Here is a 57,671-nt window from a genome sequence, read left to right as displayed (position 1 = left end):
AACCTGAAACAAAACACAACAAAAATAAAAACATGAGCAAAGTAGCCATTATAATGGGAAGCATCTCAGATATGCCAGTTATGCAGGATGCAATCGACATATTAAAACAATTTAATGTAGAAGTTGAAGTAGATATTGTTTCGGCACACAGAACGCCGGAAAAATTATTCGATTTCAGTAAAAATGCACATACTCGCGGAATCTCGGTAATTATTGCAGGTGCGGGCGGTGCGGCACATTTACCTGGAATGGTGGCTTCAATGTCGCCGCTTCCAGTAATTGGAGTTCCGGTAAAATCAAGTAATTCCATTGATGGCTGGGATTCAGTGTTATCGATTCTGCAAATGCCAGGTGGCGTTCCTGTTGCAACTGTCGCTTTGAACGGAGCAAAAAACGCGGGGATTTTAGCAGCACAAATCATTGGAAGCCACGATAAAAAAGTTTTGGATACTATTATTTCTTATAAAGAAGAATTAAAAGCGGCGGTTAATAAAGCGGCTGAAGGTCTTAATAAATAAATTTAGTGATCAGTGGTCAGTTTTTTAGTGTTCAGTAGTTGTCTTTATAAGAACTGAACACTAAAAAACTGACCACTGACTACTTTTAAAAAACTCTACTTATGAGCGTATTAACACAATATTTCAACACCAAACATAACACTGCACCTTTTTCGCAAATTAAAATCGAAGATTATGTTCCTGCTTTCAACGAAGGAATTGCTTTGGCTAAAGCTGAAATTGATGCAATCGTAAATAATCCTGAAGCGCCGACTTTTGAAAACACAATTGTGGCGATGGATTTTTCGGGCGATATTTTAGATCGTCTTTCTAGTATTTTCTTCAATTTGAATTCGGCTGAAACCAATGACGAAATGCAGAAAATTGCTCAGGAAGTTTCGCCTTTGCTTTCAGAATTTGGAAATGACATTCGCTTAAATGCCGATTTATTTGTACGAGTGAAAGCGGTTTACTATCAAAAAGAAAGCTTAAATCTGAATGCAGAACAAACTACTTTATTAGATAAAAAATACAAAAGCTTTTCAAGAAACGGAGCTAATCTGCCAGAAGACAAGAAAAATCAATTAAGAGAAATCGACAAAGAATTATCTAAATTGAGTTTACAGTTTGGCGAAAATGTTTTGGCAGAAACCAACAACTTCGAATTACATTTAACTGATGAAAAAGATTTAGCCGGTTTACCGGAAGGCACAATTGAAGCGGCGAGATTATTGGCCAAAAATCAGGAAAAAGAAGGCTGGATTTTTACGTTAGATTATCCAAGTTATGTTCCGTTTTTGACTTATGCTGATAATCGTGAATTGCGTAAAAAAATGGCGATTGCTTTTGGCGCGAAAGGATTTCAAAACAACGAATTCGACAATCAGGAAAATGTTTTGAAAATTGCCAAATTGCGTTTTGAAAGAGCTAATTTATTAGGTTATAAAACGCATGCAAATTTTGTTTTGGAAGAAAGAATGGCCGAAAGTCCTGAGAAAGTTTTCTCTTTTTTAAATGATTTATTGGCAAAAGCAAAACCAGCAGCCCAAAAAGAATTTGCTGAGTTAACTGCTTTCGCAAAAGAATTGGACGGAATCGAACAATTAGAAAAATGGGACGGCGCTTATTATTCTGAAAAATTAAAACAACAGCTTTTTAATTTAGATGATGAAAAACTGAAACCGTATTTTCAATTAGAAAAAGTGTTGGAAGGTGCTTTTACAGTTGCCAAAAAATTATTCGGTTTAACTTTTACGGAAGTTTTTGATATTGATAAATACCATGAAGAAGTTACAACTTATGAAGTAAGAGATGCTGAAAACAATTTGGTTTCGATTTTCTACGCTGATTTCTTCCCAAGAAAAGGAAAAAGAAACGGCGCTTGGATGACTTCATTCAAATCGCAATCTATAAAAGACGGCGTTAATGAAAGACCACATATTTCAAACGTTTGTAATTTTACAAAACCAACAGAAACAAAACCTTCGTTATTGACTTTTAATGAAGTAACAACTTTATTTCACGAATTTGGACATGGCTTACACGGAATGTTGGCAAACACGGTTTATCCAAGTTTATCAGGAACTTCTGTTTTTTGGGATTTCGTAGAATTACCAAGTCAGATTATGGAAAATTGGTGTTACGAGCCTGAAGCTTTGGCATTGTTTGCGAATCATTATGAAACGGGAGAAATTATTCCGATTGAATATGTGCAGAAGATTAAAGAAAGTGCAAGTTTCCAGGAAGGTTTGGCAACGTTACGCCAATTAAGTTTCGGATTATTAGATATGGCTTGGCACGGACAAAATCCGACTAATATTACAGATTTAAAAACTTTCGAAACAGAACAATTTGCAAATACACAATTGTATCCTGATGTAAAAGAAAACGCCATGAGTACGGCTTTTTCACACATATTTCAAGGCGGATATTCTTCTGGATATTACAGCTATAAATGGGCTGAAGTTTTAGATGCTGATGCTTTTGAATTTTTCCAAGAAAATGGGATTTTCAATAAAGAAGTGGCAACCAAATTCAAAGATAATGTACTTTCAAAAGGAGGAACAGAACATCCAATGATTTTATACAAACGTTTTAGAGGGCAAGAACCTAAACCTGAAGCTTTGTTGAAAAGAGCAGGATTACTTTAGACTTTCTTAGATTTTAAGACTTCTTAGACTGTTAGATATTTTTGAAACCGAAGCTTTCCTGCTTCGGTTTTTTATTTGATTTCACTTTAGCTATCTTCGTGTTTTTAAATCTTAATCTTACAAATACAAACCGTGAAAAAATATTTTAGAATAGTCCTTTATCTTTTGCTTTTCGGATTAATTGCTGTTATTTCAGTGAATTATTATGTAAAATCTTCAACTAAAACTAAGATATATTATTCGGTAAAAAAGTTTCCAAAAAATGATGTTGGAATTATTTTTGGTGCGGGAATCAATGGAGATCAGCCAAGCAAATATTTAAAAGATCGTTTAGATGCTGGAATTATGCTTTGGAAAGCCAAACGTATCAATAAAATTTTACTTTCGGGAGATAACGGCCGTGATGAGTACGATGAATTAACGGTTATGAAAAACTACTGTTTCAATCAAGGAGTTGACACCACAAAAATCTTTATTGATTATGCGGGTTTCGATACGTATTCAACTATGTATCGTGCGAAACATATTTTCAAGATTAAAAAAGCAACTTTAATTTCTCAGGAATATCATTTAAATCGTGCTATTTACATTGGACAAAAACTCGGAATCAAATCGGTTGGATATTCTGCTAATAATGGGCAATATCTTGGATATAATTATGTTTGCTTTAGAGAATACGGTTCGGTTTTTAAATCTTTTTTTGATGTTTTGAGAAATCGTGAACCTCGTTTTTTAGGCGGAGAAATTAATATAAATGGTGAATCTAATTATTCTAAAGAAGATAAGAGATAAAAAAATCCGAAACAAAAATGTTTCGGATTTTTAATTTAAAATTTCTTCATGTTTCACAACATATGACAAAGCTTCTTTTACAATTTCATTTAAATTTAATCCCTTTCTAGTAGCTAAAAGTGCTATTTTTTGATGTAATTCTTGAGACACTCTCACATTAAAAGATCCTTTATATGTTTTATCTGGGACTTTATTCAATAATTTACACGTCTCTAAATAATCCTTAACAGCTTCTTTGAAAGAGTCTTCTAATTCTGTAACCGAAGAACCTTCAAAGGTTATTAAATCGTTTATACCGTGAATTTTCCCAAAGAATATTTTATCATCTGCAGAAAATTCTAATGTCCCAATATATCCGTTATATTCTAAATAGTTTTTCATCTTACAATTCTAAATATTCAATAATAATATCAAGCTGATATCCTTTCAAAACTTTTTGCGGATGTGGTTCATGTAGACTTATAATCTGTTTATTTTTATTCACAAATTTTCTTCTTGAACCACCTGTTTTTCCTTGTGAAATCTGATTATAACCAAAATGATTTAAAACTTTCAGCATTTCATCCCAAGAAAAATCTTTTGGTTTTGATTTTAACCTTTCAATAAGTTTATCAATCTTACTCATACAAATTTATAATTAAATCTTCAATTTGCAACTAAATTTTAGTTACAAATTAAATTAAAAAATAAAAATAAGAAAAATCATTCAAAAGTATTTTTGATTTAAAAAAAGACCTACAAATATTCTTGCAAGTCTTTTTATCAAATGGTTAAAAAATAAAATCTTTATTCTTGACTCTATTCTTTATTTTTTCTATTCTTTCTCTAAAACTCTTTTCGCCAATTTCCCAACAGTAAGTCCTTGCACTACAATTGAAAACAAAACAACGATATAAGTTACTTCCAAAAGCAGGTTTTTATATTCTCCTTCGGGCATAGAAAGTACCAATGCAATAGAAACTCCACCACGAATTCCTCCCCAAACTAAAACCATCAAAGAACCTTTGTTGTAGGCTGATCTAATTCCGAAAAACTTAAATATATCGAAGAATTTCCAAGGCAAAACGATAGAGGTCAATCTTGAAAATAGTACAATAAAAATGGCTACAACTCCTGTCAATAATTGTTTGTCCAAATTTGGAAGTAACAACAATTCAAAACCTATAAATAAGAATAAAACGGCATTCAGGATTTCATCGATAAGCTCCCAAAACTTGCCAAGATAATCTTTTGTGACTTCGCTCATGGCAACTTTTTTACCATAATTTCCAATAATCAATCCCGCAACAACCATTGCCAGCGGACTAGAAACATGTAATGCCTGAGCAACCAAAAATCCTCCGGTAACAATAGAAAGTGTGATTAAAACCGAAACTTTATAGTCGTCTATTTTCTTCATGACTCTTGAAGCAGTAAATCCGAAAATGGCTCCTAATAAAAGTCCGCCAAATCCTTCTTTGATAAATAACCAACTAATAGAACCTAGAGTAGCATCAAATGTTGGATCGGTTGCCATTTTTAGAACAACTGCAAACATTACAACCGCTACTCCATCATTAAACAATGATTCACCAACAATTTTAGTTTCAATTCTCTTCGGAACTTTCGCTTCCTTTAAAACTCCCAAAACTACGATTGGATCGGTTGGAGAAATTAAGGTTCCGAAAACCAAGCAAAATATGTAAGGAATAGCAATTCCGAGAAGTGGTGCTATATAATAAAGTAAAACAGAAATAATTAAGGCTGATAAAACGACACTGACTGTCGAATAAATCATGATAGGAACTTTTTGTTCTTTCAAATCAAACATGTTTACATGTAAAGCTCCAGCGAATAAAAGAAAGTTCAACATCGCTCCCATTAGGATTTCGTTGAAATCAAATTCTTTTATCAAATCAAAAAAATGTTTGGTCGTAGCAGGGAAATAAGAATCTCCCAAAAGACGAATTCCAACAGAAACCAGCATAGCAATAATCATGATTCCGATGGTTCCAGGAAGTTTTAAAAATCTTAAATTTAAATAGGCGAAGAATGATGCCAATACAATTAGCACCGAAAATGTGTAGTATAATTCCATAAAAGTGATTTTTACAAAAATAGCTGTATCATCATTTAATCAAAAATTTCGGACCTTGAATTAACATAACTTTATAATCCTCAAAATAAGTTTCAATTATTTTTGAAAGTTTAAAAACTTTTGCTTACATTTGATCTATGGAATTCAAAGAAGCAAAAAATAAGTTTGTACAAACTTGGGGAGCATTAGGTTCTCAATGGGGAATTAATAAAACGATGGCACAAATCCACGCTTTATTAATGGTCTCAAACGAAGCTGTTTCGATGGAAGACATTATGGATGAATTGCAAATTTCCCGCGGAAACGCAAGTATGAACTTAAGAGCTTTAATGGATTGGGGGATTGTATACAAAGAATTTAAAGCCGGAGAAAGAAAAGAGTTTTTTACAGCTGAAAAAGATTTAGACGAATTGGCAGCAAAAATTTCCAGAGAAAGAAGCAAAAGAGAAATTAAGCCAGCTCTTAAAATTTTAAAAGAAGTTTCGACTATTGAAGCTAAAGATTCGGAAGAAGAAAAACATTTTGTTGATCAAACAACAAAACTATATGACTTCGTTTTAAAAGCAGATAATATGTTAGATAAAATGACCGAATTTAACGAAAATTGGCTTGGAAAACTGATTATAAAAATCATGAAATAAAAAAATTTAATCAAAACTTTCATTTTTTTCTGAAAGTTTAAAAACAATAGATAGTTATGAAAACACTTAAAAAAATCAACAAAATTGCATTATTAACTACTTTGGTTTTATTCCTAACTGTATATCTAGGAATGTTAGCGCAAATTCCTTTGGGGATTATTCAGGTAATTTCAGCTATTTACCTCACAATCGAAACCTATCATAAGTCAGATTATGCTAAAAAACACTTATCTATTTATTGGATCGTAGCAATTTCAGAACTCGTCTTATTTTTTATAAAAAACTATTATTTCCCAATAACAAATGACGCGATCGAATGGTCATTAATGGTCTTTTTTCCAATGTCAATTGCAATTTATTTTTATATGATAATGAGAAAAATAGTTGCTGAATTTGAATACGGTAGCGAAACAAACATTCAAAACAATAGAAATTATGAATCTTAATATTATAGGATATCTAATCTATTTAGGAATTACGACTTTCATTATTCTAAAAGTTGGAAAAATCTGCTATACCAACGGAAATATTTATGTCGCAGATTTAATTCCGAATCACGTTGATATCTGCCAAAAAATTAATCAGGTTTTGCTTTTGGCGTATTATCTACTCAATATTGGGTATTGTGCAATGACATTGATTTCTTGGCAAAAAATTATTTCTTCCACTCAATTGATCGAAACAATTTGCATAAAAACAGCTGTCATCATTTTTATTATTTCAGTTCTGCATTATCTCAATATTTTAATTATAACAAAATACATTCAAAAATTAATCAAATAACAACTAAAATTCAAATATTATGGAAACTACAAAAATCTTAATCGGTTATGGAATTTATTTACCAGTTGCTTTATTTTTAACTTATTATGTTTCTAAAACGCTTTTCAAAAACGGAAAAATATTCATGCTTGACATTTTTAAAGGACGAGAAGAAATCGCTGAAGCAACTAACAAACTTTTTGAAACTGGGTTTTATCTTTTAAATATAGGTTTTGCCTTAATGATTTTGGAACTGCAATTAAACCAGGACAGTTATCAGGAATTAATTGAAAAATTAAGTTATAAAATTGGAGGATTTTCTATTTATCTTGGTATTATGTTATTCTTCAATTTATATTTCTTTTTTAGAGGAAAAAGAAAAGCAAAAGAAGCTCAAAGAGAAGAAAGATTGGTTTTTAAAGCTTAAAATAGTTTGCCACAAATTACACGAATTTTCACGAATTAATTTTCAAATTGCCTTTATTCATTTTTAAATTCGTGTGATTCGTGGCTATAAAAAAACTCAAATGAAAAAACTCATAATCGCAGCCGGAACAGGTTTTCTGGGACAAGTTTTAATCCATCATTTCAGAAATAAATTTGAAGAAATTATAATTCTAACAAGAGGAAAATCTCAAACAATTGACGGAATTAAATATGTAAACTGGAATGCCAAAACTTTTTCTGGTTGGGAAAAGGAATTAGAAAATGCAACAGTTTTAATTAATCTCGCAGGAAAATCGGTTGATTGCCGTTATACGAAAAAGAATAAAAAAGAAATTCTTTGGTCTAGAATTGAAAGCACAAAAATTCTAAATAAAGCCGTTTTGAATTGCAAAAATCCGCCAAAACATTGGCTGAATTCATCAACTTCAACTATTTATCGATTTTCTTTAGACAAACAAATGGATGAATCTGATGGCGAAATCGGGAATGATTTTTCTATAAATGTGGCTCTTTCTTGGGAAAAAGCGTTCTTTAAAATTGAAACACCAAAAACAATGAAAACAGCTTTGCGAACTTCAATTGTTTTAGGGAAAAATGGAGGCGCTTTTATTCCGCTAAAGACTTTGGCAAAAATTGGTTTTGGAGGAAAACAAGGAAAAGGGAATCAGTTTGTGAGCTGGATTCATGAGGAAGATTTTGCTAGTGCGGTGGATTTTATTATTCAGAAAGAAATGACTGGAGTTATCAATATTGTTTCTCCAGAACCAATTCGTAATGCTGATTTTATGCAGAAACTTCGAAAAGTTGTTGGTTTCCCTTTTGGAATTCCAATAAGTAAATTCTTTTTGGAAATTGGTTCTTTCTTTATTCGAACTGAAACAGAATTAGTTTTAAAAAGCAGAAATGTGATTCCGAAACGACTTTTGGAAAATGGGTTTCAATTTAAGTTTGGAGATATTGATGAGGCGCTTCAAGATTTAATTTAAGCATTTTTGTCATTTCGACGGAGGAGAAATCTCCGCAAGTAGCTCTACAAAGATTGGCGAAATTCTATGCGGAGTTACTTGCGGAGATTTCTCCTCCGTCGAAATGACAAGATTTGTGTAAAAAGCAAACTTAAATTAATATGAAACCAAAAAACTCGTTTAAGATAAATTGCCTATTTTTATAAGTATTATTCTTAAAACGAATTCATTACAAATCAAAAAATGTACTTATGAAATTAAAAACGATATTAACTCTAGCTCTTTTTACAATCTCTTTTATCGGGTTTTCTCAAAGCAATTGTGCAACTTTAAAAGGATGCGAAAGAAAGCTTTGTGAATTGAATGTGAAATTAGCAAATGCGAAAAAAGCTGGAAATCAAAATCAGATAAAAGGTGTTGAAGAAGCTATTGCGCAAACAAAGAAAAACTGCACCACTAAAACAGTAAACAAAGATCTTGACAAAAAAGTAAAAGAAAAACAGCAAAAAGTAAACGAAAGAACTGCCGATTTGAACGAAGCGATTAAAGACAAGGAAAGCAAAGAAAAAATCGACAAGAAAAGGAAAAAACTAAATGAAGCAAAAGCTGATTTGAATAAAGCTTTGGCTGAACAGAAAACGAAATAGATTACGTTGATTTGTTTCACGCAGATTCGGCAGATTTGAGCAGATTAAAAAAACAATTTCAATTGCCTACAGCTTTAGCTGGAGGATAAATTATGATAGCATGTCTTGGCTTTAGCCTAACTTTATCATTTGGCTAAAGCTCTGATCGAATACTTTTTTTAATCTCCAGCTGAAGCTGGAGGCAATTCAAAATTTAATAATTTATAAAGCTCTCTTTTGAAAATGAATTTCCTCGATTTACGTTTTGCGTGAGGGATAGGAGGAAGCTACCGAAGTAGCCCGGATAGCCCGACAGCATCTTGATAAAAGGGCGTATAAGCGCAAAGTGAATTTGCCCTTTTACCAAGATGGTGGCACGCCCAAATTATTTAGAAACTTGAATGCCTTATTTATAAAAATACAATCATCAGCCACCAAAATATCGGAACGCTTTCGACCCAAAAGGAAGTATAATATTTAGAACGATTAGTATTGGCGAAGAAAATAAACAGCATCAGAGTCACTACCATTATGAGGTTGATAATAAGATCATGAAGTGTAAAAGACAAAATTCCTAAAACCCAAAACGGAACCAAAAGTGAAAATCCTAAAATCTTCGTTTTTTTAACCCCGATTGTTTGTGGAACAGTTTGCAAATGCGGATCATCATTGGCTAAATCTAAAATTTCAAAAACCAAAATAAGTACAAAAACTAAAACAAAACGCTGGACGCATTTTATAAAAAAGTCGGCTGTAAACGGGATTTCGGCATTTATATACGGTAAAACCAAACTTGCTCCTACCCAGCAAATTGCTACAATGTAGATTTTTACTCCTGCCCAGTTTCGGGCATTTTTTCTGTTTGGGAAAAATGGTAAAGTATAAAGTGCTGTTATGGCAAAAATTACGACAGAGACAATTTGGGTAATTCGCTTTAAATGGAAAAAATAATATCCAACCAAAATCAGCGAAATGAAACTCAAAACTGCAATAATTTTTAGCTGATTTCCAACCGGTTTTCTTTTTACCCGAACCAAAGCATCGTATTTTACAAAATTATATCCTACAATTGTTCCGAAAAAAACAAACAACGCCATTGGTTCATCGTACTGAATATGAAAGAAATGAAACGTAATTCGCACCAAAGCATAACACGATAAAGCCACGTGAATACTGCTATTTAAATAAAAATCTAAAAGCTGTTTTAAAAGTTTCATATATCAAATCTAATCATTTATTAACAAATCAACTCTTTAACTAGAAATTTGATAAAAATTGAAGTTAAAAATACCCATTAAATTATTAATAATACTTAATTTTGCGCGACAAAAAAACAACACATTTACTTTTAAATGTGATTCGTATAGCAAAATGGTGCACGAACACATTAATTAAAAACATTAGATAGCTACATGAAAACAGATGCTTTTGCTTTAAGACACATTGGTCCAAGAGAAACAGATCTTCAGCATATGCTGAAAACTATTGGAGTTGATTCGATTGAACAACTTGTTTATGAAACCCTTCCGGACGATATTCGTTTAAAAGCGCCTTTGAATTTAGATCCTGCAATGACAGAATTCGAATTTGCAAATCATATTCGCGACTTAGGAAAGAAAAACAAAACATTTAAATCATACATTGGTTTGGGTTATCACCCAACTATCGTTCCGGCTCCAATTCAGAGAAATATCTTCGAAAACCCAGGATGGTACACAGCTTATACGCCTTACCAAGCAGAAATTGCTCAAGGTCGTCTTGAAGCTATCTTAAATTTCCAGACTACTGTTATCGAATTAACAGGAATGGAAATTGCAAACGCATCTTTACTTGATGAAGGAACTGCGGCTGCAGAAGCTATGGCTTTATTATTTGACGTTCGTACGAGAGATCAAAAGAAAAACAATACACACAAATTCTTCGTTTCTGAAGAAATTTTACCTCAGACTTTGTCTGTACTTCAAACACGTTCGACTCCAATTGGAATTGAATTAGTAGTTGGAAATCACGAAACATTTGATTTTTCAAATGAGTTTTTTGGAGCTATTTTACAATACCCAGGAAAATATGGTCAGGTAAATGATTATAGTGCTTTTGTTGCTAAAGCAAAAGAAAATGAAATTAAAGTTGCCTTTGCTGCCGATATTTTATCACTTGCAACTTTAACTTCTCCAGGAGAAATGGGAGCTGCAGTAGTAGTTGGAACTTCACAACGTTTTGGTGTACCAATGGGTTATGGTGGTCCTCATGCTGCTTTTTTTGCAACTAAAGAAGAATACAAACGTTCTATGCCAGGTCGTATTATTGGAGTTTCTATCGATGTAAATGGAAACCGCGCTTTACGTATGGCTTTAGGAACTCGTGAACAACACATTAAACGTGAAAAAGCGACTTCTAACATTTGTACTGCTCAGGTTTTATTGGCGGTTATGGCTGGAATGTACGCGGTTTACCACGGTCCAGAAGGATTAAAATACATTGCAAACAAAGTTCACGCATCTGCGGTTACAACTGCTGAAGCTTTAAATAAATTAGGGGTTTTCCAAACCAACACAGCTTACTTTGACACGATTTTAGTAAAAGCTGATGCTCAAAAAGTAAAAGCAGTTGCTGAGAATAACAAAGTTAACTTCTTCTATCCTGATGCTGACTCCGTTTCTATTTCATTAAACGAAACAACTTCTATTGCTGACATCAATCAAATCGTTTCGATTTTTGCTGAAGCTTTAGGAAAAGAAACTTTTACTGTTTCTGAACTAACTGAAGCTAGTCAATTACCTGCTTCATTAGAAAGAACTTCATCTTTCTTGACGCATGATGTTTTCAACAATCATCATTCAGAAAGTCAGATCATGCGCTACATCAAAAAGTTAGAGCGTAAAGATTTATCCTTGAATCATTCGATGATTTCACTAGGTTCTTGTACGATGAAATTAAACGCAGCTTCGGAAATGTTGCCTCTTTCAATGCCAAACTGGAACAGCATTCACCCGTTTGCACCAGTTGAACAAGCAGAAGGTTACATTACAATGCTTAAAAAATTAGAAGAGCAATTAAATGTAATTACTGGTTTTGCTGGAACAACTTTACAGCCAAACTCTGGAGCTCAAGGAGAATATGCAGGTTTAATGGCGATTCGTGCTTACCATATGTCAAGAAACGAAGGTCACCGTAATGTATGTTTGATTCCATCATCAGCTCACGGAACAAATCCTGCTTCTGCAGCTATGGCCGGAATGAAAATCATTGTTACTAAAACTACTCCAGAAGGAAATATTGACGTAGAAGATTTAAGAGAAAAAGCAATTGAACACAAAGATGATTTATCTTGTTTAATGGTTACGTATCCTTCTACTCACGGAGTTTTCGAATCTTCAATTATTGAAATCACAAAATTAATCCACGAAAATGGTGGATTAGTATATATGGATGGTGCAAACATGAACGCACAAGTTGGATTAACAAATCCTGCAACAATTGGTGCTGACGTTTGTCACTTAAACTTACACAAAACATTCGCTATTCCTCACGGTGGTGGTGGGCCTGGAGTTGGACCAATTTGTGTGAACGAAAAATTAGTTCCATTCTTGCCAACAAACCCAATCTTAAAAGTAGGTGGTGAACAAGCCATTACAGCTATTTCATCTGCACCTTACGGATCAGCTTTAGTATGTTTAATTTCTTACGGTTACATCACAATGATGGGAGCTGAAGGATTAAAAAGTGCTACTGAACACGCGATTTTGAATGCGAACTATATGAAAGCTCGTTTCGAAGGTCACTACCCAATTCTTTATACTGGAGAATGCGGAAGAGCGGCTCACGAAATGATTTTAGATTGTCGTTCATTTAAAGAAAACGGAATCGAAGTTGGTGATATCGCAAAACGTTTAATGGATTACGGCTTCCACGCTCCTACGGTTTCTTTCCCAGTTGCTGGAACTTTAATGATCGAACCAACTGAATCTGAAGATTTAGCTGAGTTAGATCGTTTTTGTGATGCTCTTATCTCAATCAGAAAAGAGATTGAAGCGTCAACTGCTGATGACAAAAACAATGTATTGAAAAATGCACCTCACACATTGGCAATGTTAACTACAGATTCTTGGGATTTCCCTTATACGAGAGAAAAAGCAGCTTATCCATTAGAGTATATTGCTGAAAATAAATTTTGGCCATCGGTTCGTCGTGTAGATGACGCTTACGGTGACAGAAACTTAGTTTGCAGCTGTGCTCCTATTGAAGCTTACATGGAAAACTAATCGCAGATTATTTCATAAAACAAACCCGATAACAATGATGTTATCGGGTTTTGTTTTTTTATAACATTCTTAAAACTTTAAGTGCTTTTTATAACACTTTCAAATATTGAGACAGAATAAAAATACGTTCCAAAAGCAATCTCAAACGTTTGAAATCTCGGAAAAATTAAAAAATCATTAGAAAATAACCATTATATCATCCAAAAAATTGTTATTTCACAATTATATGCATGCATAGTATTTTTTATGATAGTTATCATGATTTTATTTATACTTTAGCAATAAATTTATCGGATAATTAAAGGAAAAATGAAAATAAAAATCATTGGCATTGGGAGTTATATTCCTAATTTAGAAGTAAAAAACACAGACTTTGACAAACATATTTTTTTGAATGAAGATGGAACTCCTTTTGGTTACCCGAATGAAGTTGTTATAAAAAAATTTAAAGGTATTACCGGAATTCAAAACCGCCGTTATGCCGAACCACAATATACAGCGTCTGATTTAGCATTTTTTGCCACCGAAAAAGCAATTACAAATGCAGGAATCGATGCCGAAACTTTAGACTACATTATTTTTGCTCATAATTTTGGTGATGTAAAAACAGGAACACATCAAACAGATATTTTACCAAGTTTAGCCACTCGTGTTAAAAACAAATTAGGAATCAAAAATCCTAAATGCGTGGCTTACGATATTCTTTTTGGTTGTCCGGGCTGGATTGAAGGTGTGCTTCAAGCAAATGCTTTCATCAAATCTGGAATGGCAAAAAGAGTGATGGTAATTGGTGCCGAAACGCTTTCGAGAGTTGTTGACGATCACGATCGTGATTCAATGATTTATTCTGATGGAGCGGGAGTTTCTATTTTAGAAGCTTCAACAGACGAAGCTGGGCTTTTATCTTATGAAAGCGCCACTTTTGCAAATGATGAAGCAAATTACCTATATTTTGGAAAATCATACAATCCAGATTTAGATCCAGATATTAAATACATTAAAATGTATGGTCGTAAAATTTACGAGTTTGCATTAAGTAATGTTCCTTGCGCGATGAAAAGCTGTTTAGACAAAAGCGGTATTGGCATCGATGAAGTGAAAAAAATCCTTATTCACCAAGCAAACGAAAAAATGGACGAAGCGATTATCGAACGTTTCTACAAATTATACGACAAAACTGCACCTAAAGATATCATGCCAATGAGTATTCACGATTTAGGAAACAGCAGTGTTGCAACTGTTCCAACTTTATACGATTTAATTCTTCAAGGGAAAATTGAAAATCACGAAATCAACAAAGGCGATGTGGTTATTTTTGCATCGGTTGGAGCGGGAATGAACATTAATGCTTTTGTTTACCGATATTAGTCGCAGTTTACAGTCACAGTTTACAATTAGCTAACTGTAAACTGTGACTGAGACTGAAAACTAAAAAAGTCCGCACTGGTAAGATGCGGACTTTTTAGTATATTTGCGACCTAATTAAATTCAAGAACGAGAGATTGATTCGTTCGCAACGACTATGTACGAAAAAACGTTTCCGAATAAAAGATTCAAACTTACTTTAGAGTTTTTACAAAAGCACGTTAGCACATCTGAAACTATTTTTGATTTTGGTGTGCCAAATCCGTTTTCTAAAATAATGGAAGAGAATGGTTATACCGTAAAAAACACAAAAGGCGAAGATTTAGATAACGATCAAACGGCGCTACAAACTGAAGATTATACTGTTTTTACTGCATTTGAAATTTTCGAACATTTACTAAATCCATACACCATTCTAGAAAATGTAAAATGTGATAAATTGTTAATTTCAATTCCGTTGCGTTTATGGTTTTCTCCAGCATATCGTTCTAAAACTGACATGTGGGACAGACATTACCACGAATTTGAAGACTGGCAATTGGACTGGCTTTTAGAAAAAACAGGCTGGAAAATTACAGATCGTCTGCAATTTACACATCCCGTAAAAAAGTTTGGATTCAGACCTTTATTAAGATATTTCACTCCGAGATATTATATTGTTGTGGCTGAAAAAGTTAAGAATTAAGATTGCAGATTAACGATTTTTGATTTTTGATTTTTAGATGACTTCCAAATAATCTAAAATCTAAAATCTAAAATCTAAAATTTTTTACATGAGATATTACATCGTTATTCCCGCGCACAATGAGCAAGATTTAATTGGCCTGACCTTACAATCTCTAGTTTCACAAACTGTTTTGCCTTCAAAAGTGGTGGTTGTAAATGACAATTCGACCGATAAAACAGAAGAAGTTGTTTTAAGTTTTGCAAAAGAAAATCCGTACATTTCTGTTGTAAACAAAACTTCAGATGCGATTCATATGCCGGGAAGCAAAGTAATTCAGGCATTCCAGAAAGGATTTGAAACTTTAGATTCTGATTACGATATTATTGTAAAGATTGACGGTGATTTAATTTTTCCTCCAAATTATTTCGAAACCATAATCAAACATTTCGAATCTGATCCAAAAGTTGGTATGGTTGGCGGATTTTGTTATATCGATAAAAACGGCGAATGGGTTTTAGAAAACCTTACTGATAAAGATCACATTCGTGGTGCATTAAAAGCGTATCGCGCAGCAACATATAAACAAATTGGTGGTTTAAAACCTGCAATGGGTTGGGATACTGTTGATGAATTATTGTGTAAATATTACGATTGGAAAATTGTAACCGATGAATCTTTACACGTAAAACATTTAAAACCAACCGGCGCAAATTACAACAAAACAGCTCGTTACAAACAAGGCGAAGCTTTTTACACTTTAGGTTATGGTTTTTGGATCACCGCAATTGCATCGGCAAAACTGGCGATGATGAAGAAAAAACCATTTCTATTTTTAGACTATATCAAAGGATTCATCAAAGCTAAAAGCGCCAAAACTCCTTTATTAGTAACTCCTGAACAAGCTAAATTTATTAGAAATTATCGTTTACAAAAAATGAAACAGAAGCTTTTTTAATCTTAAAAAAATTAAAAAACTGTAAACTGAAACTGTAAACTGTAAACTAATCCTTAATTTAGCCAATATTTCAAAAACTATGATGCTAATTCGTTACCTATCTCAAATAGGAAGATATTTTTTAATGCTAAAGGAAATTTTCAATAAACAGACCAAATGGCCTGTCATGAAAAATTTGATTTTCAAGGAAATTGATGATTTAATTATTGACTCTCTTGGTATCGTTTGCTTCATCTCATTCTTCGTTGGAGGTGTTGTTGCCATTCAAACTGCATTAAACTTAACAAATCCGTTAATTCCAAAATATTTAATTGGTTTTGCAACTCGTCAATCTGTGATTTTAGAGTTTGCTCCTACTTTTATTTCGGTAATTATGGCCGGAAAAATGGGCTCATTTATCACTTCAAGTATTGGAACGATGCGTGTAACTGAGCAAATTGACGCATTGGAAGTTATGGGAGTAAATTCACTTAACTATTTGGTTTTCCCTAAAATTATTGCTTTACTATTGTATCCATTCGTTATCGGAATCAGTATGTTTTTAGGAATTTTTGGAGGATGGCTAGCTGGAGTTTACGGCGGATTCACAACGAGCGACGCTTTTATTGCCGGAGCACAAATGGATTTTATTCCGTTTCACATCACCTATGCTTTTATCAAAACCTTAATCTTTGCTATGTTGTTAGCAACAATTCCTTCTTTCCATGGTTACTATATGAAAGGTGGCGCGCTAGAAGTTGGTAAAGCCAGTACGGTTTCGTTTGTTTGGACATCGGTATCCATCATTCTTTTCAATTACATATTAACCCAATTGTTATTAGGATCATGATAGAAGTAAAAAATGTAGTAAAATCATTTGGGGACAGCAAAGTTCTAAAAGGTGTTTCGACCGTTTTTGAAACTGGAAAAACCAATCTGATTATTGGACAAAGTGGATCTGGGAAAACAGTTTTATTAAAAACGTTACTCGGAATTCATACGCCAGACTCTGGAACAATTGAATTTGACGGAAGAATTTATTCTGAATTAAATCCGGATGAAAAAAGAGAATTGAGAACGGAGATTGGAATGGTTTTTCAAGGAAGTGCTTTATTCGACTCGATGACAGTTGAAGAAAACGTAGCTTTCCCTTTAAAAATGTTTACCAACGACAACAAAGCCAAAATTAAAGAACGTGTTGATTTTGTTTTAGAAAGAGTAAACCTTGTTGATGCGCATAAAAAACTTCCTTCAGAAATTTCAGGAGGAATGCAGAAACGTGTTGCGATTGCGCGCGCGATTGTAAACAATCCGAAATATTTATTTTGTGACGAACCTAACTCGGGTTTAGATCCAAATACCTCAACTTTGATCGATAATTTGATTCAGGAAATCACTAAAGAATACAACATTACAACTGTAATTAACACCCACGATATGAACTCGGTAATGGAAATTGGCGAGAATATTGTTTTCTTAAAAAAAGGATTAAAAGCTTGGCAAGGAACTAAAGAAGAAATCTTTAGAACTGACAATAAAGATATTGTCAAATTTGTTTACTCTTCAAATCTGTTTAAAAAAGTAAGAGAAGCTTATTTGAAAGGTTAATCGCCTTTTAAATTTCAATATAAAAAATTCCAAATTCCAATTTTACTAAAATTAGAATTTGGAATTTTTTTATTTAAATTTTATATCTCAACTATTTATAATCTTTAGGAAGTCCAAATCCCAGCGTAACTCCTACTCCAACAAAACTGTATTTGGCTATAGAACCAAAAAGTTTAAACCCAACACTTGGAATCATCATATTGAAGATCAAATTGGTTCTTCTTTTTGAATAAAATCTCTTGTAATTTGCTTCAAAAGGGACACCATAAAAATATTTATTATTTGAATTGCGATTGCCGTCAAAATCCCTGTTTATCAAATCAATACTAGAATAATTTAAACCGGCAGAAATACTATAAGAATGATTTTCTTTTAACCATCGTCTACCATACATTAAAGCAACTTCATTAAGATCTTCTTCTTTATCAAAAGCTGGTACAATATAATTCTCTTCTTTCTGAGTATACCCAACTGCATTTGTATATCTAAAACTAAAAAGATTTTTTCCTGTTTGATAATTTAATTCTGCGCCACCGGCAAGACCAATATTTCTTGCAACAGCAAATCCACCAAAACCTTCAAAATATATAATCGGATTTGTTTTTTCTTCTTTTTCCAAATTTGAAGCCTCTTGCCCTGAAACAGAATTTGAGAAAACGAATGCTAAAAATATCCAAAGTAATGTTCTATTCATAAAAAACGATTTTTTCAAAGATGCAATAATTTAATAAATACTAAGAAAATTTCTACATTAAGCTAATATTAAATATCTCAAAAAAGACTTCAACAAAAAAATCCCAAATTCCAATTTTGACAATGATGGAATTTGGGACTTTTTTTTGATACTTGATTATTTTATATCTTTAAAATCCGTTTCTAAAACTGTTATTGTTTGATATGTTATTTCTGCTGCATTACTTGCGGGAAACTCATATGATGCCGTCTGTCTGAGTCCATTTTTCATCCTTGACAAAGTAACTTTTTCTTTATTGTAACGCTGTATGTATATCGTTTGCTCAGAAGTTCCATTAGCAGTAAGATCAGTTAAATTGGATGCATGTGTATATTCATGCATAATTTGTACAGGAAAAGTTTCAACATTATTGAGCTTAAATGTTACTCGGCATGGATACAATCGAATTAAATCATTTGTACTAAACTCAAATTGTTTCCCAATAAATCTCATATCATTTGGATCCTCAGTAATACGAACATAAAATTCTCCAAAGATAACTGGAGTTTCATGTGGCTTTACTTTTTTACCTATCAATAAATTATAAAAATTTCCTTTACCGCTTGTTTTAAAAACAAAATCATAGTTCCCGTTACTATCCGTATATGTCGAATCAACCCATTTTACAAACTCATGATCTTCATAAGACATAATATAGGAGCCAGTGTTTGTCACTTTATATTCTCCAACTTTTACAATTAAATTTGAAATTGGTGCATCGTGATTATCAGTGACCTTTCCGCTCACTTTAGTTTCAATTCCTGATTTAATTAATACAGGATCCTTGTCGCAGGAAACCAATGAAAATAATAACGCAAATAAAATTACTGTATTTTTCATAAAGATGTTTTTTGTAAAGATATTACAATTCTACAATTGTAGAGCGAGTTGTATTTAAAATTAATATTAAATTTCTTATTACAAATCCCAATAAAAAAATCCAAATTGCAATTTCATATAAAATTGAATTTGGATTTTTCTACTTTGAAATATTTAAACCTTTAATCTATCAGCTCAACTTCAGCATTTGGATTAAACAGATAAGTTTTTCCTGTGCTTATTTCGAGGCATTCGAAACGTTTGGTTCTAACAGCAATTTTTTTAAATATTTTGCCATTTTTTATTTTGAAAACACTTCCGTAAGGAATTTCAAAAACATAATTTTTGTCGCTGTTTGAGTCATATTGTTTTAGTGCCAATGACAAAGTAGTATCAGTATCGCTGCTTGCTGACGGATTTTTAAAATGTCTCGCCAGTAAAGGCAAAATCTGACCGGGAAATATTTCTGGACGAATAAACGGAACCATTAAACGTTGAAAAGTATATTTCCATTCATTTCCGTGTGGTTTTATATTTCGCCCGAATTTTTCGAATGCCACCAAATGCGAAATTTCATGAATCAGCGTAATCAAAAAACGATACTTGTTTAAGCTCGCATTAACCGTGATTTCATGTTTGCCGCTCGGTCCTCTGCGATAATCTCCATGACGCGTCTGGCGCTCATTTACGATTTTCAAATGAACTTGATTGGAAACAATCAAATCAAAAACAGGCTTTACTGCGTGCTCCGGAATATATTTTGCTAATGTGTCGCTCAAAATAATTATGAATTGTGAGTTGTGAGTTTTCGATTAGTTAAAAGAACAAAAAAGGCTTCGACTCCGCTCAGCCTGACAATCTATAATTAACTACGGATTTGTTGAGGAAACTTCTAATACTTTACCATTAAAATATTTATTTCCGTTAAGAGTAAAATCATAAATATAAGTTGCCATTCCTTCAGCTGAAATTGGTGCTTGGTAACCTGGAAAAGCTTCGTTAAGCATTTCGGTTTGAACAGAACCTAAAGCTAGAACATTAAACGAAATTCCTTTTTCTTTATATTCCTCAGCTAATAATTCGGTTAAAGTGATTACAGCGCCTTTACTTGAACTGTAAGCGGCCAAACCAGCAAATTTTAAGCTTCCGCGAACGCCACCAATCGAACTTATAGTTACCACATGACTTCCTTTTTGTAAATATGGAAGACAAATTCTGGTAAGATTTGCTACTCCAAAAACATTTACTTTATAAATTCTCTCAAAATCAGCTTGAGTGGTTTCTGCAAAAGGTTTCCAAATTAATGCGCCAGCATTATGAACAACTGCATCAACTCTTTTCCATGTTGAAGAAAGGAAATGATCTACTTCGGTCAAAGCATTTTCATCTGCCAAATCAATTGAAAGACAAGTAATGTTTTGATGTTCTAATAAAGTTTGCGGTATTTTTCTTGAAATCGCTAAAACCTGATTTCCTGCATTGGCAAATTGCAATGCTAATTCGTAACCAATTCCTCTACTCGTTCCGGTAACAATAATATTTTTCATTCTGCAAAAATAAGCAAATCCAATAAAAAGCGATGTTATTAATTCATTGTAATTTCTTCTGTTGGTGTAGAAGCAATCTTAGTTACAGCAGGCAAAAATTCCTGGATAAACGAAGTCATATGCGGAATATTCATCACTTTAAATTCGTCTGAAACGTGATGATAAAAATCAAAATTCTCAAAATCAAAAGTACTTATCGATTGGCAAGGTTTTCCGAAAGCCTCGAAAAATGAATAATTATCAGATCTGTAAAACAATTTATACTCTGCTTCTTTCGGCAAGAAACCAATCGTATTTTTTCCTGTATATTCATTGATTTTCTGTGCCATATTCGATTTATCAAAACCAGTAACATAAGCTAAATAATCACGTTTCATTGGCACACCAATCATTTCGATATTCAGCTGTGCATATAAATTAAATTTTTTCTTTTTCAATTTTTCTACCAAACTTTTAGAACCCAGCAAACCTTTTTCTTCGCCGGCAAAAAACACAACCAAAATACTACGTTTGTTCGATTTTGTCTTAGCAAAATATTTAGCCATCTGTGCCACGGCCGTTACACCCGAAGCATCGTCATTGGCACCATTATTAATTTTATCAGCCTGCTGTTTTGTCTCCACGCCAATATGATCATAATGCGCACTCAAAACCACAAATTCCTTTTTTAAAACTGGATCTGTTCCTTCTAGAACTCCAACAATATTATACGCAGGAGATTTAAAATTAGTGAGTGTATCGCGATAAGTTTCAAAATAAGGCTTGATTTTATTCTTCTTTAAAAAATCTTCTAAAAAAACAGCTGCTTTTTCGATTCCTTTTGTTCCGGTTTCTCGTCCTTCTAATTCATCTGAAGAAAGATATTTTAAAAAGTCTGAAACCTCTGTTTGAGAAACTTTATAAGTTACTTCATCTACAGTAGAAGTATTCGATTTACATCCAAAAAAAATAAACGGAAGAATAAAGAATAGTTTTTTCATAAGTAACTGGTTTTATGATTTGATATTAGCCTTCTGAAAAATAATAAAAAAACCCTTTCGAAGCTGTAAAAGCTGAAAGGGTTTTATTTTTATTGAATTGAAAATCGAATTTATCCTGCGATAACTGATCTTGAAATTACGATTTTTTGAATCTCAGATGTACCTTCATAAATCTGAGTAATTTTTGCATCACGCATCATACGTTCAACATGATATTCTTTCACATATCCGTTTCCGCCATGAATTTGTACCGCTTCAACAGCAGTATCCATTGCTACTTGCGAAGCAAATAATTTTGCCATTGCACCACTCACGTCGTAGTTTTTGTGCTGATCTTTATCCCAAGCCGCTTTCATACATAAATGACGCGCTGCTTCGATATTTACAGCCATGTCAGCTAATTTAAAAGCAATTGCCTGATGATTGCAGATTTCTGTTCCGAAAGCTTTACGTTCTTTTGAATATTTCAAAGCCAATTCATAAGCTCCAGAAGCAATTCCTAACGCTTGAGAAGCAATACCAATTCTTCCTCCAGCTAAAGTTTTCATCGCAAATTTGAATCCGAAACCATCTTCACCAATTCTGTTTTCTTTTGGAACTTTTACATCGCTAAACATCAAAGAGTGTGTATCAGAACCACGGATTCCCATTTTTTGTTCTTTTGGACCAATCGAAAAACCAGGCATATCTTTGGTCATAATCAAAGCATTGATTCCTTTATGTTTTTTCTCTGGGTGCGTTTGCGCAATTACTAAATATACTGAAGCCGTATTTCCGTTTGTAATCCAGTTTTTTGTTCCGTTCACCAAATAGTGATCTCCCATATCAACAGCTGTTGTTTTTTGAGAAGTTGCATCACTTCCAGCTTCTGGCTCACTTAAGCAAAAAGCTCCGTGAATTTCACCTGAAGCTAAACCTGGCAAATATTTTTGTTTTTGTTCTTCCGTTCCAAATTCCTGTAAACCCCAGCAAACCAATGAATTATTCACCGACATAACCACAGAAGCTGATGCATCAACTTTAGAAATCTCTTCCATTGCAATTACGTATGAAATAGCATCAAGTCCGCTTCCTCCGTATTTCGGATCAACCATCATTCCCATGAAACCTAATTGTCCCATTTTCTTTACTTGTTCTGTCGGAAAAATTTGTTTTTCGTCACGCTCAATAACACCAGGCAGCAATTCGTTTTGAGCAAAATCTCTAGCAGCCTGCTGAATCATTAAGTGTTCTTCGGTAAGATTAAAATCCATAGTCTTGTTTAGTTATTGTTTTTTTTGAACCAAAATCGAAAAACTTTCGTTGATGGAACTATTTTTTGTTTTTAAAAATGTTTTTCTGCTTAAAAAAGGCTTTCAAAGATAAATGTTAAAAGTCAAATTAACAATGCATGCATATAAAATTAATAGATCGGCAAGAATTACGATAACGTTTTCGTAATAATTCGGAATTTTGAAAAAACTAACAGCAATACTTCAAGGATTTCTTTAAAATTTAAGAATATAATTGCACATCAAAAAGGCAATATTTATAAAGTTTTAGTAAAATTTAGACAAAAAAGTGCGCAACCGGTTTTGGAACAAGTATTTGTACGTAAAACAAGTCTTACTAAATTGATAATGAAAGATATACAATTAAAAAAAATACACGACTTTAATAAAAAACATGTATTTTTAGAGGGCAGAATTTAGAAATTAAAAGTATTTTTGCCCAAAAACAAAAAATATCGATAGAAGTATGAAAAAGATTTTACTATTATTTGCATTCATTTTCAGCGTGCAATTTTCAACTGTTTCGGCACAAACTCAACTAGAAGTGAACGGCGTTACAGTTCCAAGAAAAATTGAAATTCAAAACAAAACAATGCAGCTAAATGGTGCTGGCGGAAGATCAAAAATGTGGTTGGAAGTTTATGTTCAAGCACTTTATTTATCACAATTAAGCCAAGACCCAAAATACATTATCGATAGTGATACTGAAATGGCTGTGAGAATCGAAATCACTTCTTCTATGGTTTCTTCAAACAAATTGACAAAAGCAATGAATACAGGATTTGAAAAATCTGCAGGAAGCAATCTTGAAGCTTTACGCCCAAGAATTGAGCAGTTCAAAACGTATTTGAGTGATGCGATAACAGAAAAAGATGTATTTATTTTGTTTTACAATCCGCTTGATCAAACTGTTAACGTAATCAAAAATGATGTTCCAAAAGGAAAAATCACAGGATTTGATTTTAAACAAGCATTATTCGGAATCTGGCTTTCAGACAAACCAGTTGACGAAACTTTGAAAAAACACTTATTAGGAATATAATTCAAATTTCCTTAAAAATATTCGAATTCCGAAAGCCGAAAACCTTATAGTTTTCGGCTTTCTTTTTTTTCTTTCATTAAATTTGCAATAAAATACATTATTCGCATTATTCTATTTTATACTTTTACGCAAAATAAACATATCTCAACAAAATGAAAGATTTATTACAACAATTTGAAAATAAGGAACCTGAAATTGTGTTTAACTGGAAAGATTCTGAAACAGAAGCAGAAGGATGGACTGTGATTAATTCACTTCGTGGCGGTGCAGCAGGCGGAGGAACTAGAATGAGAAAAGGCTTAGATATGAACGAAGTTTTATCTTTGGCTAAAACTATGGAAGTTAAATTTTCAGTTTCTGGACCAGCAATTGGAGGCGCTAAATCTGGAATTAATTTTGACCCAAATGATCCACGCAAAAAAGGCGTTTTACAGCGTTGGTACAAAGCTGTTTCACCTTTATTAAAAAGTTATTACGGAACTGGAGGAGATTTGAATGTTGATGAGATTCACGAAGTAATTCCAATGACAGAAGAATGTGGTGTTTGGCACCCGCAGGAAGGTGTTTTCAACGGACATTTCAAACCAACGGAAGCTGATAAAATCAATAGAATTGGGCAATTACGTCAAGGTGTTATCAAAGTAATTGAAAACCCAAAATTCTCTCCAGATGTAACTAGAAAATATACAGTTGCCGATATGATTACCGGTTATGGCGTTGCTGAAGCAGTTCGCCATTTCTACGCTACTTATGGCGGTGAAATTAAAGGTAAAAAAGCAATCGTTCAAGGCTTTGGAAATGTTGGATCTGCTGCTGCTTTTTATTTAGCCGAAATGGGCGCAAAAGTTATCGGAATTATTGACCGTGACGGAGGATTGATTAAAGAAGAAGGTTTTTCATTTGAAGAAATCAGAACGTTGTTTTTAAATAAAGATGGAAATAAATTAGTTGCCGAAAATATGATTCCGTTTGAAGAAATCAATTCTAAAATCTGGACAATTGGAGCTGAAATTTTTACTCCTTGTGCAGCTTCAAGATTGGTAACTCAAGCACAAATTGATGATTTAATTGCAAACGGATTAGAAGTTATTTCGTGTGGCGCAAATGTTCCTTTTGCCGACAAAGAAATTTTCTTCGGATCAATTATGGAAGAAGTGGATCACAAAGTAAGTTTGATTCCGGATTTCATTTCAAACTGTGGAATGGCGAGAGTTTTTGCTTATTTCATGGAGAAAAAAGTTCAAATGACTGATGAAGCTATTTTTAATGATACTTCAGAAATTATCAAAAATGCGATTGTTAAGGCTCATGCTTTAAGTTCATCAAAAACAAATATTAGTGCAACGGCTTTTGAGATTGCATTGAAACAATTAGTATAATCCTAATTATACTTTATTATAAGACGAGCCAAAATTTGGCTCGTTTTTTATTTAGATTTAACCACAAAGCTTATAAAGTTTACTCCCATTTTATGTTATTTCGACGAAGGAGACCCGAGCGATAGCGAATAGGCGAAGCAAATCTCCACGAGTAGCTCCGCGACGAAAATCCAATCTTTGTCGAGCTTCTCGTGGAGATTTCTCCTTCGTCGAAATGACAAACAGTATAATTAAATCATTATAAAAAGACTTTGCGAACCTTGCGTAATCCCTAGCGTACTTTGCGGTTAAATTCATCATAGCTCTTTCATTCTAAACAATTTTTACTACTTTTAAACGTTTTTATAAATACAATTACAAAATTCAGAATCAAAATGGCTTCTACCGATTCTTCAGATAAAAAGAAATCGCTACTTTATACAACAGCAATATATGCAGCAATTTTAGTATTGCTGTTTTTTATACGTTTCTGGCCACCTTATAATCCAGAAAACAACGTAGCACTTGCTGATGGTGGCGGCGGAGGTGGTGGCGTAACTATAAATTTTGGCGATAGTGATTTAGGTTCAGGAGCGAATTATAAAAGTGAAGTTTTAGATGTAAAAAACAATGTAAAACAAGCTCCTGCAAAAGCGGCTCCAGAAGAAGCAATCGTTACTCAGGAAAACACAACCGCTGATGAAACAGATGTAGTGGTACCAGCAAAAGAGAAACCTAAAAAACCTGCTCCTGTAACAAAACCGGAAACCAAACCTGTTCCTGAAAAACCGAAAGTTTCTAATTCTACAAACGATGCTTTGTCAAGTATTTTGAAAGGTTCAAATAAAGGTGGAGATGGCGATGATAAAGTTGCCGGAAATAAAGGAAAATCAAACGGAAGCTTGAACTCTAAAGGTTATTATGGATCTGGAGGTTCTGGCGGAGGAACCGGAAGCGGTAACGGAACCGGAAATGGAATTGGCACAGGAAGCGGTTACGGAGCCGGAAGTGGCGGCGGTTCTGGCGGTGGTTCAGGATATTCTTTAGGAAATAGAAAAGCATTATCGAAACCGGCACCAAAATACAATTGCAATGAAGAAGGAAAAGTCGTAGTTGAAGTAACGGTAGATCAAAATGGAAAAACAATTAGTGCAACTGCCGGAATAAAAGGAACTACAAATACAGCAAGCTGTTTACTAGATCAAGCGAGAATTGCAGCAATGAATACGAAATGGGAATCGGATAATGATGCTCCAGTTAAGCAAGTTGGTAAGATTATTTATAATTTTAGTTTGAATTAAAACACGGATTTACTTCGTCTGTTCGCCCTTCGGGCTCGAGTCACGGATTCTCACAAATTTGACTATATAAAAAAAAGGCTTTTTAAAATTTCAGAAAGCCTTTTTTCGTTTTATTTCGTCCAGTATGTCATTCCGAGGAACGAGGAATCTCCGCAAGTAACTCCGCAACGAGAATCCAAACTTTGTCGAGCTACTTGCGGAGATTCCTCGTTCCTCGGAATGACAAGATTGTGTTGAAATTACTTTTTTTCTCGAATACTAAAATCGTCTTGTTTCCGCGTGAGGGATAGAAGCAAGCTACCGAAGTAGCGCGGATAGCCCGACCGCAATAAAAAAATGGGCCTATCAACGCTTTGCTGATTAGCCCATTTTTTTATTGTGGTCACGCCCTAATTATTATTTTACTTCGGACTTGTTGCAATTACAAACTTCAAATTGTTCTTCACTCCTATCTGCAAAACATCGACTAAATCTTGCACTTGCAGGTTAAACGGAATTCTAACTACAACTGTTTGTTCTTTGTTTGTTCCTATTTTAGACATCAAACTGGTTTCCAGATTTTCAAAATCTACTGGTTCTTTGTCAATGTAGAATTTTTTATCCTCGGTAACGGATAAACTGATTAATTGTTTATTCGTTTTTTCGTTTGCTTTGGCTTTTGGCAACGTCATTTTAATCACATTAGGATTTGCCAGCGTTGAGATAATTAAGAAAAACAACAGCAGGAAAAACATAATATCACTTAATGATGAAGTCGCAACCTCAGCGTGAAATCTTCTTTTTCTTTTAATGGACATACCTTATGCTCTTTGAATTATATTGACAAATTCTAATATTTGTTTCTGAATTTTCAAGGCGAAATTATCAATTTTTCCGTTTAATAAATGGTAAGCAGAATACGCAATAATTCCCACAATTAATCCAGAACCTGAACTGATCATTTTTTCGTATAAACCTCCAGAAATGTTTCCGATACTGATATTTTCTGTAACAGAAATACTGTAGAAAATTTTAATTACTCCAGAAATTGTTCCGATAAAACCAAGCGTTGGCGCAATACCAGCGATAAGACCAAGATGGCCTAAATGCTTTTCCATTTCGCCAATTTCAATATCGGCAGCGCGGTCCATGTTTGATTCGATTTCGGCAATTGGTCTTCCAATTACTAAAACGCCTTCTTTTAAGATATTTCCGGCAGCAGTGTTGCTTCTTTCTACAATAGTTCTTGCTAATTCGATATTTCCAGCATTCAACTTGTCGCCCACATCCTGCATTAATCGGCTATCGATTTGCGACGCTTTGCTGATGTACATGTAACGCTCAAAAATGACATAAATAGTATAAAACAATAAAATAGCAATTGGAATAAGGAATACACCTCCTTTTAAAATAAAGTCTAAAACTGAGATTTCGTTATTTGGAGCGATTTTTTCGATAACTACGTTAGATGCTGCGTTTGCGATGGTATCTGTTTGTAATTGAATGAAGCTAAACATATTTTAATTCTGGTTTTTATGATTAATTCTAAAAATTATTTTGAAATTTGCACTAAAGATAATTTTCGCTGTAATATTAAACTACAAAAATCGAAATTTATTTCAATCAACAACCATTTTATCCAAATAAATGAACTATCAAGAGACCACAAACTGGATGTTTAATCAGCTTCCAATGTATCAGCTTCAGGGCGCTTCGGCTTATAAAGAAGACTTAACCAATATTAAATTGCTGGCTGGGCATCTTGATAATCCGCAAGATCATTTAAAGTGCATTCATGTTGCGGGAACAAACGGAAAAGGTTCTACTTCGCACATGCTGGCTTCGGTTTTGCAGGAAGCTGGATATAAAGTTGGATTATACACTTCGCCGCACTTAAAAGATTTTAGAGAACGAATCAGAATAAATGGCAAAGAAATTTCAGAAGATTTTGTAATTGAATTTATCGGAAAACATAAAAGCTTTTTTGAAGCCAATGATATGAGTTTCTTCGAAATGTCGGTTGGTTTGGCTTTTGATTATTTTGCTGCGGAAAAAGTTGATATTGCTATTATTGAAGTTGGTTTGGGCGGACGATTGGACGCTACTAATATTATTACGCCTTTGGTTTCGGTAATTACAAATATAGATTTAGATCATACACAATTTCTTGGCAATACGCCTGCTTTAATTGCCGGAGAAAAAGCCGGAATTATTAAACCAAATGTTCCGGTTGTTATTGGCGAATATACAAATGAAACGCAGCCTGTATTTTTGGCGAAAGCCAAAGAAAACAAAGCGCCAATTTATTTTGCTTCGGATTTAATTTCAGAAGTTTTCCCTTCGGATTTAATTGGAGATTATCAGTTTCATAATAAGAAAACGGTACAGCAGACAATTCAGATTTTAAATGAAACCACCGATTTTAAAGTTTCGGAAGAAAGTCTGAAATCAGGATTATTGAGCGTTGTAAAAAATACTGGTTTGCAAGGCAGGTGGCAACAACTTGGCGAAAATCCGAAAATCATTTGCGACACTGCTCATAATCAGCATGGCCTTGCCGTTGTTATGAAGCAGCTTCAAAAAGAAACTTACGAAAACTTACACATTATTTTAGGTGTTGTAAACGATAAAGATCTGGATTCTATTTTACCACTTTTTCCTAAAAAAGCACGCTATTATTTCTGCAGACCCGATTCTTCGAGGGGGTTAAGCACTGAAATTCTGAAAGATACAGCCAAAAAGTATGATTTAATTGGAGAAAAATACGATTCGGTTGAAAAAGCTTTTTTAGATGCAAAGAAAAACGCTACAAAAAATGATTTCATTTATGCCGGCGGAAGCACATTTGTTGTTGCTGAACTCCCATTAAATAAAGAAAGTTAAAATTAGGGGAAAAACACCCCTCAAAATTCACATCTGTTATTTAACCACTTGATTTTTAATGTTTTAAATTTGTTAAGTTTTTTTAATAACCAATACAAATTTAAAACATGAAAAAGAGAAAAACCCTTGCTATAGGGATCATCCTGCTGATGATTCTTATTGGCGCAAAAGTCAGCGCGCAGGAAAAAGACGCGGAAAAACCCGTATTTATTACGGTAACTACTTTACATCGAAATTTGGATTCTAAATTGAAGGCCAAAGACTGGAAAGCAGCAGAACAGGAATACTTTGATAAAGTGACGAGCAAAAACGATCTTATTATTGGATCTGAAGTTATCACCCATTATTATACTGAAGATAATACTGAAATTGCTTTTGTCAATGTTTACAGAACTTGGGAGGACATTGAAAAAGCAAACGCAATCAGCGATGATTTAATTAAAAAAGCATGGCCGGACGAAAAGGCCAGAAAAGCATTTTTTGAAAAGTATGATTCTTTCTACACACCTGTCCATTCTGACGAAATTTATCAAAGCGTAACATCTATTGGCAGGAAAGAGTACAAAGACGAAACCAAAAAGCCAATGATTGTTTATTTGCGAAAATCACAGCTAAGCATGAAAGGGGATTCAAAAAAAGCAAAAGAATTCAATGACAAAATCACGCTTAAAGATCCTTATGTAAAAGCTTATTATCCGTTGAGACATTCATGGGGTTCTAATAGTACAGACTTTCTCGAGGTTTTTTACTACGATTCTTTAGCCGATTTGGAAAAATCAAGTGATAAAATAGACGAACTTATAAAATCGACTTGGCCAAATGAGAAAGATGCTGATGCTTTTTTTGATGAATTAGAAAAATCTTTCACCGGAAAACACAGTGATTACATCTATAGAAACGTTCCATCGCTTTCAAAATAAAAAATAACCAAAAAAAGTTCGTTTATAACAAATTCTACATCAGCAAGATAGAAAACACATTAAAAAAACTTTAAATTTTTAGTGTGTTTTCTTTGCAGAACTCAAAAACAAGCGTATATTTGCACTCGCAATCACAAACGATAGCAACCTAGTAAAATAGGGCGATTAGCTCAGCTGGTTCAGAGCACCTCGTTTACACCGAGGGGGTCGGGGGTTCGAACCCCTCATCGCCCACAAAATTCCAAAAACTCCAAAGTCTTATGATTTTGGAGTTTTTTGCTTTATATACTTTTATGAATTTTATAGTTTATATTTTATTTAGCGAAAGCAAGAACAAATTCTACATTGGATTTACTTCTAATTTAGAAAAAAGACTGGCTCGCCACAATCAAAAAAGCAAAGGTTTTACAGGAAATGTAAGTGATTGGAAAGTTGCTTATATTGAAAACTACGTAACAAAAGAAATTGCACACAAAAGAGAATTACAGATCAAGTCTTGGAAAAGCAGAATTAAAATCCAAGAATTAATTAGAAAAAAAGATTAGCTCAGCTGGTTCAGAGCATTCCGATTTTCAATCGGAAGTGGTCGGGGGTTCGAACCCCTCATCGCCCACCAAAAACTCCTTAAGAAATTAAGGAGTTTTTTTTACGCTTTACTCAGTGTGTATAAACTACGCGCTACGGAATTTTGGGGAGATACTCAAGCGGCCAACGAGGGCAGACTGTAAATCTGCTGTGTGAACTTCGCAGGTTCGAATCCTGCTCTCCCCACTAAAAAGCTAAAAGAAGCCAAAACAAAAAAACTCCTTAATTTCTTAAGGAGTTTTTTTATGCTTTTATCTGTATATTTTATTTAATTCCATTTTTTCAATAATTCGTTTGCAAGTTCTTTTACAACTTCTTCATCACTATTGAGAAATGATTTAATTTCCTTTTCCGCTTTTTCTCCTTTGACCATTGCCAATGCTTCTAGGTATGTTCTTGAATTTAAGTCACTTTCTTTTCTCGTTTCTTCACAAACTTTAATCAGCAAATCGACTGAACTCACATCTTTTAATCTTCCCAATCCTAATGCAGCATCATATCGCATTGAAAAATCTGATTCCTCACTTTTTAAAATTTTTCTAAAAAGTTCTTTATGTTTTTCTAATGGATAATTTGATAAATACTCTATTGAACTCCTTTCCCAATCCAGATTTTCACCGCTGTTTTTATATAGTTTTTCAAATGTGCTTTGTTGATTATCTATATGATTTTCAATAAGCAAATCTACTAAAGCAGTTGTTCTATATTCTTGATCATTTATTAAGATTGGCAAAAGATCAATTACTTTTTGATTCTTATTTCCTTTTAATGCAACGCCACTCCAATATCTTATAGAAGGATTTTTATGTTTTAAGAAGTCAATTAAAATATTTGTGCTTTCAATATCATTTCTACCTTGTAACGCTCGGACTAATTCTTCGAGTATTTTTTCGTTTTTGCACTCTTTTAAAGTGTTTTGGATATTAGGCAATAATTCGTCAGCGTAAATTAATTGATTATTTGGAACTGAAAAATAATAATCATTTGAAATCTTTCTTGTTTTTAATAATTCTAACCAATACTTTAGATTCTCAACTTTCTTTGATTCAAGAAAGCAATCTAACAAATCATCTGAAATGCTGTCTTTTTGAGTTGTTAATGATTTTAAATACGCAACATCACTGCTTGTTGGACTTTCTGCTAAAGCTTGTAAGGCAATTTTTCTTGTTTTATTATCGGCTAAAAATGGTTTAAAGGTTTCTAATAAATTCCCCATTTGAAGTTCTTTTACGGTATAAATTGCATATCCTTTTATGTTTATATCCCAGTTTTTAACCGCGTCTAAAACAATTTTCTCTGTTTCGGCATTTTTTCCTGTTCGTGATAATGTTTGAATGGCTAAAATTTTGGCTTTTAAAATTTTACTGTCATATCTTTTGTATGCTGTTGCTTGTAAGCTATCTCTATCTAGTTTAAAAAATAAAGGTATCATATGTGTATCACCAAAATTTTCGTTTTCTACTAAAAAATCAAATAGTTCAGTAGTGTGTTTCGTTTTTAAATGCAACAATGACATTCCGCACCAAATTAAATTCCCTTTTTCTTTTTCTGATTTTAACCTTTTCAACAACTCTTCTTCTTTTGATAAATCATTAGAAGCACCAACGATTAAATAAGAAAATAAACGCTGATATGAATTTTCTGAATTCAATAGTTTATTAATATTATCGATATATAAATTGTCATTTTTAAAATTGCTTAAAGGAAAGTTTATTAGAGTTTCTCCTTTTAAATTTGATGTTAATTGTGTAATATCACTTTGCGGGGTTAAAAGATGCGGATATTTTAAAAATAATTTATTCAGATTCTCTTCATTAAATGTTTTATCCAAAGACAATTTAAAATCAACTTTAAAATTTGCTATATCTTGACAGTGAACCTTTGTAAAAAAGGTCAAAAGAAAAATTGTAATAATGCGTTTTATTTTCATTTTATGAAATGGGTTTTACTTTATTTTAAGAATACTATTAGCTATCAAATTATGATTTTTACACCCTAAATTATCTTTATTTAAAACTAAGATAACCAATATCTTCATTCTGTAATCGTATAACTTTAAGTTAATACTATTCTGAAAGTGCAAATTTGTACTCCGTACCTGCAAAGGTTAGTTTTTTTTGTTTTGCGGATTAGCATAGTGTCTCACTGTTATGGACACGGATTGCAAATTCACGCTATAAAATCTCTGCCTAAGAGTCGATATTAAGCTTATATCCTTTCCCTCTTACAACAACAATTGTAATGTTAGGATCACATTCCAGTTTTTTTCTAAGTTTTGAAATAAACATATCCAGACTACGGCCCACAATAACGCCTTCATCTTCCCATATCTCTTTTTGCAGTCGCGTTCTCTCTATGGTCTCATTGGGAGACAATGCAAAAATGAGCAATAAACGGGTTTCAGTTCCAGTGAGTTCTAGTGTTTTTTCGTTTGTGATCAACTTACGATTCTTCGCATCAAACACCAACGAGCCTAAAGTAAATAAACTAGTATTATTATCAGTCAAAATTGCTTTCGGCTTAGCAGATCTAAAAACAACAAATCCAATAAAAGCCAAAAATGACAGGCCAACCAAAAAATATTTATTCTTTGCCGTATTTATACCCACTGGTTTAAATTTGATATTAATGGTATAACATGCTAACGGCTGCTTTCTTCCTTTGCATGGTACAATATCATCTTTCTTATTTTTTGATATAGCATATCCATAAGCTACACTGTTAGTACCGCAGTTTACTACGTTAACAATATAATCAACCGTAAGAGGATCTTTGGCCAATAAACGTTGCGTAACATTCACCAAAGAGTCAGTTTGAAAAGCAAACTCATTCTCAAACCTGATCTGGTACTCATTTTCAGCAATCTTTTGTATGGGAAGAACTCTAGATGTAGTGTCTCCCGACTGTAAAAGTAATTCATGTCCGATTCTGCGGAGCAAAGTTTCCCTTCTTGCAATAGCAAAGTCATCGCTATCAGTTATATTGAAAGCTATACAGATTGCAGACAAAAACAAAAGCAACATCAATCCAAAAAGGTACTTGCCTTTCCTGAACAGAAGATTTTGGCTATTAGACATAGTGTCAAGTTTTTATTTACAAAGTTTACATTTTTATTTACAATCTAAGTTCCTCAGGCTGAAATATATCAAAGTAATTTTGTTACACCAACTTTAAAAGGCGGTGAAAAATAAAAAGAATGCTTTACATAAACAAGATTTATCAGGAGATAGGTCTATCTTAATTAAACCCAATAAAAAATATGAAAAAAATCATTTATGCGCTGATCTTACCGCTGGTTGCAGTAAGCAGTTTAGTGTTTGCAAATTCTGAAAGTAAAAATGAAACTCCTAAAAAACCAACTCCAAAAACACTCTCTGCCGCTGAACGGAAAGCCGAACTGAAAAAATGGGAAGCTAGCCCTGATGGCATAAAGGTCAAAAAGTGGAAAGAGTCTCCCGAAGGCGAAAAAGTTCTTGCCGGTATTGCTAAAATAAGCAAGCCTATAAGTGACTTTACTAATATGGAGGCTGTTGTAACCTCACTTTCACTTCCGCCGGGATCACGATTAGGTTTTGGAATGATGGTCAGAATTAATGGTGAGGACTATATTCTTAGATTTGAGCCGCAAATGTCTCAACTTGAGCAATTGCAGAGCCTGAAAGTTAATGACAAAATAATTTTAAAAAGTCATAGCGTATCGTACGCACCCAAGTATTCGTATCCAATACTATCGGGCGACTATGTAGAACGAGATGGTAAAGTAATTTATAAACGTGTCCTTAGTGAAGATGGCTGTTAAGTACTAAATTAAAACTCCTTAATTTCTTAAGGAGTTTTTTTCATTCATAAATACTCATCAATATTTATTTTTCTATTTTGATCATTTGCATCTTTTATCGCTTTTAGAATATTTTCAATTTGGATTTTATCGATTCTATATTTATCAAAAAAAACATATTCAATTGTCTTTGAATTTGAAATATTTTCTAATGGATTTTTAGTAAGCAAAACCAAATCAGCTTTGTATCCTGTTTTTATTTTTCCGGTATTTTTTTTCATCCAATTGCCTGGCGCAGCAGTTGCAGCATAAAGCACTTGTGAATTCGTCATTCCGGTTTTAGACAAAGATTCTAATTCGTTATGAAGTGAAAATCCCGGGACAACAGTAGCTACATTCGCATCAGTTCCAGCCATAATTGTAACTTTATTATCAACCAACGCTTTTGTCATAATATGAATCGCTTCGGAATAAGTATTCCAAAAAATTTGGGATAACTTTTTTGCTTTATCGTCATCCTTTCCATCATATTCGTAACCATTTTCGCCAGGCAACCAACCCATTTTATAAAGTGGCGTTCCCTCAATGATTTTCGGATTAACATATTGAAGTTCTATTTCTTTAAGCTTAGATTTCAAGTTAAATCTTTGATTCGAAAAACTTTCACAAAGCCAAACCGTTGAAGTAACACTTATATTCTTCTCTTTGAGCTTTTTTGCAATTTGGTCAGAACGTATTTTTAAAAACTGAAGAAACTCTTTCGGATTTTTAGAAATTGATTTTCCAAATTCATCAATCGTTTTTACGGTTAATTCCTCAACATGAGCCACTTCAATTTGGCCTGATTTATATAAAGTTTCTAAATCAACTAACGGAATGTGACCTATAACTGGAATATTTTGCTTTTTGGCAATTGCTATCGTGGTTTTGAACATTTCAGGATTAACAAAACCATACATTTTAATGGCATCATAACCCTGTTCTTTTATGTTTTTGATTGCTTTTTCAGTCTCTTTTTGGCTCGAATAATTAATTGCATGTCTCGTCCAGCTGTAATAGTAACCCGTTAGTCCACTTTCGCTAAATATGGGCGGAGAAGCAATAAACATTCTCGGTCCAATATTGTCATTTAAAATTTCTTTTCTCCATTCTAAAATTACCTCACTTCCAGCCATTTCTCTAACAGAAGTTACACCATTTGCTAAATACAGAAACAAATCATTTTTGCTTTCTTTTAAATGAACATCGCTGTCTACAAGACCCGGAATCAGGAATTTTCCAGTTCCGTCAATACTCGTAATCGTGCTATCCAGCAATTGATTTTTTCCAATTTGAATTATTGTACCATCTTTAATAAGTACATCTTGATTTTTTATAAAATAAGTGCAATCTTCAGAAAGTACATTTACATTTTTTATTTGAGTTGCTGTGGATGGTTTAACAATTGAAGAAATAGTAATGACTTTGGTTGATTTACCTAAAACTTTATTTAACTCATTATCTGCCCATATAAAAACACTGATAAAAACAAATATTATTATAGTCGCAACGTATAAAAATCTGCTAAACCATCTCTTTTTCATAAATTATTTATTTTAGATTTGAGAGGCAAAAATATATCCGAAAACATCCTTATTCAGCATGTAATCAAGGATTAGGTATGAAATGCGGTTTTTTAGGTACGAAAATTATTAGGAAAATAATTACTTCGTTTTTGCAACTACAGCTTCAACCATTTTATGAGGTATTCTAGTTGAAATTTTATCGACTATAAACCAATCTTGATTTATTTTCATGAGATTAAAATAGTCGATAAACAAAAGTTTTGAAGTACTAATTTCGACTTTAGCAGCTGCAACATTGTTTGTAATATCAATAGATATAATACGCCCAGACCAATTAGGAGATCTAGGATTTGGAGCTTTATATCCTTTTATATAGTCTGATTTTCGTACAATATTCAGCTTATTATCAGCAAAATATTTCAGTTGCCAAGAATTATGAAAAGACTGTCCGACTTTAATTGAATCACCTGTTGCCTGCCCATCTAAGTATAGGTTAAGTGTTTTCTGAATTAAACTCCAATCATTTCCGGGGTCATTTAATTGGGCATTTGCACTTAGAAAGAAAAAATTTAAGGAAATAAATAAAAGCGCTTTTCTCATCTTTAAAATTTTAAATTATTAATAATGAGAGCAAATATCCAGAAGTTGTTTTTTTAAAAGGTTCAAATTTATAATGCAGCACTCTTATTTTATACTTCCAAACTTATTCTGAATGGACTTTTTGGTATTCCGCAGGAGTTAACCAGTTATTTTTTTAAAAGCAGTAAAAAGGTAGATTTTGAGAAATTAAAAGATTAATGTGCATCCATATACTCATATCCATTGAAAAAATGAATATACTTCTTCATTTTTCCTTATTCAAAAAAAGAAATACGAATTGATTTCGGAACAAATAATACAAAAATAGCCTCCAAAAATGACTTCATTTTGGAGGCTGTTTTTTTCTAAATAAATTATTTCAAAATAGTATCATAAATTACATTCAGCAAATCTTGTCTCATTTTTGAATTTCTTTGATCTAAAAGTATAATGATACCCCAATTTTTAGCTCGGTTATAACATATAATTGAAGATTGCCCCATTGAATCACCTGATTTCATATAAATGGTATTTTTTTCATCTGTAACGATATTTGTGCCTAAACCCATTTCTCTTTTTTGATCTTTATAAAAGATTTTTTCGGTAATGATCGCCGCTTTTCCTACTGAAGTTTTACTATTTAAAACCGCCTTTAAATACGTAACCATGTCTGCAGCATTCGATTTTATTAATCCGGCAGACGCAGTAACATTCCATTTAAAAAATTCCTGAATACCACCATCAGGATTGTGCGCAGTTGTAATGTTGCTTACATTAAAATCCTTTGTTAATGTATTTTTCATTTTTAAGGGTACAATTATTTTTTCGGTAATAATTTGATCGTAACTCTTGTTATACACTTTTTCTAGTATTTGGCCGAGTAAAGTATATCCAATTGTAGAATAACGATATTTACCATAATCTTTCAGTTCAATGCAATTATTGATTATATCAGCCAATGTTTTTTCGGTCACATTACTTACTGGCTGTTGCGGATTTAATTCTATTAGTTTTCCAAAATCAATATCAGGCAAACCAGATTGATGAGACGCCAGATCTGAAATTTTTATTTTGTTCTGAAGATTCTTTTGCAGAATATATACCGCTGGAAGATAATTGTCGATATAATCATCTGCTTTTATTTTATTCTCAATAATGGCTTGAGCAATCAGATTTGAGGTTAAAATTTTAGTAATTGATGCAATTTCGAATAATGAATTTTTATTGATTTGAATTTGGCTTTCGGAATTCAAATTACCATAAGCTGTAAAATATTCGTCATTATTTTTAATAAAACCAACGCTTATGCCAACGTTTGGATTTTTTTGATAATTGTCCTTTATTATCGAATCGATTCTTTTAGAGATATCTTGTCCAAAAGAAAAGTTGCTTATTACTAATAGTACAGTTAAAAATTTTACTGAAGTTTTCATTGTATCGCGTTTTAGGTTAAAAATTTATTTCGATACAAATTTGAAAAAGAAGCAAGAGCTACGCGACCGAATAAAAAAAGTCGTACTCATTTGTTTTAAAAAAATGGTACGACTTTTTTAGTCTATTAGTACGAATGTTCACAAAACAATGTTTTACAATGTTTTACAACAAAAAACAGCCAATAAAAATTTAAGAATTATCAAAATAGCTAAAAATTATTTTTTCTTCAAACAGCGTCCTCTAGGCTCATCACCTTCGTGAAGTACAATTTCAGAATGAAGAAATAGTGCCGCATCGGCAGAATCTTTTACTTTGACAGCGCTGCGTTTTAGCATTTCGGCTTCAAATTCATTTAAAACACTTTCTCTGATTCCAACTTTTTTCCAATGCTTTAAAGATTTGCATCCTCTTGTGATGTTTCTAGCCAAAGAAAGCGCATCAAGTAGTGCTTGATTAGCGCCTTGTCCTTTAAAAGGACTCATTGGATGTGCCGCATCACCAATTAAAGTAACTGCGTCGCCTTTTTTCAATATTTCAGCATCGAGTAATTCTCGATCGTAAACAGGATAACCCGAAACTTGAGTTTCATTTGTTGCGCTCAAAATCTGCGGAATAGGATTGTGCCATTGTGTTCTTCCGATTGCTTCTTCTTTTAGTGCTTTTGGGCCGAGTGCACTTAATTCCTTAGCTTCATTTTCTGACATTGGAAAACTAAGCTGCCACATTACCGAATCTGCTTTATAAGGCATTATATAAATTCGTTCGTTTCCATTTGCGGTTTGAAACACGGTCGCCGAATCTAATAAATCACTTTCAACATCTTCAAGCGCACTCAACGGGCAAATTCCTAATATCACAATACAATCTAAATATCGCAAAGGTGCAATATCGTCTCCTAAAAGCAATCTTCGCACTGAACTTCGAATACCATCGGCACCAACAACAAGATCTGCTTTTGATTTCTTTGTTTCTCCGTCGACATTAAAAGTTAACTCAACGCCTTCGCTCCCATTTTGTTTAAAATCGACTAATTGATGTCCCCATTGTAAAGCATCACTTTCTCCAAGTTGTTGCAAAAGTTCTAATCGCAGTGACTGTCTTGCGATATGTATATTCGAACGTTTCGGAGATTTTTTTTCTTCTGACTGAATCCACTTTCTGTTTCCCCACTCTCCAATTACTTTTCCTTCTGTTGTATGAACCAAATGTCTGGATGAAACAACGCCATCTTTTAAAGTTAAAATTCCTAATCCTGCCATTGCTTTACTTGCTTGTTGCAAAGTCAATCCGTAACCTTGCGATCTAGCATCAAAATTAGTATCGCGTTCATAAATAGTAAACGGAATTTGTCGGTGCAAACAAGCCACAGCTAAAGCGACTCCACCAATTCCGCCACCAATAATAGCAACATGTGGATAGTTTTCTTTATTTGTTAAAGGAGAATTTGAAGTTTGGACTAATCCAGATCCGTTGCAATTTAAACACAATTTTAAATGCGCTTTAGGAGGAACTGGCGGTTTTCCTTCGCTTTTATTGTTTTCAAATTGGTCCAATTCCAATTGATAACGAAGCTTCACTTTTTTGCTGATGCGCTGGCTTTTTTTTCCTCTTCCCTGACATTCTTCACAAATCGTCCAGTTTGTTTCTTCCTTTTTCACTTTTTTAATTGGTCTTTATTTTCAGCGTTTTGCACTTTGCAGCAGTAATGCAAAATTAAAACAAAAGATTGCCAGTTCAAAACTCCTTTAGGTTTAAAAAAATCACAGTTTTATATAACAAAATTTTATAAGTTATTGAAAACCAATTAAAACATTAATTCAGTAATTTAGATTATTAACTATTTAACTAAAACTAAAGTTTATGGAAACGAAAATGATATGGGCAAACTTGGTTTCACATGATTTGCAAAAAACAATTAAATTTTATTCAGATCTGGGATTCAAGCAAAACGGAAAAGAAACCGAAGAATTAGTAAGTTTTATTTACGGAGAAAATAATTTTGTGATCAACTTTTTTATCCCAAAAAGGTTTGACAATGCCTTGCGAGGCAAATCTGCCGATACTAAAACTGAGAATGAAATCATTTTTTCGTTGTCTGCAGACAGCAGAGAAAATGTTGACGAATGGTATAAAATCGTAAAAAATGCTGGTGCAAAAATCTTCTCCGAGCCTGAAAATTTTCAGCAAGGCTACACTTTTGGTTTTACAGATCCTGATGGTCACAAATTCAACTTTTTATATTGGCCGGGAATGTAAATTTAAAATGCATTTCAGCTAAAATTCGCTAATAAAAAACTCCTTAATTTCTTAAGGAGTTTTTTTATTGTATTTCGAAAAAAGCTAAATCACACTTTATAGTCCTCTGCTTTTTTTCTCTTTTTGCAAGGTTTTCAAAGTATTTGCATTGACCATTACAATTATTCCAAGCGAGAGCGGAATAACGGTCAAAGCACTAAATTGTTTCTTTACAATTGTAAGCCATATTCCTAATGCTAGCAATAGTATAGCAAAAAACAGTAAAAGATAAATTATTGTTTTAAAGAGTACTTCATTTTTAAGTAATTCTTCGTTGGTCATTTCTTCTGGTTTTTTGGCAGCCATAATTTATTATTTAGTAGTCATAAAATTACTTTTTTATTTGATAAAACAAATAACGTTCAAACTAAAAATGAATACAATAGGTCAAAAATTTATGACTACCTAAAAAGCTTAATTGACAAATTTCATAAAAGAAAAATCTGGAGCGCGCATTACAAGCTCATTATTTCTGGTTTCTTCCTGCGCTTCCTTGGCATAAGCAAACATTTTTTGCTCATAAGATGCAATTGCGGTTTCAATGCTTTCAAATTCGCCATTTAAAAGATTTTCTGCCAAAATCATCGCATCGACCAAACCAATATTTGCGCCTTGACCAGCAAATGGAGGCATTAAATGTGCCGCGTCACCAATAAGTGTTATGGGTAAAGACCGGTTAGTTTTCCATTCTTTTTCTAATGAAATTTTTCTTGTTGGAAGTCCAACAAAAAATGATGTTGCACGAAATAACTCTTTATAAGTTTCATCCCAATCAGAAAATCGATTGATTAAAAATGAACTGATGCTTTCTGTGTTTTTAAAATCCAATTCATTTTCAGAAATCCAGTTTGACGGCGTTTTAAAAATCACATTATAACTCAACGATGTTGCATTCTTTGGGTTTGCCACTAATAAATTTCCGTTATATGAAGTCATTAAGATATTTTCATCACATAAATCGAAAAAATCTTTGCAGTTAATTTCGGCCTGAGAAACTTCACCCTGAATCATATACGTTCCTGTTTCTTCAACTTCTGCATCAGTTATATATTTTCTAATTGCCGACATGCCGCCATTTGCGCCAATTATAAAATCTGCTGTTTCGGTTTTGTTGTTTTCGAAATGCAAAAACCATTTTCCATTCTTAATTTCGAGTTCGTTTACTTTGCTATTCCAGACAACAGTATCACTTTTTAAGTTATTTAAAAGCAAATTTCTTAAATCGTTTCTGTTTATTTCAGGATTGTCGTGCGCTTCTTCTGGAGTTGTATTGTGTTTAAATAAAGTTTTACCGTTTTGATCTGCAACGGTTCTTCCCATCGGAATTGCGAGTTCGAAATAGCGTTCTAACAATCCCGCTTTTTGCATCGCCTCTTGTCCGGAATTTTTATGCAAATCTAAAGTTCCGCCCCAAATTCTAGTTTGCGCATCTTTATCTCTTTCATAAACGTTTACGTCAATTCCTTTTTGCTGAAGCAAAATTGCCATTGTCAAACCAACCGGGCCAGCGCCAATAATGGCTATTTTTTTATTTTGTAGTAACATCTTCTGTATCATTTAATTTCGATACAAAATTGCGAAGAAGGTTTTGACAGAAATAGTAAAAATCAGTCGTTTTTTTGAGTTGGCAGTTTTTTAATCGCTGCAATATCCATAAAACGTTCATCTTTATTTTTGCTGAGCTCTTTTGGTGTAACGCCCGAATATTTCTTTATTTCTTTTATAAAATGATTTTGATCTGTGAAGTTCAATTCAGGAAAAAGTCGGCCTTCGCTTAAATCTTTAAAAGAAGATCCAAAACGCAGAATCTTGCAATATTCTTTAAGTGAAATTCCGAATTGCTGATTAAAATACCGATTAATCTGGCGACTGCTCCAAAACACTTTTTCTGAAAGTTCTTTTACAGTTATAGCGCCATGCGATGCATAAATAAGTTCAAATAATTTCTTCTTTCTGTCATCTATTGGTTTTATGGAAATTGAATTGATCTTCTGCGTTACTTTTTTCTGAAATTTTTCTAAACTTTCGGTATCAATTTCATCAAATTGCCAAAAATCATTCGGAATCGTTTTTCCTCCGTTCAAAACCTCTTTTATAGAATCTCCAAATAAATATTCAACAGCCAAAAGTTTAAATCCAACAGAAAATATTCGCACATCTTTAGCAATATTAACTTGACTTGAAACTGTATCCAATCCGCGAATTGAAATTTCCCAATTCTTAGTATTTATTTTCATGAGCGTCATATCCATCATTCCGTTTGGGAGTATTGTTCCCGGAATGTCATTTCCCGTTTTGTTCTCCACCATCCAAAAGCTGTGAACAAAATGTGAAATAGAAGCGTCTGGTAAAAGGGATTGGATAGTGAGTTTCATTTTTATTTAATTGAATTCAAACGAGATAACAATTAAGCAACAATATCCTTGAAGTTCAGCAGACTCGAAGTCTGCAATATTACAAAGCTTAATTTAACCACAAATTACACAAATTTCCGCGAATTAATTTGTGTAAATTTGCGCAATTTGCGGTTAAAAAGTTTTTTAGAAGCTGAAAGCTATATATACTAAAACAGATAGTTTTGAACTATTTCTGAGACCAATATAATTTTCCTTGGAATGCATCATTACAAAGGCAAAAGTGTATCTTCAGGATCACACGGAAAATAAATAACAATATCTGCACCTTCACCTAGTTTTCCTTCAGCATGAATATCACCACCAACAGTCTGCATAATTTTTTTACATAAAGCTAAACCTATTCCAGATCCGGTATATTGTTCCTGCGCATGAAGTCTTGTGAATATTTTAAAAATTGATTCGGCATATTGCGGTTCAAAACCAATTCCGTTATCCGAAAAACGAACCCAATAACAATACACTTTATACAAATGATGCATAATTACCGGTTCCTGAGAAGCCGTTATTTTGATTTTTGGAGTCCTTTCAGATGATGAATATTTTAATGAATTCTGAAGAACATTGGCAAACAACTGTCTCATTAAAAAATGGATGGCATGAACTTCAGGAAGTTTTTCCGATTCAATTACTACATTGCTTTCTGCAATTGTTTCGTTCATTTCTTTAATAGTCGCCTCAAGAATTTCGTTCAGATTTACTTTTTGCAAAGTTTCTCTGTTATTTTTGATTCGTGTATATTTTAGAATATCTTCCAGTAAAACACTCATTCTACTGGCCGATTTTGAAACACGTTCTAAAGAATTTGAAATGGATTCTGAGGAGATACTATCAATTTCAGACAACGTTTTGGATGTAATAAGCTGAATTTTACGTAAAGGTTCCTGAAGATCATGTGTACTAATCCAGTTGATATTTTCAAGTTCCGAATTGGTTTCTTTTAATATTTCACTTTGGTTGCGGTACTTTTCCTCTTCTTCGCTCAACATAATCAATATAAGATGATTCTGCAACGTATGCGCATATTGAACCGCTACATTTATTTCGTATGGTCTCCAAATACTGCTTTGATTTTTAACAATCTGTTTCCAAATATTAAATGAATTTCGCGGATGCAGACCATTACTATCTTTTATGATACTTTTCTCAGGATCACCACCCCAATTTATTTCCGAAACAGTTTCCGGTCTGTACCATATAATATGATCATTATTACCAAGCGAATGATAAATAATCCCGGCGAAATCTGAATTTTGCGCTATTTCAGGAAAATGATCACTGATTTTATTGGTTACAAAAACTTTATCGTTGTTTTTGGCAGTAATCTCTTTTATTAAAATTTCGATTTTTTCATCTGAGGGTGTTTCTCCATTTTTGAAAATTTTTCCTCTTGAAACAATAGAAACACCTGTCGCATTACAAATATCTAATATTTGCTGTGTACTCACAATTGTCTCTAATCCCTCATGCAAAATAGGAAGTTCCAAATTTGTTAATTGTTCCAATGCCAGAGTTGCTTTTTGAGCACTTATATTTTCATCATTAGATTGTCTGATATCAATCTGAGAAGTTATAAACTGGCCTTGAAGTTTTGCTGCAAGCCTGATTTCCGGAGAAAGATTTTTCTCTGAATAATGATGGCAGGCAATCAAACCCCACAATCTATCATGGTGAATCAACGAAATGGTTAATGTTGCGCCAACTCCCATATTCTTTAAGTATTCGACATGAATTGGCGACGTGCTTCTTAATATCGAAAGACTTAGATCCAGATTTTTTCCTTCTTTATCATCAACCGTAAAAATAGGAACAGGTTTGTAGTCAATATCGACGATTAGACGCAACTGGTTTTTAATATACAATTCTCTTGCCTGAGCTGGAATGTCGGTATGTGGATAATGCAATCCTAAAAAGGGTTCGAGATCCTCCCTGCAGTCTTCGGCAAAAACTTCTCCATTATATTGTTCGTCAAAACGATAAATCATGACACGGTCATAACCTGTTATTTCGCGAGTTCCCTCCGCGACAAGAGCGCACAAATCTTTGAGCGATTTGGTGTTGTTCATTTGTGTTACAAACTGAATCGTCTGCGCATACACATCGGCAAGTTTTTCTTTTCCTTCAAACTTTGGCTCGGCCTCAAGAACATAAATATCAAAACTTTTATGTATGCTTATCTGAAACGATTTTCCTAAAAGCTCGATTTCCAGCGGAAAAACATCCTGAATTTTATCTTCATTAATATAATCTAAAATCTTTTTCTCAACATTCAAACCAAAAACAGCAACAAAATCCTGCCCCAATACTTGAGTATGACGCACATCTAAAAACTCAGAAATATTCTCTGTACAAAAATCTATTTTCCAGGAAGATGTAACACCGATCAAAAAACCATGTGGCTGGATTTTACCCGGAATATGTATAGGCTCATGCTCGCAATTGGTTAGCGTAACAAGATCCCGATTGACTATATCCTTAATCTTCATTATTTTGTTTTACAGTCAAAATGCTTGTAAATACTATCAAAAGCAAATATTGCTCCTTCTATAATTTCATCTCCGCAATTATGTTCTTGTTCGTATTCTGATAAAAAATTCAGAAATGATTTCCAAAAACTTCCGGTTTTATCACCATAACCATTAAAATAAGAAACGCCTTGATCACCTGAAAGTTCAGGAAACTTTGAAACATTCTTCAAAATAAATCTTCCGCCAAGAGTAGAACCTTCAACTACATATAAAATTCCTAAAGCAAATGGTGCCGAAATTCCTTCAGTTTGAAAAACTTTTACTGCATCTGATTTTTTTGCATTTAAAAATGAAAGATCATTTTCTATAAGATGTTTCTTTTTTCTTAGTTCTAAGTCTTCTAAAAGATCAGTAAAAAAAGGAAACACAAATGTTTCAGTATCGTTGTGAACATCATGCATTAAATTGAGATAAAAAATATAATCTTCAATCTTCATTTCAGGCGACATAATTGACGCAGAAACTGGAAGCTCTTCTAATTTTCTATGAGAATCAGCAGTTTGAGTCTTTATGTCGCTAAGGAAATTTGAAGTTATTGCAAAAGTAGGATTTGTGCTCATGGATATAAATTTTGTTTTTTAATGAGAGTCAATTTACAACTTCTCTTACACAAATTTAAGTAAAAAATTTTAGCACTATTTAAAAAATGCAATAATGTAAAATGGACGATTAACCTTCAATTAGACAAATCTCAAAAGTCATTTTTTCGCTTTCAGTTTTGTAATTAAAAGCGTTTTGTCCAGAAAGATTTTAAAGTTCTTTTGTGAGTCTGTCCATTTCTTTCAGCAAAGTCGGCACTCGAAATTCGCCGGCCATACTTTCCACTTTTTGAAAAGCATCATCCAAATCAATTCCGATAGAAGTTACATATAAAGGCTTTTTACTATCGCCTCTTAATAACGCTTTTTTATCTTTTTCAATACTGGCAAAATTCGTCTTAGCGACACCAATAATTGGAATTTTCTTTTCTAGCTTTTCATATAAATGGCCACCTAAGCCATATTTTTTATCGTCATCTAAATATACAAAACCGTCGACAATAATTGCAGAAACTGATTTTAAATCAATGTTATTCAATAAGCTGAGAATACATGGCAATTCTCTTCTATAAAATTCGCCTGGAACATAATCTTCTACATTATTAATAATTTCGGTGTGAACTTTAAAATCTTTTTCCTGATTCCATTCTGTAAATTCTAAGCAGACTGTTTTGGCTTTATTGTCGTAATAATAGGTATCGAAGGCTAATAACATAAATTAAAAATAGATAGTTTTCGCTAATATAAATTTATTTGGGCAGAAACAAATCAATCTTCAATTAAACAAATCTCAAAAACCGTTTTTCCGGTCTCACTTTTATAATTAATATAACCGCCATGCGCTTCAATAATATTTTTAGATAAAGTCAGACCAATTCCGGCGCCTTCATTTCTTGTGGTGAAAAACGGAAGGAAAATTTTGCTTTCGATTTCTTTTTCGATTCCATTTCCGCTGTCTGCAATTTTTATAAAAGTTCGTTTTTCTTTGGCTTCTGCCGAAATGAAAATCTGTTTTTGATTATTGTTTTTTAAAGCATTTATCGAATTCGTCAAAAGATTAATTAAAACTTGTTCGATTTGTTGTGTATCAACATTTATCAAATAATTAAATGAACTGGAATTTACGATTTCTATATTTTCCCTTTTCAACAAAGGTTCCATTATTCGAAGGCAATTCTGAATCAAATCCTGTAATTCAATTTTTTGTTTTTTTGGAGACGGAAGCATCGCCAGTTTGCGATAACCTTCAACGAATTTCTGTAAATGATCGCTTCGTCTGAGCATGGTTTCGACACTGTTTTTTATGTCGTCTAAATCTTCAGTTGACAATGAATCCTGCTCAACCAAATCCTGTAAATTTTGACAAATGGAACGAATTGGCGTTATCGAATTTAAAAGTTCATGGGAGATTACTTTCATCAAATTAATCCAGGCATCTTTCTCTTTTTTCTCGACAACATTCTGAATCGAATCTAATAAAACAATAAAATAATCATTTTCAAAAATCTCCGTTCGCGATGCCTGTAAAACAAAAGTCTGTGAATTTTGCTGATTAATACTGATTTCGATTGCCGTTTTTATTTCCTGAAAATCATCTTTATCAATAATATCGCACAATGTCGGCAACTGATTTTTAAGATATTTCCATTTTGAGAATTTCGGCACATTAAAATGATTTGAAAAATAATCATTCATTAAAAAAATACTCCAATCGTTTTCCTGTTTTTGCAGAATAATAATTCCTGTTTCAATATTATTTAAAATCGAAGTATAAATTATGTCTTTTGAAACCTGCTCATTTTGCTTGTTCTTCAAAATATCATAAAGCTGGAACAAATCATTTTTTCCCGATTTATGTTTTGAAAAATCGGAACTAAAATCATTTTGAATAATCGAAGAAATGGTTTTATCGTAAAGCAGAATGATATTTTTAACATAAAAATACAATTCGACAATCATAAAAAAGACAATCAAAAAGCCAAAAATAGGTGCGAATACATATTTGATTTTATGCAGATAAATAGAAAATTCGATTCCCACCAAAATCAAAATTAACCGCAGAAAAAGAAGCTGATATGTTTTTAAAGATTTTAGCATATTAATTGGTGCTGATATTATATTTTTCCAAACGTCGGTACAAAGAACCTCTTGATAAGCCTAGTTCTTCAGCGGTTTTACTGATATTATTATTGTGTTTCAGTAAAGCTTTTTCCACAGTCGCTTTTTCTACAGAAGAAAGCTGAATATCATCCGGATTTTCATATTCGGTTATTTGTTCCAAATCTAAATCGGAAACCGTGATTTTATTATTTTCACAAAGAATAATGGCGCGTTCGATCTTATTTTCCATTTCTCTGATATTTCCGTTCCAGGCATGTTTTTCGATTTGTTCTAAAACTTTTTTATCGAAAGTAATTTGGCTTCTTCCGTATTTTTCGCTGATTTTTTCCAACAAATATTCGGCTAACGGAATTTTATCTTCGATTCTTTCGCGCAAAGGAGGCAAAATAATTTCCATCGTATTAATTCGGTAATACAAATCTTCACGAAAATTTTTATCAGCAACTTCGAGTTTTAAATTCAAATTGGTTGCCGTAATAATTCTAACATTTAAAGGTCTTGGTTTTGTTTCGCCTAATCTTGTTACCGTTTTGGTTTGAATCACCTGCAATAATTTTGATTGCAAATGAAGCGGAACATTCCCTATTTCATCTAAAAAAATAGTTCCGTTTTGCGCCATTTCAAAACGTCCCGGCGTGTCAGTTTTTGCATCGGTAAAAGCACCTTTTGCGTATCCGAATAATTCGCTTTCGAAAATATTTGAATTTAAAGATCCTAAATCAACATTTATAAAAGGCTGATTTTTTCTTTCAGATTGTGCAAAAATATGATGCGCCAACACAAATTTTCCAGTTCCGTTTTCACCAAGAATCAAAACATTGGCATCCGTTTTTGCCACTTTATCGGCAAGCGAATACGCTTTTTTTATAATTTCAGAATGACCAATAAAAAAGTCATCAACACTTTCGGGGCTTTTAATTTTCTTTTGCTCTTTTCTCGCTTTGTCAACGGCCTGTTTTACCGATTCTAATAATTTTACATTTTCCCAAGGTTTCAAAATATAATCAAAAGCGCCAGATTTCAAACCTTCGACCGCCGTTTCCACTTTTCCAAAAGCGGTCATTAAAATCACAACTGTTTTTGGCGAAAGCGTTTTTATTTCTTTTAACAAATACAAACCTTCTCTTCCATCTTCAAAACCAATCCTGTAATTCATATCTAACAAAACAACATCGATGGTATTTTTTGCCAATAATTCGACAATATTTTTCGGATTATTGAGCGTATAAATGTTCTCGAAATACTTTTTCAGATAGACTTTCGACGCAAAAAGGATGTCTTCCTGATCGTCGATGATTAAAATTGAAGCGTTTGTCTTTTTCATTTTTGTTCGGTTTTGGACGAAAGGTGTCCACTTATGGACAGTAATACTTTTTTTCAGAAAATAAAATCTTAAAAATAAAGCAGTTACAAGGTTTAAATTTTTGGCACGAAAATCACAATTGTACTGATAAATCATTAATTATTAAGCCCTTTCGAAAGTAAAAATAACAAAAAATCGCATTGTTAATTATCTTAATTTTCCGATGCGTTTCTTTTACTTCAAAAGGGAAAATATTTTAAAAAGAAAATCAATCAAAACTAAAAACAATCCATTATGATTACGATCAACAAACTTTCAAAAGTATTTAGAACTGAGGAATTAGAAACCAAAGCATTAAGCGAAATTTCACTAACTATAAATCAAGGCGACTTTATTTCGATCATGGGGCCATCCGGAAGCGGGAAATCAACTTTATTAAATATCATCGGACTTTTGGACAGTGCTTCAGACGGAAGTTATCATTTACTTGACCAAGAAATGGTAGGTTTAAAAGAAAAATCAAGATCAAAAGCCAGAAAAGAAAATATCGGATTCATTTTTCAAAATTTCAATTTAATTGATGAATTGTCGGTTTATGACAATATTGAATTGCCTTTGATTTACAATAATGTTCCCTCTTCTGAAAGAAAGCAAAAGGTAAATGAGATGGCAAAAATTTTAGGAATTTCGCATCGATTGAAACATTTTCCGCAACAGCTTTCGGGCGGACAACAACAGCGTGTGGCGGTTGCGAGAGCTTTAATCAATAATCCGAAAATTATTTTGGCCGATGAGCCAACAGGAAACTTAGATAGTAAAAACGGAAATGAAGTTATGGAATTATTGACTGATCTTCATGCCAGCGGTTCTACAATTTTAATGGTAACGCACTCTGATTATGATGCTTCTTTTTCACAAAAAACCATTTTAATGAAAGATGGCGTTATTCTTTCTGAAAAACAAAATCATAGAAATGTCGATGTTTTAGTAACTTCTAAAAACTAGAGCCATGCTGAAGAATTGGATTAGTATTTTTATTTTTCAGGTAAAAAACAACAAGCTTTTTACAGCTTTGAATGTTTTGGGTTTGAGTATAGGAATTGCCGGATTGATTTTTGCCATTCTGTATTGGAATGATGAGCAAAGTTATGACCGATGGAATCCTAATAAAGACAATGTTTTTATGGTTGCCAATCAAATGGATCCTACTACATATTGGGCTTCAAGTTCGGCACCAATTGGTTCAACGATAAAAAACACAAGTCCGGAAGTTGAATCGTATTGTTATGTAAACGGAAATTATGATGATGAAATCATTCGTTACAATGGTAAAAAAGTACAATCCGAAAAAGTTGTTGTAGCGCAAAAAAACTTTTTTGATTATTTCCCGTATCAATTTATCGAAGGAAATGCAAAAACCGGTTTGCCCGATGGCAATAGTATTTGTTTGTCTGAAGAACTTGCAATACAACTTTTTGGAAGTGAAAGTGCATTTGGCAAAAAAATAGTTTTGCAAAATCAAGTTTTAGTTGTCAGAGGTGTTTATAAACTGGATAAAAAATCGGTTTTTAATCCTTCTTGCATAGTCAATTTTATGGATTTAAGAATAAAAAACACTATTCAGCAATGGGGGAATTTTCAGTTTATACTTTTATTAAAATTAAAAAATCCAACTGATGCAGGATTAGTAACAAAAAGCCTTTCTAAAATTTATTATGATAACATGACTGCGCCTCGCGCCAAATTTCAGGGTATGACTCCAGAAGAGTTTATTAAAAAATTTGGAGAAGTAAAACCTCATTTAGAACCTTTGTCCTCTATTCGTTTGCATACCAAAACTGGCGGTCTCATAGAGAGCAACGGAAATTATCAGCTTTTGCTAATTTTTATGGGGCTTTCAATCTTGATCCTGATCTTATCTATTGTAAATTATGTTAATTCGGCAACCGCAAATGCTGTAAAAAGAGCGAAAGAAATAGGAGTTCGAAAAGTTATTGGCGCTTCTAAAACCAATATAATTCTGCAATTTATTTTTGAGACTGCAATCATTTTATTGTTTTCCATTTTGGTTTCTCTTGTTATTGTCGAGCTTTCGATTCCTTATTACAATGCTTTTTTAGAAAAAGATTTTGTACTGCAAAGCTGGCAATTGTATTTACAATTAGGCGCTATCTTTATTGTAACAGTAATTGTAGCAGGAATATTTCCGGCGATTTATGTTTCGAATTTTGAGGTTTTAAAAGTCTTGAGAGGAAATTTTATTCGAAGCAAAAGTGGCGTTTGGCTTCGTAACGGGATGTTGATTTTTCAATTTGCTGTGGCCGCTTTCTTTATAATCGGCTCTTATATTGTATATCAACAAATTGATTACATGAATTCTAAGGATTTAGGTTTTAACGGAAACCAAATTTTAAACATCTCTTATCGAAATATCTATGGTGAAAAAATTACCGATAAAGATCAATTTGGCAAATATAATAACATCAAAAATCAACTGCTACGCATAAAAGGAGTTCAGCAAGTCGCTGGCGGTGGCTTTGTTATGGGAAATGGTGCAAAATCTGTAATTTCTTATCATTATAAAGACATCAATATTGATGGGAACAATGTTCCTGTAGATTTTGGACTTCTTGAAATGATGAAAATAAAATTAATCAAAGGTCGCTATTTTAGTCCGAAATATGCTCAGGATACCATCAATTCGATGTTGATCAATGAAACTGCGTTAAAATTATTGAATGAAAAAGATCCTATTGGTAAAAAAATAAACTGGGACGGAAAAGAAGCCATTATCGTGGGAGTTATAAAAGATTTTAATATTGGAAATCCGGGCGAAGCTATACCACCAATGTCAATATTCCACTTTAAAAGCGTGCCTTGGTTTAATAGTCTTTTAAATAATATTTATGTAACCGCAGATCCCAAAACAATGCAGCAAACTATTGCTGATATAGAAGGTTTATGGGTAAAGAAAATAGATTCAGAATATCCATTTTCATATGATTTTGTAGATAAGGAATACAAAAGGTCGTATAGCAGTTATGTAAAACAAAAAAATCTTTTTTCGTTGCTAAACATCATTGTTATTATAATTGCTCTTATTGGTTTGTTTGCACTAGCTTCTTATTCTATTGAAAGGCGTATGAAAGAAATTGCTATTCGAAAAACACTTGGTGCCGAAACGAATGATTTATTGAAGGATCTTTGTAAGCAATATGTTCTTTTCAGTATAATTGGTTTTTTGATTGCTTCTTTTCCTGCCTACTATTTATTAAATAAATGGTTAGAGAATTTTGCTTATAGAGTTTCTATTTCTATTTCTCCTTTTCTAATTGGGTTCACAGCTTTATTATTACTAACGCTTGCAGTGGTTCTTTCGCGCTCCTATCAAGCTACAAAAACTGACATTTTAAAATATTTAAAATACGAATAAGATGCTAAAAAACTGGCTCCACATATTTATTTACCAAATTAAAAACAACAAGCTTTTCACAGCTTTGAATGTTTTAGGATTATCAATTGGAATTTCAGGATTGATTTTCGCGCTCCTTTACTGGAACGACGAGCAAAGTTATAATGCCTGGAATCCTGAGAAAGAAAAAGTATATCAGGTTTTGGTTCAACTAAGCGATATGCCAGCCCTATCCGATTGTGCCTTATTCCTAAAACCGGCTTTAGACCAAGATCCTAATATAGAATCTATACTTTATGCTGATAGCTGGTATCAAAAGGATAAAATTATTTACAAAGGAAAAAAAGAGTTTGTAGATAAAATTATAAATGTCGAACAAAATTTCTTTTCTTTTTTTCCTTTCGAAATTATTAAGGGTGATGCAATTTCAGCTATAAAAGATGATTCCAGCATTGCTATTTCATATATTACAGCTAAAAGGATTTTTGGAAATGAGAACCCCATTGGAAAACAAATAAAATGCTTTAACCAGCTCTTTTCTGTAAGGGCCGTGTACCGTATTCCTGGAAATTCTTCAATTGCGCCAAATGTCATCATCAATAAAATGAAACAATATACAACTTCCGGATTGAGGGGTCCGTTTGTTTTAAAATTATTATTAAAAGTAAAAGATCCGTCAAAAGTTGATCTTATAAGACAGAAACTCGAAAGAATTTACAATCACGATTTTATTGCGATAATTGCCAAAGAAGCAGGTTTTACGGCCGAAGTTATGACTAAAAAAGTGGGGCATTTTACAGTTATTCTTGAACCTTTATCAAAAGCCCGATTACACTCGATAACCGATGGTTATCCAGAAGCGCGAGGAAATTATCAATTTTTAATCATCATGATGGGTTTATCTGTTTTAATTCTCATTCTGTCGATTGTTAACTATGTCAATCTCGCCACTGCAAACGCGGTAAAGCGAGCAAAAGAAGTGGGAGTTCGTAAAATATCGGGGGCTTCTAAAGGTGATATTATCATTCAGTTTCTATTTGAAACTATTTTAACAACCAGTTTCTCTGTTTTACTAGCATTGGTAATCGTAGAACTCATTTTGCCTTATTACAACAACTTTTTAAATAAAAACCTTCTACTTCTTGCCAATCAATTTTATGTACAATTGCTTCTGATTTTCATCATTACGATTTTCACTGCTGGATTATTGCCGGCAATTTATATCGCCAATTTTAAAACCTTTAAAGTTTTGAAAGGAAATTTCGAAAGAAGCAAAAATGGTATTTGGTTGCGTAATGGAATACTTATTCTTCAATTTGCAATTGCTGCTTTTTTTATTATTGGCTCTAACATTGTATATCAGCAAATTAAATATTTACAAAATAAAGATCTTGGTTTTAAAGGCGATCAGGTAATTTCGGTTTCCCTAAATTTTCCATCAATCGAATATCAGTCCGAAAATGTCGCACAAAATATTTACAGTAAATACAGCATTATACAACAACAACTGTATAAAATTAAGGGAGTTCAACAAGTTTCGACTGGCCTTATTTCTTTTGACGGATTAGATAATTCTCTCGCCGGGGTTTTGTACAATAATGAACTTTTTAAGGAAAGAATAATCAATTTGGATTATGGGATGTTTGAAATGCTGAATATTAAAATAATAAAAGGACGAGATTTTGATAAAAAATTAGCGTCTGACACCATTAATTCAGTTATAATAAATGAAACGGCTGAAAAACTAATGAATCTAAAATCTCCTCTTGGAAAAGAACTTGTAATACGGGAGCAAAAATTAAAAATCATTGGCGTTGTCAAAGATTTTAACATATTAAGCCCCGAATTAAAGGTACCGCCAATTGTTTTCAATCATATTAAAACCTTTGATATGGCTGAAAACATAAATAAAGTTTACATAAAACTAAATGCTGACAATTTGGAAAACACGATCACCAATATTGAAAAATTATGGTCGAAAGTCGATACCGAATACCCGTTTCAATATGATTTTGTAGACAAACAATATGCGAGAACTTATGAAACTTACTCAAAACAAAAAAGCTTATTTTCATTGCTCAATATTGTTGTAATTCTAATTGCTCTTTTTGGATTATTTGCCTTAGCATCTTATTCTATACAACGACGCATGAAAGAAATTGCCATTCGAAAAACATTAGGTGCCGAAACCAATGTTTTACTCAAAGAATTATCGAAACAGTATGTTTTGTATTGTATTATAGGATTTCTAATTGCATTATTTCCCGTTTACTTCCTATTGAATAAATGGCTTCAAAATTTTGCTTTTAGAATTGACATTACCATAATGCCGTTCGTTGCAGGATTTATTATCCTATTAGTTCTGACTTTAATAATTGTTTTATCACGAGCTTATTACGCAACTAAAGCAAATGTCTTGAAATACCTCAAATATGAGTAGAAGGCTTGTCAAGGTATTTTTCATCTAATTTTAATTCACATAACAATAAAGTCTCCAATACAAAATATTGGAGGCTTTTTATATTCTACACGCCTTTCACTATTCCGCGTTTTGATGATTTAATAAAATTTAAAATCTCATCACGCTCAACAGTTGGTTCAAAATTTTCTTCGATATATTCTAAGGCGTTTTTAGTATTTCTCTTTTCCTGAAAAATAATTTTATAAATTGCTTTAATCTCCTCCATTTTTGCGGAAGTAAAACCTCTCCTACGAAGACCGACACTATTTAATCCTACATATTGCAAGGGCTCATGTGCAACTGTAATATAAGGCGGAATATCTTTTACAATTCTACTCAAACCACTAACCATACAATGACTACCAATAGATGAAAATTGATGAATAGCTGTCAATCCACTAATATTAGCCCAATCCCCAACAATCACTTCTCCAGCCATTCCGACACTAAAACCAATAATGCAATTGTCACCAACAAAACAATCATGGCCAATATGAGCATTTGCCATAATTAAATTAGAATTTCCAATTCGAGTTTTTCCCTTTGAAGAAGTACCACGATTAATCGTAACATTTTCTCTAATAATGTTATTATCTCCCATTTCCAATAAAGTGTATTCACCATTAAATTTTAAATCCTGCGGAATTCCACCTAATACCGTACCTGAGTGAATTTGGCAATTATTTCCAATTCTCGAACCACTTAAAATTGTAACGTTATTTCCTAACCAAGAATTATCACCTATTATTACATCATTTTCGATTGTGGTAAAATTTCCAAAGTGAACGTTTTTTCCAATAATTGCACTTTTGTCTATTACAGTATTTTTCAATAGTACTTAATTTAATAACATAGCAAATATTGAAAAAAAGAAAAATTTATTTTTTGACCTAATATCAAATAATTGAAGCGCGAATCCGGCTTAAAGTTTCCTGACTTACACCAATTAACGAAGCGATGTGTTTTAACTTAGCTTTTTGAATCATTTGAGGAAATGATTCTAATAGAAATAGATATTTTTTCTCAGCCGTCATTACACGAAATAAATGATGAAATTCATTAATTCTAGAAAGATAATGTCGAAGTTGTTTAAGGTGAAATTTTAAAAATAATGGATATTCCAATAAAATTTGCTCATCAGAATATGATAAAGAATAGACGACTGTCTCCTCACAGGTCTGAAATATTTCAAACGAAGGTTTTTGTTCAAAAAAACTGCTCATGGAAGTAATGAACTGATTATCGGTATAGATCCACTTTGTAACTTCTTCATCGTTCTCAAAGCAAAATCTTCGAACTGCACCAGAACTGATGAAATAAATCTTGTCACATATTTTATGCTCTTGGATTATAAACTCATTTTTCTTAAACTTTTCTTCAACAAAAAATTTCCGAATTGCATTTTCAGTGTCAGTATCTAACTTTTGAAAACTATTTATAACGGTAATTAGTTCGTTCATAATGTAATTACTAAAGAAAACAAATTTATCATTATTTCCGAAGATGAAGATCTAAAAACTAATAAGGTCCAACAAAAAAGGTCTTAAAGCTAAAATAAGCTCTTTTAATATAAAATCTATAAGAAATCAAAGGGAGGAACTTCAATTCAAAAAAAAACTTCAATTAGCAAAGCCAATTGAAGTTTTAGTACTCAGAGCGGGACTTGAACCCGCACGAACATTGCTGTTCACTGGATTTTAAGTCCAGCGTGTCTACCAATTTCACCATCCGAGCATTATGTGGTACCTCCAGGGATCGAACCAGGGACACATGGATTTTCAGTCCATTGCTCTACCATCTGAGCTAAGGTACCGTAATTTATCTATACAAAATAAATAAATTTAGAATAAAAAATCCCGATTCATAAAATCGGGATTTTCAAAAGAAAGGCGACGACATACTCTCCCACAATACTGCAGTACCATCTGCGCAGGCGGGCTTAACTTCTCTGTTCGGGATGGGAAGAGGTGAGCCCCGCCGCAATAACCACCTTAAGGTTTTTAGTGACTAGTCCTTAGTGATTAGTAATTA

General features: G+C 32.9%; 54 protein-coding genes, 4 tRNA genes and 1 rRNA gene. 28 read left to right on the top strand and 31 right to left on the bottom strand.

The features are described 5' to 3' along the window. Positions 1-32: 32 nt before the first annotated feature. The 3 genes from purE to RB619_RS15050 all read left to right on the top strand — a co-directional run bounded on the left by purE (position 33) and on the right by RB619_RS15050 (position 3,439). On the top strand, positions 33-518 hold the full coding sequence (gene purE / locus RB619_RS15060) for a 5-(carboxyamino)imidazole ribonucleotide mutase (RefSeq protein WP_068843754.1): 486 nt from the start codon (positions 33-35) through the stop codon (positions 516-518). A gap of 101 nt (positions 519-619) precedes the next feature. After that, positions 620-2,647, top strand: coding sequence for a M3 family metallopeptidase (locus RB619_RS15055; RefSeq protein ID WP_308098896.1), 2,028 nt, complete (start codon positions 620-622; stop codon positions 2,645-2,647). Positions 2,648-2,779: 132 nt separating this feature from the next. Beyond that, a complete protein-coding gene (locus RB619_RS15050) occupies positions 2,780-3,439 on the top strand; it encodes an ElyC/SanA/YdcF family protein (RefSeq protein WP_308098893.1) in 660 nt (219 codons plus the stop codon). Positions 3,440-3,469: 30 nt separating this feature from the next. Here RB619_RS15050 and RB619_RS15045 read toward each other — a convergent pair whose 3' ends face one another. From RB619_RS15045 to RB619_RS15035, 3 genes are all read right to left on the bottom strand, one after another. Then, a complete protein-coding gene (locus tag RB619_RS15045) occupies positions 3,470-3,820 on the bottom strand; it encodes a type II toxin-antitoxin system HicB family antitoxin (protein WP_308098891.1) in 351 nt (116 codons plus the stop codon). A gap of 1 nt (position 3,821) precedes the next feature. Beyond that, positions 3,822-4,064 (bottom strand): type II toxin-antitoxin system HicA family toxin, encoded by a 243-nt coding sequence (locus tag RB619_RS15040; protein ID WP_308098889.1) that lies wholly within the window; start codon positions 4,062-4,064, stop codon positions 3,822-3,824. Positions 4,065-4,253: 189 nt separating this feature from the next. Then, on the bottom strand, positions 4,254-5,516 hold the full coding sequence (locus RB619_RS15035) for a sodium:proton antiporter (protein ID WP_308098887.1): 1,263 nt from the start codon (positions 5,514-5,516) through the stop codon (positions 4,254-4,256). 137 nt (positions 5,517-5,653) lie between these two features. Between RB619_RS15035 and RB619_RS15030 the strand changes: the two genes are divergently transcribed. The 6 genes from RB619_RS15030 (at position 5,654) to RB619_RS15005 (ending at position 8,978) form a co-directional block, all read left to right on the top strand. Continuing rightward, a complete protein-coding gene (locus RB619_RS15030) occupies positions 5,654-6,157 on the top strand; it encodes a MarR family transcriptional regulator (protein ID WP_308098885.1) in 504 nt (167 codons plus the stop codon). 56 nt (positions 6,158-6,213) lie between these two features. Beyond that, on the top strand, positions 6,214-6,603 hold the full coding sequence (locus RB619_RS15025; RefSeq protein ID WP_308098883.1) for a hypothetical protein: 390 nt from the start codon (positions 6,214-6,216) through the stop codon (positions 6,601-6,603). Continuing rightward, on the top strand, positions 6,593-6,940 hold the full coding sequence (locus RB619_RS15020; RefSeq protein WP_308098881.1) for a hypothetical protein: 348 nt from the start codon (positions 6,593-6,595) through the stop codon (positions 6,938-6,940). The genes RB619_RS15025 and RB619_RS15020 overlap by 11 nt, the downstream gene beginning before the upstream one ends. A 19-nt stretch (positions 6,941-6,959) precedes the next feature. Next, entirely contained in the window at positions 6,960-7,346 is a 387-nt protein-coding gene (locus RB619_RS15015) for a hypothetical protein (protein WP_308098879.1), read from the top strand. Positions 7,347-7,446: 100 nt separating this feature from the next. Next, positions 7,447-8,352, top strand: a complete 906-nt coding sequence (locus RB619_RS15010) for a TIGR01777 family oxidoreductase (RefSeq protein ID WP_308098877.1) — start codon at positions 7,447-7,449, stop codon at positions 8,350-8,352. Positions 8,353-8,582: 230 nt separating this feature from the next. Further along, a complete protein-coding gene (locus RB619_RS15005) occupies positions 8,583-8,978 on the top strand; it encodes a DUF1090 family protein (protein WP_308098875.1) in 396 nt (131 codons plus the stop codon). A gap of 389 nt (positions 8,979-9,367) precedes the next feature. Here RB619_RS15005 and RB619_RS15000 read toward each other — a convergent pair whose 3' ends face one another. Further along, the gene (locus RB619_RS15000; protein ID WP_308098873.1) at positions 9,368-10,174 is read right to left on the bottom strand and encodes a hypothetical protein; all 807 of its coding nucleotides are present in this window, start codon (positions 10,172-10,174) and stop codon (positions 9,368-9,370) included. 195 nt (positions 10,175-10,369) lie between these two features. Here RB619_RS15000 and gcvP point away from each other — a divergent pair, with 195 nt between their 5' ends. From gcvP to RB619_RS14970, 6 genes are all read left to right on the top strand, one after another. Continuing rightward, positions 10,370-13,219 carry an aminomethyl-transferring glycine dehydrogenase gene (gene gcvP / locus RB619_RS14995; protein ID WP_308098871.1) on the top strand — a complete coding sequence of 950 codons (2,850 nt, stop codon included), beginning with the start codon at positions 10,370-10,372 and terminating at the stop codon, positions 13,217-13,219. Positions 13,220-13,528: 309 nt separating this feature from the next. Continuing rightward, on the top strand, positions 13,529-14,587 hold the full coding sequence (locus RB619_RS14990) for a ketoacyl-ACP synthase III (protein ID WP_308098869.1): 1,059 nt from the start codon (positions 13,529-13,531) through the stop codon (positions 14,585-14,587). A gap of 154 nt (positions 14,588-14,741) precedes the next feature. After that, positions 14,742-15,269: a methyltransferase gene (locus tag RB619_RS14985; RefSeq protein ID WP_308098867.1), complete on the top strand. Its 528-nt coding sequence runs from the start codon at positions 14,742-14,744 to the stop codon at positions 15,267-15,269. Positions 15,270-15,357: 88 nt separating this feature from the next. Beyond that, positions 15,358-16,206 carry a glycosyltransferase family A protein gene (locus tag RB619_RS14980; protein ID WP_308098863.1) on the top strand — a complete coding sequence of 283 codons (849 nt, stop codon included), beginning with the start codon at positions 15,358-15,360 and terminating at the stop codon, positions 16,204-16,206. 79 nt (positions 16,207-16,285) lie between these two features. After that, a complete protein-coding gene (locus RB619_RS14975; protein WP_133525568.1) occupies positions 16,286-17,035 on the top strand; it encodes an ABC transporter permease in 750 nt (249 codons plus the stop codon). Further along, a complete protein-coding gene (locus RB619_RS14970) occupies positions 17,032-17,793 on the top strand; it encodes an ATP-binding cassette domain-containing protein (protein ID WP_308098858.1) in 762 nt (253 codons plus the stop codon). Before RB619_RS14975 ends, RB619_RS14970 begins: the two co-directional genes overlap by 4 nt. A 91-nt stretch (positions 17,794-17,884) precedes the next feature. Here the strand turns inward: RB619_RS14970 and RB619_RS14965 are convergent, their stop codons facing one another. The 6 genes from RB619_RS14965 to RB619_RS14940 form a co-directional block, all read right to left on the bottom strand. Beyond that, on the bottom strand, positions 17,885-18,487 hold the full coding sequence (locus tag RB619_RS14965) for a hypothetical protein (RefSeq protein WP_308098856.1): 603 nt from the start codon (positions 18,485-18,487) through the stop codon (positions 17,885-17,887). Positions 18,488-18,643: 156 nt separating this feature from the next. Next, positions 18,644-19,366 (bottom strand): hypothetical protein, encoded by a 723-nt coding sequence (locus RB619_RS14960; RefSeq protein WP_308098854.1) that lies wholly within the window; start codon positions 19,364-19,366, stop codon positions 18,644-18,646. A gap of 161 nt (positions 19,367-19,527) precedes the next feature. Beyond that, positions 19,528-20,124 carry a SprT-like domain-containing protein gene (locus RB619_RS14955; protein WP_308098852.1) on the bottom strand — a complete coding sequence of 199 codons (597 nt, stop codon included), beginning with the start codon at positions 20,122-20,124 and terminating at the stop codon, positions 19,528-19,530. A gap of 90 nt (positions 20,125-20,214) precedes the next feature. Continuing rightward, a complete protein-coding gene (locus RB619_RS14950) occupies positions 20,215-20,892 on the bottom strand; it encodes an SDR family NAD(P)-dependent oxidoreductase (protein ID WP_308098850.1) in 678 nt (225 codons plus the stop codon). Between the two features lie 38 nt (positions 20,893-20,930). Beyond that, a complete protein-coding gene (locus RB619_RS14945; protein ID WP_308098848.1) occupies positions 20,931-21,872 on the bottom strand; it encodes a M20/M25/M40 family metallo-hydrolase in 942 nt (313 codons plus the stop codon). Between the two features lie 110 nt (positions 21,873-21,982). Further along, a complete protein-coding gene (locus RB619_RS14940; protein ID WP_142452053.1) occupies positions 21,983-23,125 on the bottom strand; it encodes an acyl-CoA dehydrogenase in 1,143 nt (380 codons plus the stop codon). Between the two features lie 484 nt (positions 23,126-23,609). Between RB619_RS14940 and RB619_RS14935 the strand changes: the two genes are divergently transcribed. The 3 genes from RB619_RS14935 to RB619_RS14925 all read left to right on the top strand — a co-directional run bounded on the left by RB619_RS14935 (position 23,610) and on the right by RB619_RS14925 (position 26,844). Further along, positions 23,610-24,185: a chalcone isomerase family protein gene (locus RB619_RS14935; protein ID WP_308098844.1), complete on the top strand. Its 576-nt coding sequence runs from the start codon at positions 23,610-23,612 to the stop codon at positions 24,183-24,185. 152 nt (positions 24,186-24,337) lie between these two features. Beyond that, complete coding sequence (locus RB619_RS14930; RefSeq protein ID WP_308098838.1) at positions 24,338-25,564, top strand: Glu/Leu/Phe/Val dehydrogenase dimerization domain-containing protein; 1,227 nt, start codon at positions 24,338-24,340, stop codon at positions 25,562-25,564. A 374-nt stretch (positions 25,565-25,938) separates the two neighbouring features. Then, positions 25,939-26,844, top strand: a complete 906-nt coding sequence (locus RB619_RS14925) for an energy transducer TonB (protein WP_308098836.1) — start codon at positions 25,939-25,941, stop codon at positions 26,842-26,844. Positions 26,845-27,245: 401 nt separating this feature from the next. On the opposite strand, the gene RB619_RS14920 is transcribed toward RB619_RS14925, so the two are convergent. Continuing rightward, positions 27,246-27,641 carry a biopolymer transporter ExbD gene (locus tag RB619_RS14920; protein ID WP_115889911.1) on the bottom strand — a complete coding sequence of 132 codons (396 nt, stop codon included), beginning with the start codon at positions 27,639-27,641 and terminating at the stop codon, positions 27,246-27,248. Positions 27,642-27,644: 3 nt separating this feature from the next. After that, the gene (locus RB619_RS14915) at positions 27,645-28,340 is read right to left on the bottom strand and encodes a MotA/TolQ/ExbB proton channel family protein (RefSeq protein WP_308098833.1); all 696 of its coding nucleotides are present in this window, start codon (positions 28,338-28,340) and stop codon (positions 27,645-27,647) included. 130 nt (positions 28,341-28,470) lie between these two features. Between RB619_RS14915 and RB619_RS14910 the strand changes: the two genes are divergently transcribed. From RB619_RS14910 to RB619_RS14890, 5 genes are all read left to right on the top strand, one after another. Further along, positions 28,471-29,706, top strand: coding sequence for a folylpolyglutamate synthase/dihydrofolate synthase family protein (locus RB619_RS14910; protein WP_308098831.1), 1,236 nt, complete (start codon positions 28,471-28,473; stop codon positions 29,704-29,706). A gap of 107 nt (positions 29,707-29,813) precedes the next feature. Further along, positions 29,814-30,626, top strand: coding sequence for a hypothetical protein (locus tag RB619_RS14905; RefSeq protein WP_308098829.1), 813 nt, complete (start codon positions 29,814-29,816; stop codon positions 30,624-30,626). A 159-nt stretch (positions 30,627-30,785) separates the two neighbouring features. Beyond that, positions 30,786-30,860, top strand: a tRNA-Val gene (locus RB619_RS14900). Positions 30,861-30,886: 26 nt separating this feature from the next. After that, positions 30,887-31,171, top strand: a complete 285-nt coding sequence (locus tag RB619_RS14895; protein ID WP_308098827.1) for a GIY-YIG nuclease family protein — start codon at positions 30,887-30,889, stop codon at positions 31,169-31,171. Between the two features lie 145 nt (positions 31,172-31,316). Continuing rightward, positions 31,317-31,397: transfer RNA gene (locus RB619_RS14890), tRNA-Tyr, on the top strand. 82 nt (positions 31,398-31,479) lie between these two features. Here RB619_RS14890 and RB619_RS14885 read toward each other — a convergent pair. Both RB619_RS14885 and RB619_RS14880 read right to left on the bottom strand, forming a co-directional pair. Continuing rightward, positions 31,480-33,141 carry a hypothetical protein gene (locus RB619_RS14885; RefSeq protein WP_308098825.1) on the bottom strand — a complete coding sequence of 554 codons (1,662 nt, stop codon included), beginning with the start codon at positions 33,139-33,141 and terminating at the stop codon, positions 31,480-31,482. Positions 33,142-33,400: 259 nt separating this feature from the next. Next, a complete protein-coding gene (locus RB619_RS14880; RefSeq protein ID WP_308098823.1) occupies positions 33,401-34,288 on the bottom strand; it encodes a winged helix-turn-helix domain-containing protein in 888 nt (295 codons plus the stop codon). Positions 34,289-34,470: 182 nt separating this feature from the next. On the opposite strand from RB619_RS14880, the gene RB619_RS14875 reads away from it, so the two are divergent. Continuing rightward, a complete protein-coding gene (locus RB619_RS14875; RefSeq protein ID WP_308098821.1) occupies positions 34,471-35,010 on the top strand; it encodes a hypothetical protein in 540 nt (179 codons plus the stop codon). A 44-nt stretch (positions 35,011-35,054) separates the two neighbouring features. On the opposite strand, the gene RB619_RS14870 is transcribed toward RB619_RS14875, so the two are convergent. The 4 genes from RB619_RS14870 to RB619_RS14855 form a co-directional block, all read right to left on the bottom strand. Further along, positions 35,055-36,572 (bottom strand): amidohydrolase family protein, encoded by a 1,518-nt coding sequence (locus RB619_RS14870; protein ID WP_308098819.1) that lies wholly within the window; start codon positions 36,570-36,572, stop codon positions 35,055-35,057. A gap of 120 nt (positions 36,573-36,692) precedes the next feature. Next, entirely contained in the window at positions 36,693-37,154 is a 462-nt protein-coding gene (locus RB619_RS14865; RefSeq protein WP_308098817.1) for a nuclear transport factor 2 family protein, read from the bottom strand. A 353-nt stretch (positions 37,155-37,507) separates the two neighbouring features. Next, entirely contained in the window at positions 37,508-38,566 is a 1,059-nt protein-coding gene (locus RB619_RS14860; RefSeq protein ID WP_308098816.1) for a serine hydrolase domain-containing protein, read from the bottom strand. Between the two features lie 216 nt (positions 38,567-38,782). Continuing rightward, entirely contained in the window at positions 38,783-40,234 is a 1,452-nt protein-coding gene (locus RB619_RS14855) for an NAD(P)/FAD-dependent oxidoreductase (protein WP_308099644.1), read from the bottom strand. Between the two features lie 193 nt (positions 40,235-40,427). Here RB619_RS14855 and RB619_RS14850 point away from each other — a divergent pair, with 193 nt between their 5' ends. Further along, complete coding sequence (locus RB619_RS14850) at positions 40,428-40,823, top strand: VOC family protein (protein WP_308098814.1); 396 nt, start codon at positions 40,428-40,430, stop codon at positions 40,821-40,823. Between the two features lie 96 nt (positions 40,824-40,919). Here RB619_RS14850 and RB619_RS14845 read toward each other — a convergent pair whose 3' ends face one another. The 8 genes from RB619_RS14845 to RB619_RS14810 all read right to left on the bottom strand — a co-directional run bounded on the left by RB619_RS14845 (position 40,920) and on the right by RB619_RS14810 (position 49,788). After that, positions 40,920-41,168, bottom strand: coding sequence for a hypothetical protein (locus tag RB619_RS14845; protein WP_308098813.1), 249 nt, complete (start codon positions 41,166-41,168; stop codon positions 40,920-40,922). Between the two features lie 108 nt (positions 41,169-41,276). After that, positions 41,277-42,419 (bottom strand): NAD(P)/FAD-dependent oxidoreductase, encoded by a 1,143-nt coding sequence (locus tag RB619_RS14840; RefSeq protein WP_308098811.1) that lies wholly within the window; start codon positions 42,417-42,419, stop codon positions 41,277-41,279. A 50-nt stretch (positions 42,420-42,469) separates the two neighbouring features. After that, positions 42,470-43,237 (bottom strand): AraC family transcriptional regulator, encoded by a 768-nt coding sequence (locus RB619_RS14835; protein ID WP_308098810.1) that lies wholly within the window; start codon positions 43,235-43,237, stop codon positions 42,470-42,472. A 248-nt stretch (positions 43,238-43,485) separates the two neighbouring features. Beyond that, positions 43,486-45,762, bottom strand: a complete 2,277-nt coding sequence (locus RB619_RS14830) for an ATP-binding protein (RefSeq protein WP_308098808.1) — start codon at positions 45,760-45,762, stop codon at positions 43,486-43,488. Continuing rightward, positions 45,762-46,364: a biliverdin-producing heme oxygenase gene (locus tag RB619_RS14825; RefSeq protein WP_308098806.1), complete on the bottom strand. Its 603-nt coding sequence runs from the start codon at positions 46,362-46,364 to the stop codon at positions 45,762-45,764. The genes RB619_RS14830 and RB619_RS14825 overlap by 1 nt, the downstream gene beginning before the upstream one ends. A gap of 190 nt (positions 46,365-46,554) precedes the next feature. Next, positions 46,555-47,058 (bottom strand): endonuclease V, encoded by a 504-nt coding sequence (locus RB619_RS14820; RefSeq protein ID WP_308098804.1) that lies wholly within the window; start codon positions 47,056-47,058, stop codon positions 46,555-46,557. A 53-nt stretch (positions 47,059-47,111) separates the two neighbouring features. Continuing rightward, positions 47,112-48,440: a HAMP domain-containing sensor histidine kinase gene (locus tag RB619_RS14815; protein WP_308098799.1), complete on the bottom strand. Its 1,329-nt coding sequence runs from the start codon at positions 48,438-48,440 to the stop codon at positions 47,112-47,114. Between the two features lies 1 nt (position 48,441). After that, entirely contained in the window at positions 48,442-49,788 is a 1,347-nt protein-coding gene (locus RB619_RS14810) for a sigma-54 dependent transcriptional regulator (RefSeq protein ID WP_308098797.1), read from the bottom strand. A gap of 273 nt (positions 49,789-50,061) precedes the next feature. Between RB619_RS14810 and RB619_RS14805 the strand changes: the two genes are divergently transcribed. Genes RB619_RS14805 through RB619_RS14795 form a run of 3 tightly spaced genes read left to right on the top strand, consistent with a single transcriptional unit; the run spans position 50,062 to position 55,619 of the window. Further along, positions 50,062-50,772, top strand: a complete 711-nt coding sequence (locus RB619_RS14805) for an ABC transporter ATP-binding protein (protein WP_308098795.1) — start codon at positions 50,062-50,064, stop codon at positions 50,770-50,772. A gap of 4 nt (positions 50,773-50,776) precedes the next feature. After that, on the top strand, positions 50,777-53,200 hold the full coding sequence (locus RB619_RS14800; protein ID WP_308098793.1) for an FtsX-like permease family protein: 2,424 nt from the start codon (positions 50,777-50,779) through the stop codon (positions 53,198-53,200). A gap of 1 nt (position 53,201) precedes the next feature. Then, positions 53,202-55,619, top strand: a complete 2,418-nt coding sequence (locus tag RB619_RS14795) for an ABC transporter permease (RefSeq protein ID WP_308098787.1) — start codon at positions 53,202-53,204, stop codon at positions 55,617-55,619. A gap of 85 nt (positions 55,620-55,704) precedes the next feature. Here RB619_RS14795 and lpxA read toward each other — a convergent pair whose 3' ends face one another. The 5 genes from lpxA to rrf form a co-directional block, all read right to left on the bottom strand. Next, entirely contained in the window at positions 55,705-56,472 is a 768-nt protein-coding gene (gene lpxA / locus RB619_RS14790; RefSeq protein ID WP_308098777.1) for an acyl-ACP--UDP-N-acetylglucosamine O-acyltransferase, read from the bottom strand. Between the two features lie 64 nt (positions 56,473-56,536). Further along, complete coding sequence (locus RB619_RS14785) at positions 56,537-57,100, bottom strand: Crp/Fnr family transcriptional regulator (protein WP_308098771.1); 564 nt, start codon at positions 57,098-57,100, stop codon at positions 56,537-56,539. Between the two features lie 188 nt (positions 57,101-57,288). Next, positions 57,289-57,374, bottom strand: a tRNA-Leu gene (locus RB619_RS14780). Positions 57,375-57,380: 6 nt separating this feature from the next. Next, positions 57,381-57,453 (bottom strand) — tRNA-Phe (locus tag RB619_RS14775). A gap of 71 nt (positions 57,454-57,524) precedes the next feature. Continuing rightward, positions 57,525-57,634, bottom strand: a 5S ribosomal RNA gene (rrf, locus tag RB619_RS14770). Positions 57,635-57,671: the final 37 nt, after the last annotated feature.

This window comes from Flavobacterium sp. LHD-80 (assembly GCF_030929605.1).
Classification (GTDB): Bacteria; Bacteroidota; Bacteroidia; order Flavobacteriales; family Flavobacteriaceae; genus Flavobacterium.
Note: the sequence above shows the minus strand (reverse complement) of the source record. Positions and strands in the feature narration are given on the sequence as shown.

Coding starts and splice junctions, on each gene's coding strand:
- RB619_RS15030 (WP_308098885.1), top strand. CDS start 5,654: ATGGAATTCAAAGAAGCAAAAAATAAGTTTGTACAAACTTGGGGAGCA.
- RB619_RS15035 (WP_308098887.1), bottom strand. CDS start 5,516: ATGGAATTATACTACACATTTTCGGTGCTAATTGTATTGGCATCATTC.
- RB619_RS14915 (WP_308098833.1), bottom strand. CDS start 28,340: ATGTTTAGCTTCATTCAATTACAAACAGATACCATCGCAAACGCAGCA.
- RB619_RS15020 (WP_308098881.1), top strand. CDS start 6,593: ATGAATCTTAATATTATAGGATATCTAATCTATTTAGGAATTACGACT.
- RB619_RS14810 (WP_308098797.1), bottom strand. CDS start 49,788: ATGAAAAAGACAAACGCTTCAATTTTAATCATCGACGATCAGGAAGAC.
- RB619_RS14820 (WP_308098804.1), bottom strand. CDS start 47,058: ATGTTATTAGCCTTCGATACCTATTATTACGACAATAAAGCCAAAACA.
- RB619_RS14850 (WP_308098814.1), top strand. CDS start 40,428: ATGGAAACGAAAATGATATGGGCAAACTTGGTTTCACATGATTTGCAA.
- gcvP (WP_308098871.1), top strand. CDS start 10,370: ATGAAAACAGATGCTTTTGCTTTAAGACACATTGGTCCAAGAGAAACA.
- RB619_RS15040 (WP_308098889.1), bottom strand. CDS start 4,064: ATGAGTAAGATTGATAAACTTATTGAAAGGTTAAAATCAAAACCAAAA.
- RB619_RS15015 (WP_308098879.1), top strand. CDS start 6,960: ATGGAAACTACAAAAATCTTAATCGGTTATGGAATTTATTTACCAGTT.
- RB619_RS14985 (WP_308098867.1), top strand. CDS start 14,742: ATGTACGAAAAAACGTTTCCGAATAAAAGATTCAAACTTACTTTAGAG.
- RB619_RS14965 (WP_308098856.1), bottom strand. CDS start 18,487: ATGAATAGAACATTACTTTGGATATTTTTAGCATTCGTTTTCTCAAAT.
- RB619_RS14910 (WP_308098831.1), top strand. CDS start 28,471: ATGAACTATCAAGAGACCACAAACTGGATGTTTAATCAGCTTCCAATG.
- RB619_RS14785 (WP_308098771.1), bottom strand. CDS start 57,100: ATGAACGAACTAATTACCGTTATAAATAGTTTTCAAAAGTTAGATACT.
- RB619_RS14825 (WP_308098806.1), bottom strand. CDS start 46,364: ATGAGCACAAATCCTACTTTTGCAATAACTTCAAATTTCCTTAGCGAC.
- RB619_RS14970 (WP_308098858.1), top strand. CDS start 17,032: ATGATAGAAGTAAAAAATGTAGTAAAATCATTTGGGGACAGCAAAGTT.
- RB619_RS15055 (WP_308098896.1), top strand. CDS start 620: ATGAGCGTATTAACACAATATTTCAACACCAAACATAACACTGCACCT.
- RB619_RS14815 (WP_308098799.1), bottom strand. CDS start 48,440: ATGCTAAAATCTTTAAAAACATATCAGCTTCTTTTTCTGCGGTTAATT.
- RB619_RS14960 (WP_308098854.1), bottom strand. CDS start 19,366: ATGAAAAATACAGTAATTTTATTTGCGTTATTATTTTCATTGGTTTCC.
- RB619_RS14880 (WP_308098823.1), bottom strand. CDS start 34,288: ATGTCTAATAGCCAAAATCTTCTGTTCAGGAAAGGCAAGTACCTTTTT.
- purE (WP_068843754.1), top strand. CDS start 33: ATGAGCAAAGTAGCCATTATAATGGGAAGCATCTCAGATATGCCAGTT.
- RB619_RS14840 (WP_308098811.1), bottom strand. CDS start 42,419: ATGATACAGAAGATGTTACTACAAAATAAAAAAATAGCCATTATTGGC.
- RB619_RS14885 (WP_308098825.1), bottom strand. CDS start 33,141: ATGAAAATAAAACGCATTATTACAATTTTTCTTTTGACCTTTTTTACA.
- RB619_RS14920 (WP_115889911.1), bottom strand. CDS start 27,641: ATGTCCATTAAAAGAAAAAGAAGATTTCACGCTGAGGTTGCGACTTCA.
- RB619_RS14895 (WP_308098827.1), top strand. CDS start 30,887: ATGATTTTGGAGTTTTTTGCTTTATATACTTTTATGAATTTTATAGTT.
- RB619_RS14800 (WP_308098793.1), top strand. CDS start 50,777: ATGCTGAAGAATTGGATTAGTATTTTTATTTTTCAGGTAAAAAACAAC.
- RB619_RS14875 (WP_308098821.1), top strand. CDS start 34,471: ATGAAAAAAATCATTTATGCGCTGATCTTACCGCTGGTTGCAGTAAGC.
- RB619_RS14980 (WP_308098863.1), top strand. CDS start 15,358: ATGAGATATTACATCGTTATTCCCGCGCACAATGAGCAAGATTTAATT.
- RB619_RS14940 (WP_142452053.1), bottom strand. CDS start 23,125: ATGGATTTTAATCTTACCGAAGAACACTTAATGATTCAGCAGGCTGCT.
- RB619_RS15045 (WP_308098891.1), bottom strand. CDS start 3,820: ATGAAAAACTATTTAGAATATAACGGATATATTGGGACATTAGAATTT.
- RB619_RS14905 (WP_308098829.1), top strand. CDS start 29,814: ATGAAAAAGAGAAAAACCCTTGCTATAGGGATCATCCTGCTGATGATT.
- RB619_RS14865 (WP_308098817.1), bottom strand. CDS start 37,154: ATGAGAAAAGCGCTTTTATTTATTTCCTTAAATTTTTTCTTTCTAAGT.
- RB619_RS14835 (WP_308098810.1), bottom strand. CDS start 43,237: ATGAAACTCACTATCCAATCCCTTTTACCAGACGCTTCTATTTCACAT.
- RB619_RS14925 (WP_308098836.1), top strand. CDS start 25,939: ATGGCTTCTACCGATTCTTCAGATAAAAAGAAATCGCTACTTTATACA.
- RB619_RS14830 (WP_308098808.1), bottom strand. CDS start 45,762: ATGAAGATTAAGGATATAGTCAATCGGGATCTTGTTACGCTAACCAAT.
- RB619_RS14795 (WP_308098787.1), top strand. CDS start 53,202: ATGCTAAAAAACTGGCTCCACATATTTATTTACCAAATTAAAAACAAC.
- RB619_RS14845 (WP_308098813.1), bottom strand. CDS start 41,168: ATGGCTGCCAAAAAACCAGAAGAAATGACCAACGAAGAATTACTTAAA.
- RB619_RS14930 (WP_308098838.1), top strand. CDS start 24,338: ATGAAAGATTTATTACAACAATTTGAAAATAAGGAACCTGAAATTGTG.
- RB619_RS14935 (WP_308098844.1), top strand. CDS start 23,610: ATGAAAAAGATTTTACTATTATTTGCATTCATTTTCAGCGTGCAATTT.
- RB619_RS15000 (WP_308098873.1), bottom strand. CDS start 10,174: ATGAAACTTTTAAAACAGCTTTTAGATTTTTATTTAAATAGCAGTATT.
- RB619_RS15025 (WP_308098883.1), top strand. CDS start 6,214: ATGAAAACACTTAAAAAAATCAACAAAATTGCATTATTAACTACTTTG.
- RB619_RS15005 (WP_308098875.1), top strand. CDS start 8,583: ATGAAATTAAAAACGATATTAACTCTAGCTCTTTTTACAATCTCTTTT.
- RB619_RS14860 (WP_308098816.1), bottom strand. CDS start 38,566: ATGAAAACTTCAGTAAAATTTTTAACTGTACTATTAGTAATAAGCAAC.
- RB619_RS14950 (WP_308098850.1), bottom strand. CDS start 20,892: ATGAAAAATATTATTGTTACCGGAACGAGTAGAGGAATTGGTTACGAA.
- RB619_RS14990 (WP_308098869.1), top strand. CDS start 13,529: ATGAAAATAAAAATCATTGGCATTGGGAGTTATATTCCTAATTTAGAA.
- RB619_RS15010 (WP_308098877.1), top strand. CDS start 7,447: ATGAAAAAACTCATAATCGCAGCCGGAACAGGTTTTCTGGGACAAGTT.
- RB619_RS14870 (WP_308098819.1), bottom strand. CDS start 36,572: ATGAAAAAGAGATGGTTTAGCAGATTTTTATACGTTGCGACTATAATA.
- RB619_RS14805 (WP_308098795.1), top strand. CDS start 50,062: ATGATTACGATCAACAAACTTTCAAAAGTATTTAGAACTGAGGAATTA.
- RB619_RS14975 (WP_133525568.1), top strand. CDS start 16,286: ATGATGCTAATTCGTTACCTATCTCAAATAGGAAGATATTTTTTAATG.
- RB619_RS14945 (WP_308098848.1), bottom strand. CDS start 21,872: ATGAAAAAACTATTCTTTATTCTTCCGTTTATTTTTTTTGGATGTAAA.